Raw genomic sequence first — 49,748 nt, forward strand, 5'->3', positions numbered from 1 at the left:
ACCGGAACGCCGTCCGCAGACGGTCCCCCGTGGCGCGGGCGGCGAGTTCGGCGATCCCGGCGAGCTCCCGCGAGGCGGGGACGTCGACGCTCATTGTTCTCCTTCGATCACGGCGAGGTCACGAATGCGCACCTGACGACCGTATCCGAGTGCCGCAAGGGGCCCTGGCGGGCCCTTTGTTACAGAGCCTCCGGCTCGGGCAGTGGGTCCCTGTGCCGGATCCGGCGTCGCCGTCCAAGGGAAAGAAGATGAGGTACAAGATCGAAAAAGGCACGGTCGTCGTGGTGACGGGAGCCTCCGGCGGCATCGGACGCGCCGCCGCGGTGGCGTTCGCGCGCCGCGGGGCCCGGGTCGCCCTCCTGGCCCGCGGTGACGAGGGCCTGGAGTCGGCCGCCTCCGACGTCGAGGCCGCCGGCGGGCGCGCGCTGCCGATCAGCGTGGACGTGGCCGACCCCCGCGCGGTGGACGAGGCGGCGGAGCGGGCCGAGAAGGAGCTCGGGCCGATCGGCGTGTGGGTCAACGTGGCGTTCTCCTCGGTGTTCGCGCCGTTCTGGGAGATCGAGCCGGAGGAGTTCAGGCGCACCACCGAGGTCACCTACCTCGGTTACGCCAACGGCACGAGGGCCGCGCTGCGGCGGATGATGCCGCGCGACCGCGGCGTGATCGTCCAGTGCGGGTCGGCGCTGGCCTACCGGGGCATCCCCCTGCAAAGCGCGTACTGCGGCTCCAAGCACGCCGTCCAGGGACTGCACGACTCGCTGCGGGCCGAGCTGATGCACGAGCGCAGCGGCGTGAAGCTGACGATGGTGCAGATGCCCGCGGTCAACACGCCCCAGTTCGACTGGGTGCTGAACCGGATGCCGCGCCGCCCGCAGCCCGTCCCGCCCATCTACCAGCCGGAGATCGCGGCGGACGCGCTCGTCTACGCCGCCGAGCATCCCCGGCGCCGGGAGTACTGGGTCGGCGCCAGCACGGTCGGCACGCTCCTCGCCGACAAGTTCGCCACGGGGCTGCTGGACCGCTACCTGGCCCGGACGGGCTTCGCGTCCCAGCAGACCGAGCAGCGCACGCGTCCGGACCAGCCCGCGAACCTGTGGGAGCCGGCGGACGACGCCCCGGGCCACGACCACGGCAGCCACGGGCGGTTCGACGAGCAGGCGCACGCGAGGAGCCCGCAGATGTGGGCGGGGCGCCACAAGTACCTGGTGGGGGCCGCGACGGCCGGCGCCGCGGCGGGAGCAGCCGCGGGCGCCGCCAGGCTCCTGCGGCGATGACGCACGAGACGCGAAGGAGAGAGCGATGGCGCAGCAAGTGGCCGACTACGTCCTCCAGAGGCTGACCGAGTGGGGCGTGAAGCGCGTCTACGGCTATCCGGGCGACGGCATCAACGGGCTGCTCGGCGCGTTCGACCGCGCCGAGGGCGAGCCGGAGTTCGTCCAGACGCGGCACGAGGAGATGGCCGCGTTCATGGCCTGCGGCCACGCGAAGTTCACCGGCGAGGTCGGCGTGTGCGCGGCGACGTCCGGACCGGGCGCGATCCACCTGCTGAACGGCATGTACGACGCGAAGCTGGACCACCAGCCGGTCGTGGCGATCGTCGGGCAGCAGAAGCGCCTGGCGCAGGGCACGCACTACCAGCAGGAGGTCAACCTCGAGAACCTGTTCTCCGACGTCTCGGAGTTCTGCCAGATCGTCATGCACCCCGGCCAGATGCGGCACGTCATCGACCGGGCGTTCAAGACCGCCCTGACCACCCGCGGCGTCTCGACGATCATCATTCCGGAGGACGTCCAGGAGGCCGACGCGGTGCCGTCGCCGCCCAAGGAGCACGGCTCGGTGTACTCCAGCGTGGGGTGGAGCAGGCCCCGCGTACTGCCCGACCCCGACGAGCTGCGCAAGGCCGCCGACGTCCTCAACGAGGGCACGAAGGTCGCGATGCTGATCGGCCAGGGCGCCGCCGGCGCCGAGGCCGAGGTGATCGAGACGGCCGAGCTGCTCGGCGCCGGCATCGCCAAGGCGCTGCTCGGCCGCGAGGTCGTCCCCGACGACCTGCCGTTCGTCACCGGCCCCATCGGCCTGCTCGGGTCCAAGGCCAGCGACGAGATGATGATGAACTGCGACGTGCTGTTCATGATCGGCACGAGCTTCCCGTACGCCGAGTGGCTGCCGGACGAGGGCAGCTGCCGGGGCGTCGAGATCGACATCGACGGGCGCATGATCGGCATCCGCTACCCGATGGACGCGCACGTCGTCGGGGACGCGAAGGAGACCCTCCGGGAGCTGATCCCGCTGCTGCGCCGCAAGGAGGACCGCTCCTGGCGCGAGGAGATCGAGGAGAACGTCCGCGCCTGGGACGCGGTCATGGACAAGCGGGCCGCCCAGAGCTTCGAGGGGAAGATCAACCCGCAGGCCGTCGCGCACGAGCTGTCGCCGCTGCTGCCCGACGGCGCGATCCTCACCGCCGACTCCGGGTCGGCCACCAACTGGTGGGCCCGGCACATCAAGCTCCGCGACGGGATGCGGGCGTCGCTGTCGGGCACCCTCGCCACGATGGGGCCCGGCGTCCCGTACGCCCTCGCGGCCCGGTTCGCCTACCCGGACCGGCCGGTGATCTGCTTCGTCGGCGACGGCGCGTTCCAGATGAACGGGATGAACGAGATGCTCACCGTGAAGCGGTACGCCGACCGGATGGCCGGCTCGCCGCTGATCTTCGCCGTGTTCAACAACCAGGACCTCAACCAGGTCACCTGGGAGCAGCGCGCGATGGGCGGCGACCCCAAGTACGAGGGCTCGCAGCGCATCCCGGACTTCCCGTACTCGAAGTACGCCGAGCTCTGCGGCCTCAAGGGGATCTACTGCGACGATCCCGGGAAGGTCACCGGCGCCTGGCGGGAGGCCCTGGCGAGCGACCGTCCCGTCGTCCTGGAGTTCGTGGTCGACAACGAGATCGCCCCGATCCCGCCGCACATCATGAAGGACCAGGCCAGAAAGGCCGTCAAGGCGGGCCTCAGGGACCCGCAGAAGCTCGGCATCGCGGCCCGCGGCTTCCGCCAGAAGCTGACCGACATGTACGAGAACATGCCGGGCCGCAAGCACGACTGAGGGGGCCGGTCCGGCCCGCCGGTCAGAGTTCGGCTTCGGCGTAGTCCTCGGGGGAGAACTCGATGCGGGGCCGGCTGCGCTCCAGGAGGTCGAACGCCTCGGGGACCGAGTCCGTCCAGCCGACGGCGTCCCAGATCTTGGGGCGGGCGAAGCCCTGCTCGGTGAGGCCCTTCATCAGCTCGCGCAGCGGCTCGTAGACGCCGGTCGGGTCGAGGATGACGATGGGCTTCTCGTGCATGGTCAGCACGCGGGCCGTCCACACCTCGAACAGCTCCTCCAGCGTGCCGATGCCGCCGGGCAGGACGAGGAACGCGTCGCTGCGCCGGTCCATCTCGCCCTTGCGGGCGCGCATGTCGGCGGTGACGACCAGCTCGTCGTTGTCCTCGTCGGAGATCTCGACGCTGACCAGCCCCTCGGGGATCACGCCGACCGTGCGGGCGCCGCCGGCCCGCGCGGCGCGGGCGACGGCGCCCATGCACGAGACCTGGGCGCCGCCGCTGACGAGGCTGTGGCCGCGCCGGGCCAGCTCGGCGCCGGCCTCGGCGGCGAGGTCGACGTAACGGCGGTCGATCTTGCCGCTGGACGAGCAGAACACGCAGACGGCGAGGGGTTTCCGGGAGTTCACCCGGCCCAATCTAACGGCTCCGTCCATGTGGGGCCCGTCGATTTTCCGGCCTAGGCGGTGGCCAGGTCCCTGCGGCGCAGACCGAGCAGCCCGAGGGCGGACAGGACGGCCGCGACCGCGAGCAGCCAGAGCAGCGGCACGGGTGTGAACGCGTGCCCCGGCAGCTTCGGGACGTGGGTGAACGGCGAGACGTCCAGGGCCCACTGGTTCAGGTCGAGCCCGGCTCCGAAGAGCGTCACGACCGCGAAGACCCCGACCGCGGCCCAGGCGCCGCCGGTGAGCCTCGGCGCGAGGCCGAACAGCGCGAGCGCGATCGCCGCGACCAGCCACACGGCGGGCAGCTGCGCGAGCGCGGCGAGCAGCACGCGCGGCACCTCGCGGCCGGGGTCGCCGGTGTCCAGGCCGTGCGCGAGACCGGCGGCCAGGCCCGCGACGCCGAGCCCGGCGACCGGGCCGAGCAGCGCGAAGACCAGGTGGCCCGACGCCCACCGCAGCCGCCCGACGGGGGTGGCGAGCAGCGGCTCGGCGCGTTGCGCGCTCTCCTCGGTGCGCAGCCGCAGCGTGGCCGAGACGGCGTAGGCGGCGGCGATCAGGCCGAGCATGCTCATGATCGAGGCGAAGTAGGCGTCGGTGATCCCGCCCTGCCCGCCGAGCCGGGTGAAGATCTTCGCCAGGTCGGGGTTGTCCTTGACCATGTCGCCGACGCCGCCCGCCACCGCGCCGTACACGACGCCGAGCGCGGCGAACCCGGCGAGCCAGCCGTAGAGGGCGCGGCTCTGCAGCCGCCAGCCGAGGCCGAGGGACCCCGAGAGCAGGCGCGGGGCGTCCGCGGGGCCGAGCCTGGGCGGCAGCACGCCCGCTCCCACGTCCCGGCGCGCCGACAGCAGGCCCGCGGCGGCGACGAGGAGGGCGGTGAGCGCGACGACCGGCAGGAGCGTCCACCAGCGTTCCCCGCCGTAGGCGCGCAGGCGGTTCTCCCAGCCGAGCGGGGACAGCCAGCCCAGCCACGACAGCTCGTTGCCCGCGCCGCCGACGTCGGCGGCCATCCGGACCACGAACGCGGCGCCGAGCGCGGTGATCGCCGTGCCCCTGGCCGCGCCCGCGCCCTCGCTGAGCTGGGCGGTGACGCCCGCGACGGCGGCGAAGACGCATCCGGCGGCGGCCAGTTGCAGGCCGAACGCCAGCGAGCCCGCGAACGGCAGGCCCTGCGCGACCAGGCCCGCGGTGAGCAGGGCGGCGAGGATGAGGTTCGCCGCCATCGTCACGGCGAGCGCGGCGGCCAGGCCGGCGCCGCGCCCGGTGACGGTGGCGCCGAGCAGCTCGCGGCGGCCCGCCTCCTCCTCGGTGCGGGTGTGCCGGACGACGGTGAGCACGCTGATCAGCGCGACGACCACCGGGATGAACCCGGACCGCTGGGCGATGATCGCGCCGAGGCTCGTGTCGTACAGCGGCCCGTAGAGGGCGAGGAACGTCGGGTTGTTGCCCGTCGTCCGCCCGTAGGCGAGGCGTTCGGCGGCCGTCGGGTAGAGGCTGTCGGTGGCCGCCACGAAGTTGATCGGGATCAGCGCCAGCACGATGACCCAGGACGGCAGCAGGAACCGGTCGCGGCGCAGGATCAGCCGGATCAGCCCGCCGGTCCCGGTGAGCGACCGCATCGGCGTCGCGCGGGACGGCCGGGCGGCCCGCGCCTCGTGGACCGCCGCGCTCATCGGGCGGCCTCCGATGCGAGCTCGTCCTTGTAGTGGCGCAGGAACAGCTCCTCCAGCGTCGGCGGGCGGCTGCTCAGGCTCCGCACGCCGACCTCGGTCAGCCGCCGCAGCGCCGCGTCCAGCTCGGGCGTGTCCACCTCGAAGCGGATCTTGTTGCCGTCGATCCGGACGTCGTGCGCGCCGGGCAGGGGCAGCCCGTCCGGGGACGACGCCAGCTCGGCGTCGATGGACGTGCGGGTCAGGTGCCGCAGCTCGTCCAGCGTCCCGGACTCCACCGCGACGCCCTTGCGGATGATCGTCACACGGTCGCAGAGCGCCTCGACCTCGGACAGGATGTGGCTGGACAGCAGCACGGTCCGGCCGTCGCGCCGCTCCTCCCGGACGCACTCCTGGAACACCTCCTCCATGAGGGGGTCCAGGCCGGAGGTGGGCTCGTCGAGCAGCAGCAGCTCGGCGTCGGACGCCAGCGCGGCGATGAGCCCCACCTTCTGCCGGTTGCCCTTGGAGTAGGCGCGGCCCTTCTTGCGCGGGTCGAGCTCGAACCGGTCGAGCAGCTCGGCCTTGCGCCGCGCGTTCACGCCGCCGCGCATCCGGCCGAGCAGGTCGATCACCTCGCCGCCGGACAGGTTCGGCCACAGCGTGACGTCGCCGGGGACGTAGGCGAGCCGGCGGTGCAGCTCGGTCGCGTCCCGCCACGGGTCGCCGCCGAGCAGCCGGGCGGTGCCCCCGTCGGCGCGCAGCAGGCCGAGCAGGACGCGGATGGTGGTGGACTTCCCGGCGCCGTTCGGGCCGAGGAACCCGTGCACCTCGCCGGGCCGGACGGTCAGGTCCAGGCCGTCCAGCGCGCGGGTCCGGCCGAAGTTCTTGACCAGGCCGGAGAGGGCTATGGGGGGCGTGTTCGTGGTCACCGGTCCTCCTCGTCGAGGGGTCGCCCGCCGGGGGCGGGCACGTTCTTCAGGGCGGCGCGCGCCTGCGCCACCAGTTCGGGCGACAGGAGCCGGTCGTCGAGGACGTCCAGCATCGCCAGCGCCATGCGGGGGTAGCCGGCGCCCAGGAGGACGTCGGCGCCGAGGGCCCTGGACATGTGCTCGTGCAGGACGATCACGCCGAAACTCATGCCGGTCATGACGGTCGCGTAGCCGTGCAGGTCGTCGGTGCTCGGCGCGGCCATGCCGGGCGCGCCGCGTTCGAGCATCTCCTCGCTGAAGGCGACCGCGTCGTCGAAGAGCACGGCCGCGGCGGCCGATCCGTCGGTCAGGGCGCGGGCCAGGTAGCGCTGGACCGGCAGGGCCGTCCGCAGGGCGATGCCGAGGAAGCTCGGATTGGCCATCCCGCCGCGCAGGGCCTCCTGCTTGGTCTCGCGGATCACCTCGATCACGTGCTCGTCGCAGGCCGCGCGCAGGGCCTCCTTCGTCCCGTAGTGGTGCTGGACGAGGGCGGGCGACACCCCGGCGGCCTTGGCGATGCCCCGGATCGTGGCGCCCTTCACCCCGTGCTCGGCGAACTCCAGCAGGGCCGCGTCCCTGATCCGGGCGCGCCCGGTCAGGTCGTCGGCCCGCTCCCGCGTCGTCATCCCCACCCCCTGTACGGATGTTCAGTTGCCTGTACGCTTGTACACTGTACTCGCGTACAGGCTCCCGTCAACCGGTGCGGGGCGGGCCGTCCGGGCGGCGGGTCAGCCGCCGGGCAGCTGGCCGAGCGTCACCTGGACCTGCTTCTTCGAGCCGTCCGGCCGCTGGAGCTCGACCTTCACCGTCTGGCCGGGCCTGAGGTCCGCGAGGACGGTCGTCAGCGCCGTCTGGTCGGGCGTCGCGACGCCGTTCACCGAGAGGATCAGGTCGCCCGGCCGGATGCCCGCCTTGGCGGCGCCGCCGCCCTTCTCCACCTCCACGACGGCGACCGCCGAACGCCGGCCGGTCTGCGGGTCGACGATCGTGCGCACCACCACGCCGAGCGCGGCCCGGCCCGAGTTCGACACCTTCCCCGACTCGATGAGCTGCGGAACGATCCGCTTGACCGTGTCGCTCGGCGTCGCGAACCCGATGCCGGGCGCCGCGGCGCCGATCTGCGGGTCGGAGGCCGCCGCGGTGGGGATGCCGATCACCTGCCCGTCCAGCGTGACCAGGGCGCCGCCGCTGTTACCCGGGTTGATGTCCGCGCTCGTCTGGATGGCGTCGGCGATCGTCGACCCCTGGAAGGCCCCCTCCCCCTTGGTCGACACCGTGCGGTGCAGCGCGGAGACGATCCCGTTCGTCACGCTTCCGGCGAGGCCGAGCGGATTGCCCATCGCCAGCACGATCTGCCCGACCTGCGCCTTGCCGGACTCGCCCCACGACGCCGGTTTCAGCGACACGCCGCCGACCTTGATGACGGCCAGGTCGTCGGCGGCGAACGCGCCGACCATCGAGGCGTTCGCCGGGGAACCGCCGCCGGACGAGGTGACCTGGATCTTCTTCGCCCCGGCGACCACGTGCGCGTTGGTGACGATGTCGCCCTGGGCGTCGAACACGACGCCCGACCCCTCCCCCTGATCGGTCTGGATCTTCACCACCGACGGCAGGACGGCGTCCACGACCTTCACGTACTGCTGCTGCAGGTCCGACCCGGCCCCGGACACCGGGGCCGACGTCCGCACCGACGCCGGCCCCGCGTTCCCGGCCCTCCCGGCGTTCTCGGACTTCCCGCTGCACCCGGCGAGCACCACCGCCCCGGCCAGCGCCGCCGCGCAACCCCTCGCCCTCGCGCTCCTGTCCACGCTCCACCTCCAGAGGGCACCGTTCCCGCCCGCCGGGCGGCGGGCGCCGCGCCGCGCGCGATTTTGCGACGTCATGCCGCAGGCCAGGACCGCACCTGATCTTTAGCGGCCCGGCGCGCACCGCGGCGCCCGGGAGGGGCCGCGGCCGGTTTCTCGTGATCGGTGAGGGGTAGCCGTCCGACCATGTCGCGCGGAGGCGGGCACGGCGAGAGGGGCCACCGGGGCGTCCCCCACACCGCCGACCTGCGGATCGAGGCGTGGGGGCCGACGCGGGAGGGCTGCGTCGCCGAGGCGGTGGCCGGGCTCGTGGAGTCGTTCGCCGACGTCTCCGGCGTCCGCCCGTCCGGCGGGATCCGGGTGGACGTGCCGCCGGGGCCGGACGCGGACCTGCTCGTCGCCGTCCTGGACGAGGTGATCTACCGCCTGGACGTCGACGGCGTCCTGGTCCTGGACGCCGAGATCGCGGCGGCGCCGGACGGCGGACTCACCGCCCGGCTCGCGACCGGGGACGCGGCGGAGGCGGTGGCGACGGGGGCCGTGCCCAAGGCGGTGTCGCTGCACGAACTGCGGTTCGGCCGGGACGGCCGCGGCTGGTCCTGCGCCGTGACGATCGACGTCTGACGGGCGGCGCGCCGGACCGGCGGCCTTGCGTGACCGGCCCGGTCAGCCCTTCACGACGCCCAGCGGGACGAGCCGGGCGACCTTCCGGCAGAGCCCGGCGCCCTCCCCGGCCTCGACCACGGCGGACACGTCCTTGTAGGCGTCCGGCGCCTCCTCGGCCAGCCCGCGCCACGACGACGGCCGCACGGCGATGCCCCGCTCCTCCAGCTCCGCCCGCAGTTCCTTGCCGCTGACGCCGCGCGCGGCCTGGTGGCGGCTGCGCACCCGTCCGGCGCCGTGGCACGTGGACGCGAACGCGGGCCCGCCCGGCACGCCCGTCAGGACGTAGGACGCGGTCCCCATCGTCCCGGGGATCAGCACCGGCTGGCCGGCCTCCCGCAGGTCCGGCGGCAGGTCGGGGTGGCCGGGCGGCAGGGCGCGGGTGGCGCCCTTGCGGTGCACGCACAGCCGCCGCCGCTCGCCGCCCACCCCGTGCTCCTCGAGTTTGGCCAGGTTGTGCGACACGTCGTAGACCAGGTCGAGCCGGGCGCCCGCGACCCGCCGGAACACCCGGCGCGCCGCCTGGGCGAGCAGCTGCCGGTTGGCGCGGCCGTAGTTGGCCGCCGCCGCCATCGCGCCCAGGTAGGCGCGGCCCTCGGCGGACTCGACGGGGGCGCAGGCGAGCTGGCGGTCGGGGACCTCGATGCCGTGCCGCGGCATCGCCGCCTCCATCGCCCGGACGTGGTCGGTGCAGATCTGGTGGCCGAGCCCGCGCGACCCGCAGTGGATCATGACGCAGACCTGCCCCGGCCGCAGCCCGAACGCCCCGGCCACGTCCGCGTCGTAGACCTCGGCGACCCGCTGCACCTCCAGGAAGTGGTTGCCCGAGCCGAGGCTGCCGACCTGGCGGGCGCCGCGCTCCACCGCGCGCTCGCTCACCCGGCCGGGGTCGGCGCCCGCGACCGCCCCAGAGTCCTCGCACCGGCGCAGGTCGCGCTCGTCCCCGTGGCCCTGCTCGACCGCGTACCGCGCTCCCCCGGTGAGGATGCCGGTCAGCTCCCGCCGTCCCGGCAGGTGCCATACCGCGCCCTTGCCCATGCCGCGCGGAATGACGGGGTCGAGGCCGTCCATCAGGTCGCGCAGGACGGGGGCGAGGCCGGCGGCGTCGATGTCCGCCGCCAGCAGCCGGACGCCGCACGAGATGTCGAACCCGACGCCGCCGGGCGAGACCACGCCGCCCTCGCGCGGATCGGTCGCCGCCACGCCGCCGATCGGGAAGCCGTATCCGAGGTGGATGTCGGGCATGGCATAGGAGGCCTCGACCACGCCCGGGAGCATGGCGACGTGGACGACCTGCTCGATCGCGTTCCCGGCGGGCTCCAGCAGCTCCCGCGACGCGAACACCACGCCGGGCACGCGCATGGCACCGGTCGGCTCGATCCGGAACCGGTAGGGCCCCTCCTCGATCAGGTCGGCGGTCACAAGGCGGGGCTACCCCCGGCCCCGCCCCTCATGCGCCACCGCAGGTCAGCGGCCGAAGGGTGCACGCGCTCCAGGCGGGTAGCGTGCGAACCATGCTCGCCGAACCCGCGCCCGCGCTGAGCGACCTCGCGCTCGGGCTGGTCGTGGTGGCGCTCGCGGTCCGGCTGGGACGGACGCCGGCGCCGCACCGGCACTGGCGCACGTCCTTCTGGTGGGCCGGGGCCGCGGCGCTCGCCGGCTCCGTCCACCACGGCCTGGTCAAGTACTCGCAGGAATGGTCGGGGCCGAGCTGGGCCCTGATCAGCGCCATGGTCGTCGTCGCGGTGTCCTACCTGCTGGCGGCCACCGTCGCCGAGGTGCTCGGCCCGCGCCACGGCCGGACGTTCTGGCTGCTGCGCTCCGTGGGGATCGGCGCCTACATCGTCCTCGCGGTGACCGGGCACGCCGGGGTCGGCGCCCTGCTCGCCTGCGAGAGCCTGACGATGGTGTGCATCCTCGCGCTCTGGGGCCGGGCGGCCTGGCACCGCCACCCGATGGCCGTCCCGGTGATCGTCGCGCTGGTCGCCAGCGCCGCGGCGGCAGCGACCAAGGCGATCGACCCGAGCGTCACCCGCGGCGTCGCCCTGGACCCGACCTCGGTCTACCACCTCGCCCAGATCGTCGGCATGGTGCTGCTCTACCTGGCGGTCAGCAACCCGCGCCGCCCGGACCGCGAGCCCCGCGCCCTCCCCGGATAGCACGCGGCCGCCCGGGACGGCACGGGCTCGGCGGGTCGCGCGGCACCGGCGGACAGCACTGGCCGCAGTGGCACATTCCCCTAACGGAGGTGTCTTCCTTCTGTGCTGAAGGGTGCCCTTTCGGACACGGACGGTCACCGTTAGCTTTCAACCCGTGATCCCAAGCCACCGTCCCCGTGGAGGAAAGCGTTCATGACGGCCATCGCCAGCGTCTACCAGCACGACGTCGCCACCTACTGGAACACCGAGCGCAACCCGGTCAACCTGCGCCTCGGCGACGTTTCAGGGATCTACCACCACCACTACGGCATCGGCGAGGTGGACTGGTCGGTCCTGGAGACCCCGGAGGACGCCCGCGAAGAGGCGGTCATCGCCGAGCTGCACCGGCTGGAGAACGCCCAGGCCCGGTTCCTGCTCGAACACCTCGGCGACATCAGGCCCGACCACCGGCTGATGGACGCCGGCTCGGGCCGCGGCGGATCCAGCATCATGGCCAACGCCGCCTTCGGCTGCCAGGTCGACGGGGTGTCGATCTCCCAGGCGCAGGTCGACTTCGCCAACGGGCAGGCCACCGAGCGCGGCGTGTCCGACAAGGTCCGGTTCCACTTCAAGAACATGCTCGACACCGGGTTCGAGGCGGGGGCGTTCCAGGCGATCTGGAACAACGAGTCGACGATGTACACCGTCCTCGACGACCTGTTCGCGGCGCACTCGCGGCTGCTGGCCCGCGGCGGCCGCTACGTCACGATCACCGGCTGCTACAACGACGTCTACGGGCTGCCGTCCCGGGCGGTGTCGACCATCAACGCCCACTACGTGTGCGACATCCACCCGCGCAGCGCCTACTTCCGCGCGATGGCGGCCAACCGGCTCGTGCCCGTCACCGTGGTCGACCTGACCGCCGACACCATCCCGTACTGGGAGCTGCGCGAGAAGTCGTCGGTCGCGACCGGCATCGAGAGCGCCTTCCTGGAGGCGTACCGCGACGGCAGCTTCCAGTACCTGCTCATCGCCGCCGATCGCATCTGAACTTTTGACCCGGACCGGTCGCCTTCAGGCAGAGGCAGGTGAGCAGACCATGGACACGACGCACCACGGGTGCAGCGGCCGGCGCGCGCCGCACGGCTCGTCCGCGCAACCCCGGCCGGGGCGGCCGTCCGGGCCGGGGACCGGGGCGGCGGCCCTGCCGTCGCTGATCGCCGCGGCGCGGCCCAGCCGGGAGGTGCCCTACGGCGACCTCCTGGCCGGGCACCATCCGCGCCCGGTCGGCGGCGGCGGGCCCGGCTACGTCGAGCGCGCCTGGGGGGACGGGTCGCACTCGCCGCTCTACTGCCCGCTCCCCGAGCGCGCCGACGACGCCCTCGCCGCCGAGGTCGACGCCCGGCTGGCCGCCTGGGCGCGCGACCGCGGGTTCGACGACCACGAGCTCGACGCGCTGGGCAAGGCGGCCTTCGGGCGGCTGGTCACCCTCGCCCACCCCGACACCGACGACCCCGACGCCCTGCTCGTCGCCGCCCAGCTGAACGCCGGATGGTGGGCGGCCGACGACTACTACGCCGACGACACCGCGCTCGGCGCCGTGCCCGCGCGGCTGCCGCAGCGCCTCACGATGGTGATGGCGGCGATGGACCCGGTCCCGTCCGCGGGCGAGTTCACCCCGCCGCTGAGCGAGGCCCTCCAGGGGGACGTCGTCCTGCGGATGCTCGGCTCGGCGGTCGGCCACCTGAAGCGCCACGCGTCCCCCGTGCAGGTCCAGCGGATCTGCTACTCCACGTTCGCCATGTTCGTGAGCTGGACGGCCTACGCGGCCTGGCGCGAGAAGGGCGAGGACCCGCCCGCCTGGGAGTACCTGGCGGCGCGCCAGCACGACAGCTTCTACACCTCGATGACGCTCATCGACGTCGTCGGCGGCTACGAGGTCCCGGCCCACCTCTACTACGACCCGCGCGTCCGCCGCGCCGCCTTCCGGGCCGGGACGGCGAGCGTGATCGTCAACGACCTGCACTCGGTGGCCAAGGACGCCGCCGACGAGAACCCGGTCTGCAACCTGGTGCTGCTGATCGCCGCCGACCGGGGATGCTCGGTGGAGGAGGCGACCGAGACCGCCGTGCGCGTGCACAACGACCTCGTCCGCGACTTCGAGGCCGGCCACCGCGAGCTCGCGGGCGTCCCCTCCCCCGAGCTGCAGCGGTTCCTGCGCGGGCTGCGGGCCTGGATGGGCGGCGGCTTCGAATGGCATGCCACCAACCCGCGCTACCGCGAGGGAGCCTGAGGGTCCCGCGTCGCGGAGGCGTCCGGCGCCGGGCTTTCCCGAATTCGGGTGACGACCAAATCATGTTCGGTCGAGCGGTACGTGTTGACGGTTTTGCCACACGGAGTCAAGGGAGCAGCCAAAAGCCGAATGATGCGCAAGTGTGATCCGGCACGACCGACCGGGCGCGCACCGGAAAAGGCCGCCTGCATTACTCTCTCTGCGTCGCTGTACCCGGGGATGGAGCGAGGCGCACGGTGGAATTCCGTATTCTGCGCAAGAGGCTGGGCATCCGGGCGGGGAGCGGCGAATCCATCGCCGTGCCCCATCCGCACGCCCGCGGGCTGCTGGTGATGCTGCTGCTCGAAGAGGGCCGCCCCGTCCCGGCCGACGTGCTCGTCGAGCGGCTCGCGGACCCCGTCGGCGCGCCGGATCCCGCCGCGACGCTCACGCGGGCCGTCGGCACCGCGCGGCTCTCGCTCCCGCCCGGCCGCCTCGTCACCGAGAACGGCGGCTACCGGCTCGTCCTCGACGGGGACGACGACCTGGACCTGAGCCGGTTCCGGGCCCTCGCCGCGGACGCCCGGCGCCTGCGCGCCTCCGACGCCGCGTCCGCGATCGCCGAGTACGAGAGCGCGCTGGCGCTGTGGGGCGGGGAACCGCTGGGCGACCTGCCCGCCGCCGGAGCCCTGGACGCGACCCGGCGGGCGCTCGTCGGCGAGCGCGGCCAGGTGCGCGAGGAATTAGCAGAGGTGAAGCTCTCCCAGGGCCGGCACCTCGATCTCATCGGGCCCGCGCGCGGCTGGGTCGCGCAGGAGCCGTCGAACGAGCATCTGCGGAGCCTGCTGATGCTCGCGCTGCACCGGGCCGGGCGCAAGGACGAGGCGCTGCGCCTGTACGAGGAGGCGGAGGACCTGCTGGCACCGGCCGGGCCCGGGCCCGCCCTCCGGCGGACCGCCGCACAGATCGGCCGCGACGACCCGGGCCTGGACTACCGGCCCCGCCCCGTCCTCGTGCCGCTTCCCGCGGACCGGGCAGCCGACCTGTCCATCGACACCCTCCAGGCCTCCCCCGCCCGCATCTACGACTACTACCTCGGCGGCAAGGACAACTACGCCGTCGACCGCGCGGCCGCCGAAGAGATCATGAAGACGGTGCCCGACGCCCCCGCCGCGGCCCGCGCCAACCGCGACTTCCTGACCCGCGCCGTGCGCCACCTGGCGGCGCAGGCCGGCATCCGGCAGTTCATCGACGTCGGGACCGGCCTGCCCACGCAGGGCAACGTCCACGAGATCGCCCGTGACGCCGCTCCGGACGCCCGCGTGGTGTACGTCGACAACGACCCCGTCGTGCTGGCGCACGGCCGGGCCCTGCTGGAGGGCAGCCCCAGCGTCGCGGTCATCGAGGGCGACCTGCGCCGTCCCGAGGAGCTGCTGGCCGACCCGCGGCTGAACGAGCTGATCGACCTGCGCGAGCCGGTGGGCCTGCTGCTGGTGGCCGTCCTGCACTTCGTCCACGACGACCACGACCCCGCCGGGCTCGTCGTGCGGCTCGCCGGGCGGCTGCCGTCCGGCAGCCACGTGGTGGTCTCCCACGGCTACGACGGCGGCATGGACCCGGGCGACACCGAGCACTCCCAGGCCGTCTACCGCAGGTCGAAGCTGCCGATCTACTCGCGCGGCCCCGAGGAGGTGGCCCGCTGCTTCGCCGGGCTGGAGATCCTCGACCCCGGCATCGTGTGGGTCCCGCAATGGGGCCGCCCGCGTCCGGCGCGGCCCGCGCGGGACCCGCAGTGGAGCCACTTCATCGGGGCCGTCGCCCGCAAGCCCTGACCGGCCGGGCCGCCCTCACCCCGCCCTGAGAGTGATCACGGTCGGCAGCTCGGCGAACCCGCGCACGTACGGCGAGTTGACGCGCCGGGCCCCGGCCTCGTCGATGTCGTAGTCGGCGGTGCGGGCCGCGAGCTCCTCCAGCGCGACCCGGGCCTCCAGCCGGGCCAGGTGCGCGCCGATGCAGTAGTGCCGCCCCGACCCGAAACTGATCTTGGCCGTGGTGTCGCGGCCCAGGTCGAACCGGTCGGGATCGGCGAACGCGCGCGGGTCGCGGTTCGCCGCGCCGATCAGCAGCAGCATGCGGGCCCCGGCGGGGACCGTCACGCCGTGCAGGGTGAACTCCCCGGTCACCGTCCGCCCGTCGGCCTGCGCCGGCGCCTCCAGGCGCAGCGTCTCCTCGATCCAGTCGCCGACCCGCCCGAACGCCCCGGACGGCCGGTCCAGATGCCGCCAGGCGCAGTGCCAGGCGCCCGAGATCAGGTTCGTGGCCGTCTCGTTGCCGGCCGCGATCAGGATGAACAGCACCCCCATGATCTCGGCCTCGGTCAGGTGGTCGCGGCCCTCGGCGACGTCCAGCAGCGCCGACGCGAGGTCGTCGCGGCGCTGCGTCCGGCGCTCGGCGATCAGGCCGCGGAAGTAGCCCACCAGGGCGGGGATCGCCTCGCGGCCCGCCTCGGTCACGTCCCGCACGCCCTGCTCGTGGTGGACGATCGCGTCGGCCAGCCGCCGCAGCTCGCCGCGGTCGGCCTCCGGGACGCCGACCAGCTCGGAGATGACGTCCATCGGCAGCAGTGCCGCGTAGTCGGCCACGAGGTCCAGCTCCGCGCCGCCCGGCCCCGCACCGGCGAGCGCCCGGTCCAGGTGGCCGCGCGCGATGCCGCGGACCCGCTGCTCCAGCTCGGCGACGCGGCGCGGCGTGAACGCCTTCGCCACGAGCCCGCGCATCCGGGTGTGCTCCGGCGGGTCCATCGCGAGGAACGACGCGTGCGTCCGCGCCTTCGGGCCCCACACCGACGGCTCCAGCAGGATCCCGTTCGCGCTGGAGAAGCGCCGGAAGTCCCGGAACGCCGCGGTCACGTCCGCGTGCCGCGACAGGACCCAGAAATCCTCCTCGTCATTTCGGTAGACCGGCGCGTCCTCTCTTAACTGCGCGTAAACCGGATAAGGGTCCTGCTGAATTCCGTAGTCGTACAGGCTGTACCGCACACCCATCGCAGCCTCCTACCGCCATCGAAAGCCGCGCGCCGACCAGCATCCGCTTTCGGCGCCCTCCCCCCAACCCCAGCACATCATGAACCGGCCCAGGTGACCGATTACGGCCACCCCGCGGTGGACCGTGCCACGCCTCCCAAACCCAGCGGGCCCGCGTAATGGTCGAAGAACAGGCGGGCCACCAGGTCGCCGCGGGACGCCGCACCCGACTTGGTGAAAATCGACTTCAGGTGGTCCTGGACGGTGTAGGGCGACACGCGCAGCCGTCCTGCGATCTGCCGGGTGGACAGGCCCCGCGCGACGAGCCCGGTGACCCGCCGCTCCTGGTCGGTGAGGCCGTACGCGTCGACGACCAGCGGCGCCATCTCGGCCGGGCGGGCCGCTTCGAGCAGCACCGCGACCGGCGCCTCGGGGCCCTCCCCCAGCAGGGACGCCCGGACGATCAGCCAGCGGCCGGTCCCGGTGCGCACCCGCGCCCTGGCCGCCCGGAGCCCTCCCGGCGCCGGGTGCTCCCGTCCGCCCGTCCCGCGCAGGGCCCGCGCCTGGCGGGCCACGGCGTGGACGACCAGCGGCAGCCTGGCGCCGGGCCGACCGCCCGCGCCGAGCTCGTCCAGCCGGCGGCCCGCGGTCTCGTCGGCCATGCTCACGCCGTCGTCGGCGTCCAGGACCAGCATGCCGACGTCGGCGTCGCCGGCTCGCGCGCTCTCCAGCAGCAGGCCGCGCCGCAGGCCGTCGGCGATCGGCCCGGCCAGCGACGACACGAGCCCCACCTCGGCCGGCGTGAAGTAGGGCCGCCCGGTCTCGCGGAACACGGTGAGCACGCCCCAGGTCGCGGGGCCGCCCGCGAGGACGACGCGCATCTCGTCGGCGAAGCCGCCGGGGCGGCGGATCTCCCGCTGGCGCGGGCTGCGGTCGAGCTCACCGGCGGTCGCCTCGCTCAGGCTGGCCGCCGGGCGGTCCGCGCGGGCCAGGTGGACCCACTTGTTGAAGTCCGGCTCGCGCGCCTCGATCTCCAGGAGCCGCACCATCTCCGGCGCGGGCAGGCCGTTCTCGACGTACTCCGCGGTCGGCAGCAGGGTCGCCGGGTCGGTCGTCATCAGGCAGGTGCCCTCGGCGGGCACCGCACGGCCCAGCACCTCACCGACGGCCCGCGAGAAGTCCGCCACCGCCAGGCCGCGGTGGGCCAGCCTCACCAGGTCGTCGCGGACGCGCCCGGGCGCCGCCGCCGCGTTGGCCACGCGCCGACCCTACATCTCGGCGCCATCCCAGAAAGCTGGGATTCAGCCGCGCGGCCTCCGCCCCGCATGCTGGGCGGGCGGCCGACGCCGCCTTCACGAGAGGAACGCGCCCGATGGCGATCATCCGGCTCTACATGACGATCTCCCTGGACGGTTACGTCGCCGGGCCGCACGACGGCCCCGACGCTCCCCTGGGCACCGGCGGTTTCCGCCTCTTCAACTGGCTCGACCGGAGGAACGACCCCGGACCGAGCGGCCAGGTCTACGGGGAGGCGATGGCCACCCGCGCCGTCGTCGCGGGCCGCCGCACCTACGAGCTGGCGGGCCGCTGGCAGGGCGACCACCACGACGGCGTACCGGTCTTCGTCCTGACCCACGCGGTCCCGGACGACCCGCCGCCGGGAAGCGTCCGCTACGTCACGGACGTGCGCGAATGCGCCGAGCGCGCTCGTGCGGCGGCGGGGGACGGTGACGTCATGGTCCACGGCGCGGGGGCCGCGCAGGCGCTGCTGCGGGCCGGAGAACTCGACGAACTCGAACTGCACGTCGTCCCCGTCCTGCTCGGTCAGGGCCGCCGCCTGTTCGACCACCTGCCGGCCGAGCACACCGAACTCCGCCTGCTCCGCCGGCTGGCCACCCCGGAGACCGAAGACCCCGCGCACGCCGTCCAGCACCTGCGCTACCGCGTCCTGCGCCCCTGAACAGGGGGTTCAGCGCGGCAGCCGGAGGTCCGTGCAACCGTGCCGCTTGGCGGCGCGCTCGGCGAAGGCGCGCAGCGAGGCCTTCAGGAACGACTTCGTCGGGGCCGCGTACTCGGTGGCATGGGCGACGAAAAGCGCCCGTGCGGTGCTCCCAGGGCAACGCGCGGTGGCCCAGGCGTCGGCGGCGTGGAGACCGGACTCGGCCTTGGTGCCGTAACCGTCGCTGCCGTAACCGCCGTCGTACCTGGTGGTCCGCAGCCGCTGCGCGTACGGGCCGAAGTTCGCGTGGAAGTGGTACGCCGCCGCGGAGAAGGCCACGGTCTTGCCGAGGACGCACTCCTCGACCGGCGCCGTCCCGCTGCCGTCCGTCTTCTTGATCCAGTTGACCTCGCCCCGGTCCACGGCGGTCGCGACGGGGATGCCGGCGCAGGTGCCCGTCACGTTCTCGGGGACCGTCTCCCCGTCCGGCCGCGGTACGGGCGGTACCGCACCGCCGGGCTTGGCGTCGCATCCGTAGTGGCGGGCGGCCCGTACCGCGGTGGCGGTGACGAGCCGGGCCGCCTGGCGCGCCTCGGCCGGGCCCGCCAGCGCCTCATCGGAATCCGCGGCCACCAGGACGGACGAGCGCCGATCGGCGCACGGAAGGACGACCGCGGTGTTGCGCAGATCGGTGTAGCCCTCCCAGCCGCCGCCCAGCGCCACCGGCTGTTCGGCGGAGCCCCGGTGCAGGAGGGTGAGGAACCCGGCGCCATCACCGTCGTTCGTCACCGTGTCGGCGACGTCCCCGATGACGAGGCTCAGACCGGCGACCTTGCACTGCTCCCAGCGCAGGCCGTCATGCTCCGGGACGTGGCGGTCGCGGCCGAGGCGGCTCTCCTCGTGACCGGTGAAGACGGCGGACTCGGCCTCGGGGACGAGCCCCTGGCAGAAACCGGCGAGCCTGTCCCGGTAGCGCCAGTCCCTGCCGGTGTCGCTGAGCCGGTACCAGCCGAACGCGGCCACGGCGATCACCACCAGCGGCACCACCCCGAACAGTCCCACCCGCCGCAGCACCGGCATCCGCTCCGCGCCCCGCTTCCGGTCGGCCGCAAACCCCTCCGGCGCACGGCACAAAGCCCTCTTCCTATCGGCACCGGCATGCGCCGTCAAAACCCGTGCCAGGTCCCGTTGAGTACCGCAACGCGCGGACCTGAGTAGGCGCACGGATCGATCAAGCGGCCGCAGGCCTGTTCACTGAGGTCGTGACCACAGAGAACACCGCCGCGGGCTCCCGGAATCGCTCAGGCTGGCGAGTCGCCGCCGCGACCGCGCTCGCCCTGCTCCTCCCCGTCACCGTGCTCGCCTGGATCTGCGTGCTCGCGACCCCCGAGTACGGCCGGTGCCTCACCTACGGGGAGCAGTGCGACCCGGCCTCGGACGTCCTCCTGCCGATCGCCTGGTGGTCCTTCTGGGCCAGCGGCGCCGCCGGTGTCGCCGCGCTGCTCCTCCGATCCACCTGGACGGTGACCGCCCGAATCCGCCCGGCCCTGGTCCTGGGTCAGATGGCCCTCGCGATAGCGACCCCGGCAGCCGTAATAGCCAGCGGATGACACCGGCCCCGGCCGCGCCGAGTGAGGTAGGTCACGGGAACTCGGCCGGTCCGGTGAACAGTCCCTGCGTGTGGAGATGAGTTTGCGTGCCCGGGTGCACGCCGGGGATCCGGATGCCTTCAGAGAGCTGTTCGACGAACATGTGCGCTCGGTCTACAACCACGCCTTCCGTCTGACCGGGAACTGGTCGACGGCGGAGGACGTGGTGTCATTGACCTTCCTGGAGTCGTGGCGCCTTCGCGAGAGGGTCGACGTCGACGTCGAGGGGTCGCTGCGTCCCTGGCTGCTGGGCATCGCCACGAACGTCGCCCGCAACGTGCGCCGCGCCGCCCGGCGCCACGACGGCGCGCTGGCGCGGCTTCCGAAAGGCGGCGCGGTCCCGGACTTCACCGACGAGACCGCGGGCCGCATCGACGATCGCGAGCGGCTCGCCCTGATGCGCAAGGCACTGGCGGCGCTGCGCGAGCCCGAGCGCGAGGTGCTGGCACTGTGCGTCTGGTCGGGGCTCGGCTACACCGAGGCCGCCGAAGCGCTCGGTGTGCCGGTCGGCACGGTGCGTTCCCGGCTGTCGCGCGCACGCAGGAAGCTCGACAGGCTCACGACCGGAGGAGTGCGGCCGCCCCGAGAAGACCGGGAACCGCCTTCCGGCCACGGACAGCAAGAGGGTGACCGCGAGATCGCGGTCAGGTCCGCTCAGGAGAAGACCCGATGAATTCCACCCCGATCCAGCCGAATCCGAACGAGCGCGAGGAGCTGGCCCGGCTGCTGCCGGCGCCGGTGGAGCGGGAACTCCCGGGCGACCGCCGCCAACGACTCCAGGAGTTCGTGATGAGCGAGATCCAGCAGGACCTTCGATCGGCCGAGCAGGCCCCGCCCCGCCACTCAGGACGGCGGCGCGTCCTCCTCGCCGCGGCGGGGACCGCCGTCACCGCCGCCGTCGCCGCAGTGGTGATCGGCACCGTCGGCGCCGGAGGGAACGGCCGGCCGGACGAGGGTCCGGGCGCGTCCGCCCCGTCCGCACCGTCGGGCCGGCAGGTCCTGCTCGTGGCCGCCGCGAGCGCGGCGAAGGTCCAGGCGGACGGCGGCGCGTACTGGTACGTCAAGACGACGTTCACCGCTCGTGAGGGCGGCGCCCGCACCTCGCTGGAGAGCTGGACCGGGCGCGACGGCCGAATCTGGTGGAAGGGGGAGAAGACCGGAGGCAGAGTGGTCGTGCTCACCCAGCCTGCTCCGTTCCGGCTCGGTGGGCCCGCCGTGAGCCTCGCCCAGCTCCAGAGCCTGCCGAGCACTCCCGGCGAGCTGAAGGCGTGGATCGCCGCCGCCGTGAAGCGGAGCGACGTCAGGGCCGCCGCCGGCCGCCCCGACGCCGCCGCGCGGGAGCGCTCCGTCTTCGACGGGCTGCTCTCCCTGGTCTCCCAGCTGCCGGCCCCGCCGAGGGTCCGCGCGGCCGCCTTCCGCGCGATCGCCTCCTACCCCGGTGTCAAGGACCTCGGTGCGGTCAAGGGCGGGCAGGGTTTGTCGATCTCCTTCGGCGGAGGCGGGGAAGCACACCTGGTCGTCGATCCGAAGACGTCCCGGATCACCGACACCGACTTCTTCGTCTCGGCCGACGGCGCGCGGGTCGCGGTACCCGGCGGCGCCGCGATCGTGGCCGAGTGGACGGACCAGGCCCCCAGGTAGCCCGGTCCGCGCGGGGAGAGGCCGCCCGGACCTGCATGATCGGGGCCGGTCATGCAGGTCCGCGGCGCGGGGCTACTCCCCGGCGGTCTCCTTGGCCTCGGCCGCGGCGCGGGACTCGATGATCTCCTGCTCGGCCCGGGTGTGGCCCTCAGTGATGATCTTGACGACCTCCTCCGGGTCGTCGGTGAGGTGGAACAGGTCGATGTCCTGCGGCGAGATCTTGCCGGAGGTCAGCATCGACTCCTTGACCCAGTCGAGCAGCCCGCCCCAGAACTTCGTGCCGACCAGCACGATCGGGAAGCGGGTGATCTTCTTGGTCTGGACGAGGGTGATCGCCTCGAACAGCTCGTCCAGCGTCCCGAAGCCGCCCGGCAGGACGACGAAGGCCTGCGAGTACTTCACGAACATCGTCTTGCGGACGAAGAAGTACCGGAACTCCAGGCCGATGTCGAGGTGGTCGTTCAGCTTCTGCTCGAACGGCAGTTCGATGCCGAGGCCGACCGACAGGCCGCCGTTCTCGTCGCAGCCCTTGTTGGCCGCCTCCATGATCCCGGGGCCGCCGCCGGTGATGACGGCGTAGCCGGCATCGTGCAGGCGGGCGCCGATGTCGACGGCGAGCTCGTACTCCGGGGAGTCCGGCTTGGTGCGGGCGCTGCCGAAGACGCTGACGGCCTTCGGCAGTTCGGCGAGGAGGCCGAAGCCCTCGACGAACTCCGCCTGGATCCGCAGCACCCGCCACGGGTCGGCGTGCACCCAGTCGGCCGGGCCGCGGCTGTCCAGCAGCCGCTGGTCGGTCGTCGTCGGGGGGACGGCCCTCCCCCGCAGCATTGCCGGCCCCTGCCGGCGCGAACGGGAATTCACTTCCGTTGTCATGAAGCCACGGTAATGGGACCCTCAAGCCACGTGCGCATACGTTGCTCGCACTCGGCGATGAGGGGGATCTCGACGTACTCGTCCCGCGTGTGCGCGAGGGTGGGTTCGCCGGGGCCGTAGTTGACGGCCGGGACGCCGAGCTCGGCGAACCGGGCGACGTCCGTCCAGCCGAGCTTGGCGCGGACCTCGGCGCCGCTCGCCGCGGTGAACGCGGCGGCCGCCGGGTGGTTCAGCCCCGGGCGCGCGGCGGACGCGCCGTCGGTGACCGTCACCTGGAAGCCGGCGAAGGTTTCCCGGAGGTACGCCTCCGCGTCGGCCAGGGACTTGTCGGGCGCGAACCGATAATTCACGGTAACGACGCATTCGTCCGGGATAACGTTCCCGGCGACGCCGCCCGAGATGAACACCGCGTTCAGGCCCTCGTGGTACTCCAGCCCGTCCACGACCGGGCGGGACGGCTCGTAGGCGCGCAGGACGTCCAGGATCGCCCCGGCCGAGTGGATCGCGTTCGACCCCATCCAGGCGCGCGCGCTGTGCGCCCGCTCCCCCGCCGCGGTGACCTGGACGCGCATCGTGCCCTGGCAGCCGCCCTCGATCAGCCCGCCGGTCGGCTCCATCAGCACGGCGAAGTCGCCCGCGAGCAGCGCGGGCCGGTGCTCCGCGAGGTGCCGCAGCCCGTTGCGCGCGGCCTCGACCTCCTCGCAGTCGTAGAAGACGTAGGTGACGTCGCGGCTGGGCGCCTCGATGGTCGCGGCGAGCCGCAGCGCGACCGCGACCCCGCTCTTCATGTCGGTGGTGCCGCAGCCGTAGAGCCGGTCGCCCTCCACGCGGGACGGGAGGTTGCCGTTCAGCGGGACGGTGTCGAGGTGCCCCGCCAGGACGACCCGTTCGGCCCGCCCGAGATCGGTGCGCGCGACGACGTTGTTGCCGACGCGCTCCACCGCCAGGTGCGGCAGCGCCCGCAGCGCCTCCTCGACGGCCCCGGCCAGGGATTCCTCCCCGCCGCTCACCGACTCGATGTCGACGAGCGCCGCCGTCAGGTCCGCCACGTCCGAGTAGAGATCAAGCCCCATGGTCGAAGGTTATCTATCATCGCGTTCGTGGAGATGCCCGTACTGGAGTGCGCCGTCCACTGGGCGCGTCCCGCCGACGACCCCCGGATGCGCGAACTCCTGGACGACGGGGAGCGCGCCCGCTACGCGCGGTTCCTGCGCGCCGAGGACAAGGCCCGGTTCGTCACCGGGCGGTTCCTCGCGCGGACGGTCCTCGCCGAGGCCACCGGCAGACCCCCGCGCGACCTGCGCTTCACCACCGTCTGCCCCCACTGCGGCGACTCGCACGGCAAGCCGAGGCTGCCCGGCAGCGGCCTGGACTTCTCGCTCTCCCACTCGGGCGACCGCGTCCTGCTCGTCCTGGCCGAGGGCGCCGAGGTCGGGGCGGACGTGGAGCAGGAGAGCGACCGCGACATCGACAACCTCTCCCGGATGGTCCTCACCGCCGCCGAATCGGAAGTGCTGAGCGCCATGCCCGACCGGAAACGCGGCTTCCATGCCTACTGGAGCCGCAAGGAGGCCCTCCTGAAGGCGACGGGCCACGGCCTGGCCGCCCCGATGACCGCCATCCACGTCTCCGGCCCCGACGAGCCCCCCGAGGTCGTCGCCTGGGAGGGCGAGGCGGCCGTCTCGCCCGTCCGCCTCGCCGACCTGGACGCGGGCCCCGGCTACGCCGCCTCGGCCGCCGTGCTCACCGGCCGGCCTCTCAAGATCGCCGAGTTCCCGCTCAGGTGTTGATGCCGTGGTCGCGGAGGATGTCGTTGAGGGACGCCTTGTCGTGGCGCTGCCCCTCCTCCAGCCGCTTGAGGATCAGCACCGCCGGAAGCCCGAACGTGCCGCCCTTGAACTCCTTGTAGCGGGTGCCGCCGACCGCGACGCACCAGTCGGGGACGCGCCCGCGGCTGATCTCCTCGCCGGTCTCGACGTCGATGACCGGCATGGACGCCGACAGGTTCGTGCCCGACCCGACGACGGCGCCGCGCCCCACCCGCGCCCCCTCGACGATCATGGAACGGCTACCGATCATCGCCTCGTCCTCGATCACCACCGGCTTGGCGTTCGGCGGCTCCAGCACGCCGCCGATGCCGACGCCGCCCGACAGGTGGACGTTCTTGCCGACCTGCGCGCACGACCCCACGGTGGCCCACGTGTCGACCATCGTCCCGGAGTCGACGTAGGCGCCGATGTTGGTGAACGACGGCATCAGCACCACGCCCGGCGCCAGATGGGCGCCCCACCGCGCGATGGCCCCCGGCACGACGCGCACGCCGTCCAGCCGCGTCTTCAGCGGGATGCGGTCGTGGTACCGGAAGTCGCCCACCTGGGAGCGCGCCATGCCGAGCACCTTGAAGCTCAGCAGGATCGCCCGCTTGGCCCGCTCGTCGACGACCACCTCGTCGGTCGCGGGGTCGATCTGGGCGACGCGGGCCTCCCCGGCGTCGAGCTGGTCGACGGCGGCGACGATCGCCGCGCGCGCGTCGGCGTCGTCCGGCGTCAGCTCGGCGCGCCGCTCCCACAACTCGTCGATGCCGCCGGAGATCGGGCTGGTGAACGTTTCGGTCATGCCTCCTGAGCTTACTGGTGGCCATTCCCCAGTACTGTCTTCGCGTGGCTGTTTGGGCGAGGTTGAAGGCACGCCCCGAGGAGGGGGCGGGCGGCGGACGGCGCCGGCGCGGCGGCCGCTGGGCCGCGATCCTGTGCGTCGTCGTGCTGCTGGTGGGCGTGGGCGCCTACGTGGCCTTCCAGCGGGCGCGCCCGTACCTGCACGGGTCCGGGTGCGAGGTGCGCACGAGCCTGGGCAAGATGCCGCTCGACCTGGAGCAGGGCGCGAACGCCGCCACGATCGCCGCCGTCGCGTTCCGCAAGCAGCTCCCCGAACGCGCCGTGGTGATCGCCTACGCGACCGCGATCCAGGAGTCCCACATCCACAACCTGCCGAACGGCGACCGCGACTCGGTCGGCATGTTCCAGCAGCGCCCGTCCCAGGGCTGGGGCACGCCGGACAAGCTCCGCGACCCCGTCCAGGCCACCAGCAAGTTCTTCGACGCCCTCGTCAAGGTCAAGGACTATCTCGACCGCGACCTGCACGACGCGGCGCAGAAGGTCCAGCGCAGCGCCGACGGCACCGCCTACGCCCAGCACGAGCCCGACGGCAAGCTCCTCGCGACCGCCTTCACCGGCCGCGAGCCCGCCACGGCCCGCTGCTGGTACCCGCCCGACAAGAAGGCGACGTCCCGCCGCCCCGAGGCCCTCCGCGAGATGCGCCGCGCCTTCGGCAGCCGCCTGAAGGTCGGCGGTCCCGGCCCCCTCAAGGCGGGTGCCCCGTCCGACCCGAAGTCCTGGAACGCGATCCAGGTCACGAACCCCCGCTCGGGCTGGGCGGTGGCGAGCTGGGCCGTGACCCACGCCCAGGCCTACGGCCTGACCGAGGTCCGCTACGCGGGCAAGCGCTGGAAGTCCGACGCCGGCCACGACGGCTGGACGGAGGACAAGAAGGCCCCCCAGACCACCGTCATCGTCCAGTAGCGGAAGAGGCGGGTCAGGGCCGGTCGACGGCGTTCAGGCAGCGGGCGGCCTGCGCGCGGAGAGCGCCCGCCAGTTCGGGCGGACCGGCGGTCAGGGTGAAGTCGGCGTCCACCGACGTGATCATCCACACGAGGGCGGCCGGGGTGTCGGCGCCGACGTGCAGGAGGCAGCTGCGGGCGTCGACGGCCTCGACGACGCCCATGCCCGGCCACACGCGGTCGGCGACGGCCTCGGCGGATTCGTGCAGGGTGACCGTGGCCTGGCAGGTCCACGTCCGGACCGACAGGCGCCGCGCGAGGTAGGCCGCCACGTCGCCGTCCGGGGCGGCGCGGGGCGGGAAGCGCGGACCGGCCGGGAGGCGCGGCCGCATCCGGTCCACGCGGAACGTGCGCCAGTCGTCGCGGTCGCCGTCCCAGGCCACGAGGTACCAGTGGCGTCCGAAGTTGACCACGCTGTGCGGCTCGACCTGGCGGACGGTGTCCCCGCGCGGACCCGCGTAGCCGAACCGCAGCCGCTCGTGCCGGCGGCAGGCGTCGGCGACGGCCATCAGCGTGCCGGCGTCCACCTCGGGGGCGCGGGCGCCGACCCGGACGGTGGCCCGGGCCAGCGTCGCCACCCGGTACCGCAGCCGCGACGGAAGCACCTGTTCGAGCTTGGCGAGCGCCCGCAGGGACGTCTCCTCGATCCCGGCGACGGACCCTCCGGCCGCCGTCCGCAGCCCGAGCGCCACCGCGACCGCCTCGTCGTCGTCCAGCAGCAGAGGCGGCAGTGACGCCCCCGCCCCCAGCCGGTACCCGGCCGCGCCCTGGGTGGCGTGGACGGGATACCCCAGTTCACGCAACCGGTCCACGTCCCTGCGAACGGTACGAGTGGTCACGGCCAGCCTTTCGGCGAGCTCGGCACCGGACCAGTCCCCGTGGGTCTGGAGCAGCGACAGCAGCCTGAGCAGCCGCGCGGATGTGTCCGGCATGACCCCACTATGGCAGCCCGCTTAGGACCGGACCCGTCCTAAGTGCTTCCTAGCGTCGTTCTCATGAGTTCCGACCGGGACATCCGTCCCTTCACCATCGACATCCCGCAGGACCGGATCGACGACCTGAACGCGCGGCTCGCGGCCGTCCGCTGGCCGGACCAGCTTCCCGGGGTGGGCTGGGACCACGGCGTCCCCGTCTCCTACCTCCAGGGCCTCGCCGAGTACTGGCGCACCGGCTACGACTGGCGCGCGCACGAGGCCGCGCTGAACGAACTCCCCCACCACGTCACCGAGATCCAGGGGCAGCGGGTGCACTTCCTGCACGTCCGGTCGCCCGAGCCGGACGCGCTGCCGCTCGTGCTGGTCCACGGCTGGCCCGCGACGTTCACCGAGTTCCTGGACGTGATCAAGCCGCTCACCGACCCGCGGGCGTCCGGGGGCGACCCGGCCGACGCGTTCCACCTGGTCGTACCGTCACTGCCGGGGTTCGCGTTCTCCGGCCCGACGCGCCGGCCCGGCGACGGCGACACCGCGCGCTACGCCGAGGTGGTGGCCGCGCTGATGGACCGGCTCGGGTACGGGCGGTACGGCGCGCACGGCGGCGACGTCGGCTCGTTCGTCTCGCCCCAACTCGGGAGGATGGCCCCCGAGCGCGTCGTCGGGGTCCACATGAACGGGCCGATGACGTTCCCGGCCTGGGACGGGAACGACGACGACTACGACGAGGCCGACAAGGAACGGCTCGCCGTCCTGACCGACCCGTCCGGCGAGCGGTTCGGGTACGCGGCGATCCAGTCGACGCGACCGCAGACACTGGCGTTCGGCCTGCACGACTCGCCGGTGGGGTTGCTCGCCTGGATCACCGACCAGTTCCACCAGTGGAGCGACCCGGCCAAGCGGCTTCCGGAGGACGCGGTCGGCAGGGACGCCCTGCTCACCAACGTCACGCTCTACTGGCTGACCGACACGCCGGCATCGTCGATCCGGCTGTACAAGGAGGCGTCGCAGTGGGGCGCCCCCGCGGAGAGCTCACCCGTCCCCACCGGATGCGCGATCTTCCCGGGTGATCTCACGATCCGGGCGCTGGCGGAGCGGCAGCACAGGATCGTGCACTGGGCCGAGTACGACCGCGGCGGCCACTTCGCGGCCATGGAGGCGCCGGACCTGCTGACCGACGACATCCGCCGGTTCTTCCGGAAGGTTCGCTGACATGGGCGCCCGCGAGGCGCTGTCCGCGCGGGCGCTCAACCGCGCGCTCCTCGAACGGCAACTGCTGCTGTGCCGCGCGGACCTCCCTGTCGTGCCCGCCGTCGAACGGGTGCTCGGCCTCAACGCACAGGACCCGAACCTGCCGTACCTCGCGCTGTGGAACCGGCTGTCGGCTTTCACGATCGATGATCTGACGGTGGCGATCGAGAACCGCGAGCTGGTGCGCTCGACGTCGATGCGCGCGACGCAGCACCTCCTGTCGGTGGCGGACTTCCGGCTGGTCCGTCCGCAGCTCGCGCCGCTGCTGCGCCGGGTGCAGCGCACCGCCTTCGGCCGCCGCACCGCCGGCGCCGACCCCGCCGCGCTCGTCACCGAAGCCCGCGACCTGCTCGCCGGCGGCCGGACGCTCACCCGTCCCGAACTCGGCAGGCTCCTCGCGCGCCGACGGCCGGACGCCGACCCCGCCGCCCTCGGCTGGTCGGTGCAGTACCTCGAACCCGTGGTCCACCCGGCGCCGAGCGGCACGTGGAACGTCCGCGGCGCGACGCCGTTCGCCCGCGCCGACTGGACGGGCGTCCACCGGGAGCCGACGCTCCAGGACGCGTGCCTGCTGGTCAGGCGCTACCTGGCGGCCTTCGGCCCCGCGTCGGCGGCCGATGCCCGCACCTGGTCGGGACTCGGCGGGCTCCGCGAGGTGTTCGACCGCCTGCGTCCCGAACTGCGGGTGTTCGCCGACGCGTCGGGGAGAGAACTCTTCGACCTGCCGGACGCGCCACGTCCCGACGGCGACGTCCCGGCGCCCGTCCGCCTCCTGCCCGAGTTCGACGCGACGCTGCTCGCCCACGCCGACCGCACCAGGATGATGACCGCCGACGTCCGCCGCCGAGTCTGCGACGGCGCCGCCGTGGCCGCCACCGTCCTCGTGGACGGCACGGTGGCCGCCACCTGGACGGCGAAGACCACCGCCGACACCGTCACCCTGACCGTTCGACCATTCCGCCCACTCTCACCGACAGACCGCGCGGCGATCGAGGGGGAAGCCACCAACCTGCTCACCTTCACCCACCCGACCACCCGTCACCGTGTCGACCTGATGCCCATCACTGACGACTGACGAAGAGGCCCGGCGCCGAGCACTGGGTGTCGCAACAAAACGGGCAAAACACGAGGCTCGTCTGCGGAGAGGGGGTGAGTTGGGGTCCCCGGGGGCTTTCGCTTGGGCCCTTGGGCCCTAGGGAGCCCGCCAATCTCTGAATAGCGTTCCGCATGTGCGACCCGCTGGAAGTCGCGCAGTTCTCGCAGACGAATTCGAGAAGGGACCTCGCGGAATGAGGAAATCAGCAGGAGTGGCGGGAGGAATCGTCGCGGCGGCCTTGGTCGCGGGCGGTGTGGCCGCGGTGGCCCCCGACGACGGCCCCGCCGTCGAGCGCGTGGCGGCCACGTCGAGCGAGTCGTCCGGGAAGAAGGCCGGCCAGCGCTGCGCGATGAACACCAAGGTCAAGAAGGGCAAGTTCGTCGGGACCAAGTACGTCAAGCCCAACCGGCATCCGTGGCGGGTCACGGGCGAGGGCCCGAACTCCTACCTGGAGTACTCCGGCGAGGAGAAGGTCTCCAACAAGATCACCAGCAGTCTCAACGCGAGCTACGAGTCGATCAGCGCGAGCGTCGGATTCGAGGTGAGCGCGGAGAAGTCGACGAGACTCTCCTACCGCGTGAAGCTCACCAAGAAGGCCTTCTACACCATCCAGGTCGTCCAAGGGTTCAAGGGCTGGAAGTTCTACGTCTGGCAGGACGTCGGCGAGCTCCGCATGGGCACTCCGCATTCCGGGATCGGCCTCTACTGCGACGTCAGCAAGCGCAACGTCTACCAGGGCGAGGCCGTCGCGTACCAGTTCTGGACGCTCTTCAACAAGTGCAGCTACCGCGCGAAGGGAAAGACCAGGAACTGCTCGGCGTGACACGGCGCGACCCCGGATGACCAGGGTCGCCTGGACCGCCCTCACGCCGTCCAGGCGCCCCAGGTCAGACGTCGCGAGTCGCGCCCTGGCCTGGCTGGGCGTGGTCAGGGCAGAGCGTCTTGATCCATCCCCGCCCGGTCTCGCTGCCCGGCTCGCCGCAGACCTCGCAGGTGCGGCGGGACTCGTCCCGGGCGGCACGCAGGATCGCGCTGACCTGGCTGCCGAGTTCCCTGCTGATGCCGAACTCGCCGGTGACGGGGTCGACGTACGCGCCCAGGTTGACGTCCAGCATCCCCCACTTCTCCTTGACCTGGGCCACCTGGTAGTTCGGCAGCACAGCGAGGAGTTCGGCATGGGTCCGCATCAGGATCCCGCGCCACCCGGGCCCGACATAGTCGAGGTACTCGGGTATCTGCCTGTCGGCCAGATTCGCCATACCCCCGATTCTGCCTGAAGCGCACTGCCGCCCCAACAGCCTCGCGGTTCCAGCGTCAGCTTCCCTCAGGCAACCCGAGCACGTCCGAACTCACGTGACTCAAGCCTGCCACTCACGCAAACGACTCACCAGATCACGAGCCGCAGCCGGTGTAAGCCCGAGCAACGGCCCGCCCGAGTCCTTGGAGTCCCGAACCAGAACCCGCCCCGACACGGCGGCAAGCTCCACACACTCACCGCCCGTCCCGCCGCTGTAGCTGCTCTTACGCCACTCAGCCGATCGCGGGTCCACCTGATTCACCACTACCTCGCACGCACCTGACTCATCAGCGCCCGCGCAGCTTCCATGGCGAGTCCAAGACGGGGGCCGTCCGGGTCCTTGGAGTCCCGAAACAGGAGGCGACCCGACACGACTGCAAGCTCCACGCACTCGCCGCCCGAGCCACCGCTGTAGCTGCTCTTCCGCCACTGTGTGGCCAGAGGTTCCGGGTGCTTCACAGGTACTCCTCACGGGAACGGCTCAGAAGCTGGAAGGTCTCGGCGCGGGAGAGGGCTTCACCCATCACCAATGAGAACCGTACCCCGGCTTTGAAAAGCATGCTCCTACTATCGATCAGCTGCCCGACACCAGCAGCCTCGATGTACATCAGGTCGACTTCATGCGCAAAGTTGAGGAGCATGAAACCGCCTTCCAGCCCGGCTGGCGACGCTCGATCGTATGGCAATACACGCAAGTCCACGTCGAGGGACTGTTCGAGACCGATGAGATGGTCGAGTTGCTCCACCATTATTTTGCGGCTTCCCACCGGACGATGCAAGACCGATTCATCCAGCACAAATATCGTCATCGGCGGGTTCTGGCGTGTGAGAATCGACTGGCGCTCCATGCGCCCGGCAACCCGGGCATCCAGCGTCTCCACCGTATCTCCCGGCATCATGAGCCCTCTGGCGTAGCTCTCTGTCTGGAGCAGGCCAGGAACGACCTGAGCAGCAAAACATCGGATGCCGATTGCCTGGCTCTCGTGGCGGAGGTAGGCGTCGAAGCCGGGCAACAGGACGCGGTGGCGGCCGGCGCGGCGGATGGCGGTGTGGATGCGGTGGAAGTGGCCGTCGTCCTGGTCCCAGCCGTCGGTCTTGAAGTAGGTGTCCAGGTCGAGGGCGGTCTGCTCGGAGACGGTCTTGTCCGTCTTCTCCAGTTGGCAGATCCACTGCGGGGTGCAGCCTAAGGCGTTCGCGAGCTGGCTCTGGGAGAGCTTCGCGCGCTGGCGCGTCCTGCGGAGCTCTTCACTGAAGTAGATGCGCAGCGCATCGGGGTCTTGCTGGTCACTGGCCATGACGGGGGCCTCCGGCACTCGGTTGGCGGGGGCGTCGGGGGGTGGACGTCCAGTTACAACAGCTTCGTTGCCGACAGTAATCGCCCGAGCGCAATCTGTCCCATGAATCCAGCGAACGCCGACGAACTCGGCCGTGAAGGGGCAGGTCAGCGCATGAAAGACACGCGAACGGCGGAGATCGAGCGGGACTTCCCCGCCTGGATGGTGTGGACGTCCCAGCGGGGCGAGTACTGGGGCGCGGTTCGACGCGATCCGAGGTCGAGCCTGCCCGCGACCGTCATAGCGGACTCCGAGAGGGAACTACGCGAGGCGCTGGCCGCTCAGCCGTCCGCCGGGGAGCTGAGCCGATGAACCCGGCCGCCGGCCTGACGCACTGGATCCCCGGCTTGCAGGTCTGGTACGGCATCTACACAAGCTCCTGGTGGGCCTTCATCCCCGGCCCCCTAGACCACCTACTCGAAGCACCATCCCCCGAACTCCTCGCCCAGCACCTCACCTCACTCTCCATGCGAGCCACTGGACGCCGCCTCACCCCAACCCGGTGACGGCAATGCAGCCCTAAAAGCACATGAAGCAGCCACGCGCCGCCTAGAAGCGCTATTCAATCTTGGAAAAAGCAGCACCCAACCTCCCACCTCCGATCTCTTCGATACGATCAACCTTCCAAGTCTGACCTCCGACCGGAAAAGTGTCACCAAGGCGCAGGGTGAACTCATTCTCCCCCTCATCCTTGACGAAGAGAATCACCTCCGAGGAATCACCGTCTTCTCCCATATTCACGTCGACCAGGCCCATCTTTACCCCACCTTCCAGGTGGGCCTGAGTTCCTTCTTGAAGAGCGACATTCTGATGTGCCACGATTACTCCAATGTTGTATAGCGCGGCCGTGCTTCGCGTTTGAACTCTTGGACCGTCATCGCCTCAGGATGCTTTTCACCCCACGGATTGCGCAGATGAAACTTTCCCTGGTCATCTATCTTGGTGACCTCGTAGGCGTGATTGGCGCGAAGCCCTTTCGGGAGCTTCGATTCACCCTTACGCTTATCGCGAGTTCCCACCAGCACGGGCTTTCCGTCGGACAGCTGTTGGGCGATCTCGTCACGAAGCTGGCGATCAGCGCTGCGCCCCCGTTTATCATAGCCACTAGGGAACTGTACAGTCTTGGCCGGAAGTCCCGTGAGCTGCGTGAGCAGTTCAGCTCGTTCGCCTGGGCTGCTACCCCGATTCAGTCGGACATATCCCTTCGGGGATTCTCCAGAGTTGCCCTGCGCCTCCCGGAGCCGCTTCACCTTGCCCCAGCGTTCGGCACTCCATGTCTGATCCCATCCAGCGACAGCCTTCTCCAGCACCGGAGCCCAAGCCGTATTCTCCATGATCGGAGCGAAGGCAGGCATGCCGGGCGCGGCGTCTAGTACTGGCAGATCGGGTGTGAGGGTGAGCGTGATGGAAGCACCGGTCGGCTCGTACCGCTGCCTGGCCGCTGAGTATTTTGCCTCATGCAGACGTACCTGATAATTACCGTCGCCCGTTTCGGATACGCATGCACGAATGGCCTCAGGACGGTGCCCGGCGACCGCCCCCAGGGTTGCGACGATGCCGCAATCACCTAGGCCTCCTTGTTCTGCCTGCTCACGCTTAGGCGTTCCCTTGAAAAGCGGTGTCCGTGTTCCGTCGTCCCGATCTAGCGGCGTTCCATATCGGTCCGGCGTGTATCGGGGATCTTGTTCTGGGTCCTGGAAGTCCGGGCGGTCGACCAGACCTTCCAGTTCTCTGGGGCCATCACTTCGATTCAGCTTGGCAGCAAGCCTTCTCAGCTGATCTGGTATTCCGCGTTCGAGGACGTCATCGTAGAATTCGGCCCTCCGCCCGTTGTCGTCGGCTGGTTCTTCACCTGAGATCCTTCGCCCTAGGTCGTCTGCCACGTCGGTCGAGCCATCGAGGCTCGCCGTGCCGTCCGGCTCACCGGTCGGCCCCGCGCTGAGGTCGTCACCGGGCAAGTCGCCCGGTTGCCCCTCGGGCTCCTGGGCGACACCTTCCGCCATGTCGCGCTCGCCCTCGCCGTCCAATTCCGAGGGAGGCGGCGGTTCATCGCTTCCCGACTTCTGGTCCTGCTGAGGACTTGGCGCCTGCTCCTGCGGACGCTCGGTCTCAAAGCTGCCGTTCTCCGGTGGAGAAGGAACAGGCTCAACGGCGGGCTCTGCGGGTGGCAGGCCGCTGGTGTCCGTGGTTTCGGTCCTTTGCGAGCCGCTCTCCGGCTGGACGTGTTCGCGGGCGCGGGCGAGGCTTTCACGGCGGGACGGCTGGTGTGGGGAGCCAGGGTTGTCGGCCGGCAGGGTGTGCTGCTGTTTCGGAGAGACCGGTTCGTCGGGCGTCTCGGGTTTCTCTCCAACGCTTTTGGTCTGTGCGTCAGCGAGCTTGCCGTCACGGTCATCTTGCGACTCGCCGCCGCTTGGCTCCGCGTCGGTCTGCCCGGCCTTCTCGCTCTCGGAGTGCCCTTCCTCCCCGCCCTCGCCCCGCTCGGACTCCTCGCCGGACTCGGAGCCGCCTGCTTCCACGTCCGGCTTGGCCGTGTCCTCTTCCCCGTCAGGGGCCTCGGGGCCGCTCGGCTCTTCCTTCTCCTTACCGCTGTCGGCCTGTGGGGAGGAAAGCTTGTCGTCGTGTTCTTCCGGCCCTCGGGAACCGCTGTCTTTGACCGCTACTTGTGATGTCCCGCCCTCTTGCGGGGCAGCTTCCCGGGCTCGGGCGAGGCTTTCGCGGCGGGACGGGTAGCCAGGGGCACCGGGAGTGTCACGCGGGGGCGCGGGCGGCTTGTCAGGCGGATCCGGCCGGTCGGTGTTCTCGACTTTGGTATCGGTCCTGGTGGGATGCTCCATGCCCACGCTGCGTCCCTTCCCCGAGATGTAACCGGCACCGGTTCGCCTCGCCTCATGCAAGCCTGGGCCACCGATGCCGAGCAGGGCCTTCGACCGGTCGTACCGACGTTCATGAAAGCGCGAATCCGCCGGGATTGCACGTTTCGTTGAGGGGGAAGCTGCCCGGCACTGTGCGGGCGGACGGCTGTCTGGGACGGTTTCAGGTGTAGAACACGTCCATGCCGAGATTCTGCGCGTGGACGGTCGTGAACTCGCCGTTCATGCGTATCGCGGGCGCGACCAGTTCGGGCCCGGCGGTCCCCTCGCGCGGAGGGTGGCGCCGTTGGTAGGCGCCGGAGATCGTGACAAGGCTGAGCGCGTGGATGCAGAAGATCAGCGCTAGCTCGTCATCGGAGGTCCAAGGGGAATCCGCGGGGAGCCCTTCCCTCGCTCCGGCGCGCCATTGGTCGAAATCTTGCGCCAGCCTTTTGTCGATCTCGTACACCTGCGCGTCGGGGCTCGGCGCCAGGCCCATGAGCCTGGCCACGGCTTCGACGATCGCCGGGGTGACGGTGACGATGCCGCCTGCCGTGACGCCTACCAGGATCTCTTTTATCCTCTTCGTCCAGCGCTCTCGGGGCGATCCTTCGAGCGCTGCCCGGACGGCTTCCTGAAGGTCTTCGAGGCTGACGGAGAACTCGGGCTCCTCCTGCAGCCTGTCTCCGAACTCGACGGTGCTCGTCCCCTCATCGTGATCGCCGTCGGCGAGATGCCATGCCTCGATGAGGCGCAGGAGTATGCGGTCTTGATGGTCGGGGGCCGGGCGGCTGAGGTCCTTCGTCGTCATGTACCGATGGACCGCGCCCGCCAGCCGTTCCGAATCCTCGATGTCCGACGCGTCGACGGCCGGAATGCCATCGTTCAGCCGAGCGCCCAGGACTCTCTTCCAGAGGTCCGAATCCTGTGGGGGGCGGTGATGGGTCGATGGCGGTATCCACAGCTCGTCATCACTTCGCGGCTCATCGCCACGACCGTCCGACGTGCTGGAACGATGCGTTACCGCGATCACTGCCGCCACGTAGACGACTTGCGCGGTGGCCGCCACTCCGATCGACGCCAGCCACAACTTCAGGACCGGCGCCATCAGAGCCGGGAGGAGCAGAGTTGCCAGGTCGGTCCGCCCGGCGTCGGCGTCCTCCTCCCCGGCGGCCAGCCGTTCGGCGAGCCTGCTGCGCTTCGCGCTGTCAGCGATGGCCTCGTGGAGGTCGGCCAATTCTCCGCTGTCGGCCAACGGGGTGAGGACGTCAACCGCATAGCTCGATGCCCGGATTTCGGCCAGCAGTTGTTCGGCGTCGTCCCGGGCGAGCAGTTCCTCGATCAGGACCTCGCTTGCGGGGCTGCCGCACAGGTCCGCCAGGAAACGCCTGCTCGGCCCGGTGGAGAGCAAGTGCCGGCCGAGCAGGAGGAACCACCGATCGTCGATCATCTTCCTGAGGAAGGAGGCGCCTTCGTCGGTGGCGGCGAGAAGGCGTGCGAGTTCCCGCCCTCCTTCGGCGTGGGCGATGGCCCGGAGCACCTGTTCCGTGCTTTCACTGCCGGCCAGATCGATGAAGATCCGCGAAGCCCAGTCCCAACGTCGGCACAGCAGCGAGGTCGAAAGACTTCGGCCTGCCTCGCAGGCGGCCAGGCTCTCCAGGATTCTCCGTCCTGGGCCGGACGAGGCCAACCCGTGGTTGAGGGCCCTCAACGGAACCCCTATGAGGGGGAAGGAGAAGACGACGGAGTCGGCTGGTCCGTCCGCGAGTTTCGTGGCGAGCATATCGCTGTAGCCGTTCTCGACCAGGGACTCGGCCAGCGCCGCGAAGTCGAGCCTCCTCAACGCGGACTCGACTACCAGGTCACCTGCTTTGGTCTCGCTGAGATGGTCGGCGAGTTCCTCGGAGCGAGGAAAGAAAAGCGCTCTTTCGATGAGCGGCTTGAAGGAAGTGGGACTCACGGACAACGACCTGAGGTCGTATCGAAAGTCCGAACGCGGCCTCGCAGAAGGCGCCGGACCGGCGGCACTCGCCCGGATGGCTGCGAGCTCACTGGAGTCCTGGGCCGAGGCGTCCTCTTCTGATCGGGTCTCGAGAAGAGAGATCAGCCTATTGCGAAGCATCGGCTTCTGCGGCAGCCCGTCCGCGATCAACGCCAGTGACGACCGCGTCCGATCGATGGCCTGGTCGAGATCGCGCCGGTTCCGGAGTGCCGCGAATCTGGATTCATGTGTCAGCGCGAGATTGGCCAGCAGAACCGGCAGAGCCGGATGGACGTCGTACAGCAGATCTGACACGTCGGACGCGAAATCGATGGCGGCCTGTTTCAGCGGTTCGTCTTCACCGGTGCCCACCTGCGCAAGGAAGTCGTTGGCGAGAAAGGCGAGATAATGCTTGTCGAACTCCAGGCCGGCCCGTCCGTCGATGTGCCGGGCCATCAGGGAGGTCGCGTAGACGAACTCGAGGTCATCGCTTCCTCGCGATCTCGCCTTCGCCCGGCACCAGTGGAACCCGCCCGCCAGCTGGATCATCGGGAGCGGCAGGCCGTCGCGTAAGACGTCCGGGGAATGAACCAGGGACACGAGCTCGCCGAGCGCTTCCGGCCGCGTGATCGGCACGGCGTCGCCCGCCTCGAACTGCTCGATCCTCCGGTTCAACGAGACCGTCGTAGCATCTGGAGACATGTGCCGATCTCCGATCCGCGGATTGATCGACTTCGGACGCCCGGAAGACGATCTCAGTCCACCATTATCCGGATAAGCCTACGATACCTGACTTTTACGAGATCAGGGAGCAGTCGCGCGGTTCCCTGCGACCGGCGCGGGCCGCGGGCGGAGGGAAGCGGAGCGGGACGCAGGCCGCGCGGATCACAAAAGGCGGGCCGGCTCGACGAATGAAGGGTATCCCGCGCCCCGCCGTTGACCTCGTCATGACATGTTCATATGACAAGCCCGGCCGTCCTTTACCTTCGGTTAGGGGGTCGCAAGTCGTGTCGGCCGTCCTTGACGGCGACATATCGGCTCGTGGCCTGGTGGATTGGTTGGGGGGCGGCTGGGCGGGAAATCGTGGACCCATGGAGATACCGCGGACGTTGGTGCTGACCGGGCACTTTCCACCGGAGCCCGGCGGTGTGCAGACGTTCACGTGGGAGCTGGTGCGGCGGCTGCCCGCCGAGCGGCTGGTCGTGGTGGCGCCCGCGTGGGCGGGGGCCGCGGAGTTCGACGCCGAGCTCGGGTTCCCCGTCGTCCGGCGGCACGCTTACCTGCTGTTCCGGGGGCTGCGGCGGCTCGTCGCGCGGCACCGGGTCGAGGCGGGGTGGATCACGGCGGCGGCGCCGTTCGGGATGTACGCGCCGCTGGTGCGGGCGGCCGGGGTGCGGTGGCTGGTCGGGTCCGCGCACGGGCAGGAGCTCGGGTGGTTCCGGGCGCCGCCGACGCGGGCGGCGCTCAGGGCGGCGGCGCGGTCGTTCGACGTCCTCACCCATCTCAGCGCGACCACGCTGCCGGAGCTGAGGGACGCCGTCGGGGACCGGACGCGGCTGGCGCGGCTCGCCGGGGCCGTGGACACCGTGCGGTTCCGGCCGGGGATGGACGGGTCGGCGGTCCGCCGCCGGCACGGTCTCGGCGGCGGGCCGGTGGTGCTGAGCGTCGCGCGGCTCGTGCGGCGCAAGGGCCACGACATGCTGATCCGCGCGTGGGCGGACGTGGTGCGGCGGCGTCCGGACGCCCGGCTGGTGATCGTCGGGGACGGTCCGATGCGGCGCAGGCTCGTCGAGATGGCGGACCGGGAGGCGCCGGGGGCGGTCACGGTGACCGGGCCCGTTCCCGCGGCGGAACTGCCGCGCTACTACGCCGCCGCCGACGTGTTCTCGCTGCCGTGCCGCGACGACCGGGCGGGGCTGCAGACCGAGGGGCTGGGCCTGTCGGTGCTGGAGGCGTCCGCGTCGGGGCTGCCGGTGGTGGTGGGCCGGTCCGGCGGCAGCCCCGAGTCCCTGATCGACGGCCGGACTGGGGTCCTGATCGACGCCACCGGCCCGGACGAGATCGCCCTGGCCCTGCACCACCTGCTCGGCTCCCCCGCGCACGCCGCCGCGATGGGGGCGGCCGGACGGCGGTGGACGTGCGAACGCTGGAGCTGGGACGCCGGCGCGGCCCGGCTCGCCGCCCTGCTGGAGGGTTCCGTCCCCGACGCGCCGCCGAAGCACGACACACCGGGGATGGAGCCCGCATGGGACTCAGGGAGCAGCTGAACAAGCGCGACTTCCGGCGGCTCATCCTCGGCCAGACGGTGTCCTCGTTCGGCGACTGGATGGGCACGCTGGCGCTGATGTACTTCGTGCTGGAGCTCAGCGACTCCACGACGGCGGTCGGCGGCGTCCTGGTGCTGCGGCTGCTCCCGTCCGCGCTGGGCGCGCCGGTGGCGGCGCGGGTGGTGACGCGGTGGCGGCGGCGGAGCGTGCTGATGTGGGCGACGCTGGTCCAGACGGGCATGGCGGTGGCGCTGCCGATCGTGCCGTGGCTGGGGTGGGTGTACTTCTGGGCCTTCATGATCGAGGTGGCGGGCCTGATCTTCCTGCCGGCGCGGGACGCGTCCATCCCGTTCCTCATCGAGGAGGAGGAGAACCGGCACGACACCGGCACGCTGGAGATCGCCAACGGCATCACGATGGCGACCTCGTACGGGATGATCCCGGTGGGCGCGGGGGCGTTCGGGCTGATCCTGTACTTCTCGCAGCACATCGGCCTCGGCACCCACTGGCGCTACGTGGCGGTGTTCTGGCTGGACGCCCTGACGTATCTGGCCTGCTACTTCGCCATCCGCTCGATCCCCGACCTCGGTCCGGGACCGGCCGAGCGGCGGGAGGTGGAGCGCACCGGTGAGGAGGCGACGACCCGCGGTCTCCTCGCGGCGCTGCGGCTGCCCGTGGTGCGCGGCGTCCTGCCGGGGGTGGCGGTGGTGTCGCTCGGGCTGGGCGCGCTGTTCTCGCTGGGCGTGGTGTTCGTCCGGAACGTCCTGGCCGCGGGGCCGCTGGAGTTCGGGACGCTGGTGGTGCTGTTCGGGGTGGGCGCGCTCGTCGGCCTGCTGATCATCCATCGCAAGGTGCGGAACCTCGCGGTGCAGGTCCGGGTCGGGACGGCCGTGCAGGGCGTGGTGATCTTCTTCATGGCCCTGCTGGGGTCGGTGGCGTGGGCGTTCGTCGGGGCGGTGCTGTTCGGCGCGGCCGCGACCAGTGCCCTGGTGGGCGGCATCACCTACTTCCAGGAGGCGCTCAGCGGCGTCAACCGGAACCTGGCGCTCACGGCCTTCCACGCCGTCCTGCGGTTCGGCCTGGCGCTCGCGGCGCTGCTGGCGGGGGCCGCGTCCGACCTTCTGCGGAAGGCGGGCGCGACCCCGCTCGGCCTCTCACCGTCGCAGTTCGCGCTGGCGGCGTCCGGGCTGATCGTCCTGTTCGGGGCGGCCCTGATCCGGGTGCCCGACGGCGACGGCCCGTCCTCTAGGTGACCGGCACGGGGCCGTCCTCCTTCTCCGGTTCCAGGGCGGACGCCTCGCCCCGGCTGTTGGCGGCGCGCAGGGCGACGACCGCCGCGGCGACCAGAAAGAGCGAGCTTGCCAGCAGCGCCCGGGAGAACCCGCCGGTGAGCGCCTCGGGCATCGGCCTGCGGTCGGCGAGCAGGTCGCCGGTGCGGGCGGTGGCGACCGCGGAGAAGATCGCCAGGCCGAGGGCGCCGCCGATCTGCTGGGACGCGTTGAGCAGCGCCGCCGCGACCCCGGCCTTGTCCGGCGGGACGTTGGCGTTGGCCGCGGTGGTGACGGCCACGAAGGTGAACCCGAGCCCGAACGAGGTGACCATCAGGCCGGGCAGCAGGTCGGTGAGGTAGTGGCCGTCCACCGGGATGCGCGACAGCAGGTAGATGCCGGCGGCCGCGAGCAGCAGTCCGGCGATCATCACCGGGCGGGTCCCGGCGCGTCCGATCAGCGGGGCGGACGCGCCCGCGGCGACGCCGACGCCGGCGCAGAGCGGCAGGTAGGCCGAGCCGGTCTCCAGCGGCGAGTAGCCGAGGACGTTCACCATGTACAGGCTGAGGAAGAAGAACATCGACAGGAACCCGGCGACCGCGACGAGCTGGGTGACGTCCGCGGCGGCCAGCCCCCGGATCCGGAAGATCGACAGCGGCAGCAGCGGGTTCCGGCTGCGCTGCTCGTTGACGAGGAACGCCGCCAGGATCGCGGCCGCTCCGGCGAGGCCGCCGATCGTGCGTCCCGCGTCCCAGCCGACCTCGGGGGCCTTGACCAGGGTGAACACCAGCAGCAGCATCCCGCCGGTGACCAGGACGGTGCCGAGCGCGTCGAAGCCCGCGAGCCGGGCGGCGCGCCGGTCGCCCTCGACGAGCAGGAACAGCCCGGCGATGACGATCACGCAGACGGGGACGTTCACGAGCATCACCCAGCGCCAGCCGGGCCCGTCGGTGAGCAGCCCGCCGAGCAGGACCCCGGCGGCCGAGGCGCCGCCGCCCACGCCGCCCCACACGCCGAGCGCCTTGCCGCGGTCGCCGCCCTCCTTGAAGGTGGTCGTGAGGATCGACAGGGTGCCCGGCAGCATCAGCGCCGCGCCCGCGCCCTGCGCGAGCCGCGCCACGATGAGCGTCCCGGACGTGGTGGCGAGCCCGCCCGCGATCGAGGACAGCGAGAACAGCGCGGTGCCCGCGACCACGACGCGGCGGCGTCCGAGCAGGTCGGCGAGACGCCCGCCGAGCAGCATGAACCCGCCGTAGGTCAGCAGGTAGCCGGACGGCACCCACTGCAGGTCCTGGACGGAGAAGTCCAGGTCGGCGCGGATCGCGGGCAGCGCCACGTTGACGATCGAGGCGTCGATGAAGTCCAGGAACGCGATGGCGCACAGCAGGGTCAGGGTGATCTTGCCGCGTCCGGTCGCGAGGAAGGACGGAGGGGAGTCGCTCATGAGACCTCCGGTCGGTGGGCCCGTGCCCGGCGGCCGCCGGGGCACGGGGAGCGCCAGGTTCCCCTGGCCGCTTCGTTCCGCGACCCATGAGCGGATCGGGCGAAGGGAGTGTGACGCGGCGGGACGCGAATGAGGTCCAGGTCACATTTCGTCGGCGGATGTCACATTCCGAGGCCCTGCCTTGCTCTGAGTAGGGAGCGCACAGGAGGGCCGAGCCATGTCCGAGAGCACCACGGACGACACCGCGACGCTGGTGTTCGCCGCGCACCGGGAGCTGCTGTTCTCGGTGGTCTACAACATGCTCGGGAGCGTCGCCGACACCGAGGACGTCCTTCAGGACACGTGGCTGGCGTGGGCGGCCCGCAGCGCCGCCGGCGCCCCAGGGGAGATCGAGAACCCGCGCGCCTACCTGGTGCGGATCGCCGTCAACACGGCGCTGTCGCGGCAGGCCGCTATCAGCCGCCGCCGCGAGACGTACGTGGGGCCGTGGCTGCCCGAGCCGCTGGTGGCCCGCGACGACGCGGACGACCCGGCCGAGCGCACCGAGGCGGTCTCGATGGCGCTGCTGGTCGTCCTGGAGACGCTCACGCCGCTCGAACGGGCGGTGTTCGTCCTGCACGAGGTGTTCGGCTACGCCCACACGGAGATAGCGCCGATCCTGGACCGCAGCCCGGCGGCGGTCAGGCAGCTCGCGCACCGCGCCCGGGAGCACGTGCAGGCCCGCCGTCCCCGCTACCAGGCGGACCCGAAGGTGCAGCGGCAGGCGACGGAGCGGTTCCTCCAGGCCGCCCTCGGCGCCGACCTGGAGGCGCTGATGGAGATCCTCGCGCCGGACGTGACGCTGTGGACGGACGGCGGCGGCAAGTCCAAGGCGACCTCGGCCCTGCGTCCCATCCAGGGGGCCGACAGGGTGGCCCGCGCCATCGCCGGGACGACCGCGCGCAGGCCCATGGAGCTGGACATCATCTACCGGACCGTCAACGGCGACCCGTCCGCGGTGCTGTTCAACGAGGACGCGCCGTTCGCCGTCATGGTGCTCGACCTGGACCCGGACGGCCACCGCGTCCGCGGCGTCTACGCCGTCACCAACCCCGACAAACTGGCCCACATCGATGAGGACGACTGACCCGGCACTCCACCGCCCGCGAGAACTCAACCAAACCAGTCGGAATAGTTGACTTTATGCGCGGGGCCGTGCTTCGCTGAAGCCAGGGTCCGAAGGGGTTCGCGGTTCGCCCGGATACCGGGCCCGGCGCGGGGTGGCGCCGGGCCCGCCTCCGCGTCAGGGATGCGGCAGGACGCACATGGCGTCGAGGCCGAGGACGCGGTTGAGGCGTCCGAAGGCCAGCCAGGAGCCGATGCACATGCTCAGCTCCACGATCTCCGCCTGGGTGTAGCCGGTGGACATCCGGGCCCAGAACTCCTCGTCCAGGCCGTGGTGGTCGAGGACGTAACGCTCGGCGTACTCGGCGGCCAGGCGGGTGCGCTCGTCGAAGGCCTCGGTGGTGCGCCACTCGGTCACCGCGTCGGCGAACCCCTCCTCGACCTTCTCGCTGTCGCGCTCCGTCCGCCAGTCGAGGCAGAACAGGCACCCGTTGAGCTGGGCGACGCGCAGCCGGGCGGCCTCGAACTCGCGGAGCCCGAGGGTGGTGTGCGCGTAGACGGCGAGGGAGAGGTTCGAGGCGGCGGGGCCGATGCCCGGCACCATCTCGCCCCACACGTACTGGATCGGGTCCTTGCCCTCGGGGATCTCGATGTTCACGGGCCTGCCCTTCTCACGACGCCTTCCAGAGTTTGCCCACGGCGGGACGGACGGGAACGTCGAGCGCGTCGTAGAGGCCCGGTTCGGCGTCCACGAGCCAGTCGATGGCGTTCACCAGGCGTCCGGCGGCCGTGGCGTTCCCTCCGGCGGCGCGGTTGCCGTGCTCGTCGGTGGCCTCGACCGTGACCTCGATGCGCGGCACGCCCTCGATGACCACGCGGTGCGCGCCGTCGCCGTCCGGAGGCACGGGCCAGTCGGGCGCGCAGGACGGGTGGATGCGCGTGACGTGTTCGACGACGATACGGGGCTCTCCCGCCACGATGCCCTGGACCTCGAACCGCACCGCGCCCTGCGTGCCCTTCTCGAAGTCGCCCATGGAGGCGGTGGTGATCGTGGTGTCGAGGGGGCGCCGGTCCACGGTCTCGCGGATGTCGTCCAGCTCGGCGCCGAGGGCGCGGGCCATCAGCCTGACCTGCCCGCCCCACACCATCGTCGGGACCGTCGCGGCGAGCATCGGCGGCTCGTAGTCCATCGGCTGGCCCATGCCGACCAGGTACCGGACGGAGTCGGGCTGGTCGTAGGCGGAGTAGTCGAAGATCTCCTGGCAGCGGACGACGTCGATCGTGCCGGCGAGGCCGCTGACCAGCAACGGCAGGACGTCGTTGCCCCATCCGGGGTCGACGCCGGAGGCGAACAGGGAGCCGCCGCCCTCGGCGATCGCGTCCAGCACCTGCGCGCGCATCTCGGGCGGCGCGCCGCGCTGGTCGTAGAGGGCGTAGAGGGCGGGGGTGACGACGACGGCGCCGGCGCGGATCGCCTGGAGGACGTCGGCGAGGGCGTCGTCCGGCCGGATGTCGCCCGACGCCGCGTACACGACGGCCTGCGGGCGGGCGGCGAGCACCGCCCCGGCGTCGGCGGTGGCCGCGACGCCGAGGTCGCGGCCGAGGCCGGCGAGGTCGCCCGCGTCCCGTCCGACCTTCGCGGGATCGTGGACGATCACGCCGGTCAGCCGGAGCCCCGGGTGCGCCTCGACGGAGCGGACGGCCAGCCGTCCCATGTTGCCGGTACCCCACACGACCACGGAGATCATGCGCGGAATGTACCAGGTCCCAAGCAAGCACTTGGTAGTCCACATGTGGTCATGAGAAACTCCCGGGTAACTCGTGACGCGCCTCACATTTGGCTATAGAACACGTTCTAATCTCACGAGTGAGGGAGGTCACATGCGTGACTCCACCCCGTCCCTTAGCGTGTCCCGTCGAGGTTTCATCGTTGGAACCGGTTCTATCGTAGGGCTGGGCATGCTCGGCCGGACCGGCGCCGCCGCGGCCCCGGTCCCCGCGCCGATCCCCAACGGCGCCCGCGTCCCCGTCCTCGTCGTCGGCACCGGGTACGGCGGCTCGGTCGCCGCGCTGCGCCTCGCCCAGGCGGGCATCGACGTCCACATGGTCGAGATGGGCATGACCTGGGACACCCCGGGCTCGGACGGCAAGATCTTCTCGGGCATGCGGTCGCCGGACTACCGCGCCTACTGGCTCCGGACGCGGACCAAGCAGCCCCTCAGCAACTTCCTCGGCTTCCCGATCGACAAGGACGTCCCCAAGTACACCGGGATCCTGGACGCCGAGGACTTCGGCGGCATCCTCGTCTACCAGGGCCGCGGCGTCGGCGGCGGCTCCCTCGTCAACGGCGGGATGGCGGTCACGCCGAAGCGGTCGCGGTTCAGCGCCATCCTGCCCTCGGTCAACGCCGACGAGATGTACAACGTCTACTACCCGCGCGCCAACTCCGGGCTGGGCGTCAACGAGATCGACCGGGCATGGTTCGACACCACCGACTGCTACCAGTACGCGCGGGTCGGACGTAAGCACGCCCAGCGCTCGGGGTTCGAGTTCGTCTACGTCCCGAACGTCTACGACTTCAACTACATGAAGCAGGAGGCGGCCGGCGCCGTGCCGAAGTCGGCGCTCAACGCCGAGATCCTCTACGGCAACAACTACGGCAAGAAGTCACTCCAGAAGACCTACCTGGCGCAGGCCAAGGCCACGGGCCGGGTCGCCATCTCGGCGCAGCACAGGGTGACGTCGGTGACGCCCGCGTCCGGCGGTGGGTACACGGTCGCCATCGAGCAGATCGACACGACCGGGAACGTCGTGGCGACCAAGACGGTGACCGCCGCACGGGTGTTCTTCGCCGCCGGCAGCGTCGGCACCAGCAAGCTGCTGGTCAAGCTCAAGGCGACCGGCGCGCTGCCCAACCTCAACGGCGAGATCGGGAAGGGCTGGGGCGACAACGGCAACGTCATGGTCGGCCGCGCCAACCACCTGTGGGACCCGACCGGCAGCCTCCAGTCGGGCATGCCGACGGGCGGCATCGACAACTGGGACGCCGGCGGCGCGTTCGCCGAGGTCGCGCCGCTGCCGACCGGGATCGAGACATACGCCTCGTTCTACCTGTCGATCACCAACACCCCGCACCGGGCCGCGTTCTCCTGGAACGCCTCCGCCGGACGGGTCGACCTCAACTGGCAGACCGCCTGGAAGCAGTCCAGCATCGACATGGCCAAGTCGATCTTCGACAAGATCAACAGCAAGGAGGGGACGATCTACCGGACCGACCTCTTCGGCACCTACAAGATCTGGGGCGACCACCTCACCTACCACCCGCTCGGCGGCGCCGTCCTGAACAAGGCCACCGACAACTACGGCCGGCTGCACGGCCACCCCGGCCTCTACGCCATCGACGGCTCGCTCATCCCGGGCAACACCAGCGTGAACCCGTTCGTCACCATCACCGCCCTCGCCGAGCGGAACATCGAGAAGATCATCGCCACCGACCTGTGATGATCCGCCGGGATCCGGCCACGGGCGCGTGTGGCCGGAACCCCTCTACGGACAGGCGGGGAACAGCCGCCGCGTCCCAGTCCCGGCCGCGTAGGCGGCGGGGTCACTGAACCGGCAACCGTAGTCCGGACGCGCCACCACCGGCGGGCTCGTGGTCACATCACCCGCGGGGCGCGCGCCCTTGCCGATCCAGCGGACGAGATCGTCCCAGGCCGTGCCCGCTTCCACGTTCGAGAACTCGCAGTGCTGGGCCGTCCGGACGGCGCGCTGGACGAGCAGCCTCGACCGGTGGTTCCGCGCGACGTCCCTCGCGTAGATCTGCTCCATGGAGAACGGGACGAACAGGTCCCCCAGCCCGTGCAGGCTCAGGACCGGGACGTCCGGTCGCCCGTTGATGCGCGGCACCTGGGAGAGCCGGTTCGACAGCCGCGCCGGAAGGTTCTCGGCCCGCACCCGCTGGACCGTCCTGTTCACGTCCACCGGACTGTTCGGCTCGTACCGGGTGAACAGGTTCGTCCCGACCTGGCCCGGACTCTCGGCGAGGGTGGCGCCCGGAACGGACGGCTCGGCCAGCGTGAACGGGAAGTCCTTCCACACCGCGAACGACTGCTCGGCGCCGGGACGCGTCCCGCCCGTCCGGTCGACGACGATCGAGCGGAACTGCTTCCCGCGCTCGTTCGTGGTGTCGGGCCCGCCCGGCCGCAGCGCCGTCAGCCCGAGCGCCGCCTCGATCTTCGGGACGGTCACCGTCGCGTACCGGTCGGTGGCCGGGTACTCGCGGACCCCCGACAGGTCCTGCGCGACAAGGTTGTAGTCGAGGAAGTAGTCGAACAGTTCGTTGTCGCCGAGAACTCCGCACATGGGCAGCGCGCCGTTGTAATACCCGGGGAATTGCTCCAGCGAGCGTCCGATGATGTGCCCGCCCATGGAGACCCCGGCGATGATGCGCTGCTTGGGACGTCCCACTTCGCGGGCGAACAACTCGGCCACGTCCCGGGTACTCAGCACGCCCGCGCGGACGTCATATCCGTTGTCGTAGTAGGACGACGCCGCCCACGCGTACCCCTGGTCGAGAAGGCGTTGCCGCAGGCCGTACTGCGGCGGCTCCACCTTCAGCACGCGGCCCTGCCCCGCATAGCCATGCGCCCACAGCGCCAGCTTGCCGTTCCACTGCGGCGGCACCTCGATGTCATAGGCCGCGTGGCGATGGACGCCCTGCATCACCCGCGACGGTTTCCCGTGCACCTGGACGGGCGCGAGCGGCGGATTGTCGATGGTGTATCCGGGAAGCGGCTGGTCGCCGGGAACACGGTCGGCGCGAGCCGTACTCACCGGGACGACCACCGAGAGAACGAGAGCGGAGAGAACGGCGAGGGGGCGGAAGCGCATGATGCGCATTACATACCGTCCGGTCGGTAAGAGGAACGCCACGACCGCATCCGGCCTCGCCCCGGGTGCGCGGACGGCGAGCGGACGGCGAGCGCAGCCGCCATGCGGAACGCATTGCACTTCGCGGCGTGCTGCGAACGGTCCCTCCCGTAGCACGCCTAGGGCACCGACCACCGCAGCGAAAAACGGCCACTTCCTCGGCGGCTCCGCGGAGATGTTCGCCAGAACGCCGAAAAGCGTCCGTATCCCGCGCGCCCTCGCCCTGCTTGGGGCAGATTGTAGATCTTGAACCGAACCCCCCCAGGAGCCCTCCATCGACGAGTCCAACCGCCCCAGCGCCTGGCGCGACGAGGGGTATCGCCCCGAGTCGGCCGAATGGCCCCAACTCTGGTCCCGGCTTCAGCTCGGGCAGCCCCTCACTGGAACCGTCGTCTGGGTCCCGCGACCGGGCGCCATCGGGATCGGCGTCGACCTCGGCCTCCCCGTCGGCGGCTTCGTCGACGTCCTCCACCTGCCTCTGGACTCCACGCGGTGGCCCGCCCAAGGAACCACCACCGATTTCACGATCTGGTGGATGGACGAGAGGCCCCAGGTCCGGTTGATGCCCGCCGACCCCCGCTACCGCCGCGAGGACTTCGACGACTGGATCCGGCTTCAGAACACCGTGGCGGCCAAGGTCTTCCGCACGGGTGGCGCCGAGACGCGTGACTGATCAGAACGCGTCGGCCGGTCGGCCCTCATGAGACCTCATCTTGAGGATCAGGGGAACCGGCTTATCGCCGCGCTGCGCCGTACAGCGATCCCGCGAGCAGCGTGACACCCGACAGGGCACCGCTGACGAAGGGGATCCACTCCACGGACGACGCCGCAGCCATGATCATTCCGGCCGCCCCGAGACCGGACAGCACGACCCCCGGCACCGCGATGGCGCCCCTCTTCCACACCCGTGCCAGCACGACGAAATGCAGGCCGACGATCAACGCGATCCAGGCGACATTGACCTCCTGCGGCGCGCCCAGCGCCCGCAGCACGGCGATACCGCCGAAGATCAGCGCGAACTCCGCGACCACCACGAGCCCGAACCGCGGCCCGAACCACGCCGGCCGCCCGTCGCCGCGCCCCGTCCCGCCGCGCCCCGTCCCACCGCGCCGGTCCCCCCGGAAGCCGACCACCACCACCGCGGCCAGGCACAGCACCGCCAGGACCCGCAACGCGATCCCGACGGCCCCCGGCAGTGGCTCCCCCGCGTTGGCGAGCACGAAAGCGGTTCCAAAACCGGAACCGACCAGGAGACCGAGCAATTGCGGCGACATGCGGACGATCCTATTGACGGCGACCTGCGGTGCAGGACGCCGGCCGCCCCCGGCGACCGCATCACCGTCGCCCGGACCGCGATCGGCACGATCCGCGCGATGATCGGGGACGAGGTGTGGGTCCCGGAGGTGGCCCGCGCCCTCGCCCTGGAGGGCGCGGGCCACCTCGTCCACCCGACCTCGTGGAGCACCCCGGAGGCGATGCACGTCGCGGCGACCGAACGCACCGAGGAGAACAGGGTGCACCTGGTGTCGGTCACCCGGCCGGACTGCCCGGCAACTCGTACTGGATCTCGACCTTCGGGAGTCCAACGACAAGATGATGGGCCACCACCTGGACCCGCCGGCCAAGCGAACCCCCACCTGTACTCGATGTTCACCGAGCCCTGATCGGAACCGTCGTGCGGGTTCGTTCCGGCTTCACGACACCGTGGCGGAAAAGCCTTCCGCACAGGTGATGACGTAACGCGCCGCTGATCAGATCGCGCGCCACTTCGCCCGCCTGGCAATTCCTCTCATCCGGCTCCGTGCCGCGAACGACCGCGCCGCTCGAACCTAATTCCAGAACATTATTCGGCAAATTCTCTCGTGCGTCATCGAGGGCTCTCCGGACGGTGTATTCCGAAACCCTACAAACAGAGCGGCCGGAGGCCACGATGACCACCTTTGCCGAATACACGGACGAACTGACCCGCGTCAAGGACGAGCTCGCCGCCCTCG

General features: G+C 71.5%; 48 protein-coding genes. 23 read left to right on the forward strand and 25 right to left on the reverse strand.

What is annotated here, in order from left to right; translation table 11 throughout:
• Positions 1-248: 248 nt before the first annotated feature.
• Together AB0C84_RS37905 and AB0C84_RS37910 are read left to right on the forward strand one after the other, a co-directional pair.
• Complete coding sequence (locus AB0C84_RS37905) at positions 249-1,274, forward strand: SDR family oxidoreductase (RefSeq protein ID WP_361075592.1); 1,026 nt, start codon at positions 249-251, stop codon at positions 1,272-1,274.
• 25 nt (positions 1,275-1,299) lie between these two features.
• A complete protein-coding gene (locus AB0C84_RS37910) occupies positions 1,300-3,102 on the forward strand; it encodes a thiamine pyrophosphate-requiring protein (RefSeq protein WP_361075595.1) in 1,803 nt (600 codons plus the stop codon).
• A 22-nt stretch (positions 3,103-3,124) separates the two neighbouring features.
• Here AB0C84_RS37910 and AB0C84_RS37915 read toward each other — a convergent pair whose 3' ends face one another.
• The 5 genes from AB0C84_RS37915 to AB0C84_RS37935 form a co-directional block, all read right to left on the reverse strand.
• A complete protein-coding gene (locus tag AB0C84_RS37915; protein ID WP_361075598.1) occupies positions 3,125-3,727 on the reverse strand; it encodes a TIGR00730 family Rossman fold protein in 603 nt (200 codons plus the stop codon).
• Between the two features lie 50 nt (positions 3,728-3,777).
• Positions 3,778-5,436 carry an ABC transporter permease gene (locus AB0C84_RS37920; protein ID WP_361075601.1) on the reverse strand — a complete coding sequence of 553 codons (1,659 nt, stop codon included), beginning with the start codon at positions 5,434-5,436 and terminating at the stop codon, positions 3,778-3,780.
• Complete coding sequence (locus AB0C84_RS37925; RefSeq protein ID WP_361075604.1) at positions 5,433-6,344, reverse strand: ABC transporter ATP-binding protein; 912 nt, start codon at positions 6,342-6,344, stop codon at positions 5,433-5,435. The genes AB0C84_RS37920 and AB0C84_RS37925 overlap by 4 nt, the downstream gene beginning before the upstream one ends.
• Positions 6,341-7,009: a TetR family transcriptional regulator gene (locus AB0C84_RS37930; RefSeq protein WP_361075607.1), complete on the reverse strand. Its 669-nt coding sequence runs from the start codon at positions 7,007-7,009 to the stop codon at positions 6,341-6,343. Before AB0C84_RS37930 ends, AB0C84_RS37925 begins: the two co-directional genes overlap by 4 nt.
• A gap of 102 nt (positions 7,010-7,111) precedes the next feature.
• Positions 7,112-8,191 carry a trypsin-like peptidase domain-containing protein gene (locus tag AB0C84_RS37935; protein WP_361075609.1) on the reverse strand — a complete coding sequence of 360 codons (1,080 nt, stop codon included), beginning with the start codon at positions 8,189-8,191 and terminating at the stop codon, positions 7,112-7,114.
• A gap of 183 nt (positions 8,192-8,374) precedes the next feature.
• On the opposite strand from AB0C84_RS37935, the gene AB0C84_RS37940 reads away from it, so the two are divergent.
• Complete coding sequence (locus tag AB0C84_RS37940; RefSeq protein WP_179843742.1) at positions 8,375-8,812, forward strand: archease; 438 nt, start codon at positions 8,375-8,377, stop codon at positions 8,810-8,812.
• Positions 8,813-8,854: 42 nt separating this feature from the next.
• Here AB0C84_RS37940 and AB0C84_RS37945 read toward each other — a convergent pair whose 3' ends face one another.
• A complete protein-coding gene (locus AB0C84_RS37945; RefSeq protein ID WP_361075612.1) occupies positions 8,855-10,273 on the reverse strand; it encodes an RtcB family protein in 1,419 nt (472 codons plus the stop codon).
• A 92-nt stretch (positions 10,274-10,365) separates the two neighbouring features.
• Here AB0C84_RS37945 and AB0C84_RS37950 point away from each other — a divergent pair, with 92 nt between their 5' ends.
• The 4 genes from AB0C84_RS37950 (at position 10,366) to AB0C84_RS37965 (ending at position 15,093) form a co-directional block, all read left to right on the forward strand.
• Positions 10,366-11,010, forward strand: a complete 645-nt coding sequence (locus tag AB0C84_RS37950) for a hypothetical protein (RefSeq protein WP_361075614.1) — start codon at positions 10,366-10,368, stop codon at positions 11,008-11,010.
• Between the two features lie 192 nt (positions 11,011-11,202).
• Positions 11,203-12,039: a geranyl diphosphate 2-C-methyltransferase gene (locus tag AB0C84_RS37955; protein ID WP_258941198.1), complete on the forward strand. Its 837-nt coding sequence runs from the start codon at positions 11,203-11,205 to the stop codon at positions 12,037-12,039.
• Between the two features lie 49 nt (positions 12,040-12,088).
• Entirely contained in the window at positions 12,089-13,282 is a 1,194-nt protein-coding gene (locus AB0C84_RS37960; RefSeq protein WP_361075618.1) for a family 2 encapsulin nanocompartment cargo protein terpene cyclase, read from the forward strand.
• A gap of 236 nt (positions 13,283-13,518) precedes the next feature.
• Positions 13,519-15,093: an SAM-dependent methyltransferase gene (locus tag AB0C84_RS37965; protein WP_361075621.1), complete on the forward strand. Its 1,575-nt coding sequence runs from the start codon at positions 13,519-13,521 to the stop codon at positions 15,091-15,093.
• A gap of 15 nt (positions 15,094-15,108) precedes the next feature.
• Here the strand turns inward: AB0C84_RS37965 and AB0C84_RS37970 are convergent, their stop codons facing one another.
• Together AB0C84_RS37970 and AB0C84_RS37975 are read right to left on the reverse strand one after the other, a co-directional pair.
• Positions 15,109-16,305, reverse strand: coding sequence for a cytochrome P450 (locus AB0C84_RS37970; protein ID WP_361075624.1), 1,197 nt, complete (start codon positions 16,303-16,305; stop codon positions 15,109-15,111).
• 101 nt (positions 16,306-16,406) lie between these two features.
• Positions 16,407-17,543 carry a helix-turn-helix transcriptional regulator gene (locus AB0C84_RS37975; protein ID WP_361075627.1) on the reverse strand — a complete coding sequence of 379 codons (1,137 nt, stop codon included), beginning with the start codon at positions 17,541-17,543 and terminating at the stop codon, positions 16,407-16,409.
• Between the two features lie 113 nt (positions 17,544-17,656).
• On the opposite strand from AB0C84_RS37975, the gene AB0C84_RS37980 reads away from it, so the two are divergent.
• Positions 17,657-18,244: a dihydrofolate reductase family protein gene (locus AB0C84_RS37980; RefSeq protein ID WP_361075629.1), complete on the forward strand. Its 588-nt coding sequence runs from the start codon at positions 17,657-17,659 to the stop codon at positions 18,242-18,244.
• 9 nt (positions 18,245-18,253) lie between these two features.
• Here AB0C84_RS37980 and AB0C84_RS37985 read toward each other — a convergent pair whose 3' ends face one another.
• Positions 18,254-19,303, reverse strand: a complete 1,050-nt coding sequence (locus tag AB0C84_RS37985) for a hypothetical protein (protein WP_361075631.1) — start codon at positions 19,301-19,303, stop codon at positions 18,254-18,256.
• 182 nt (positions 19,304-19,485) lie between these two features.
• On the opposite strand from AB0C84_RS37985, the gene AB0C84_RS37990 reads away from it, so the two are divergent.
• The 3 genes from AB0C84_RS37990 (at position 19,486) to AB0C84_RS38000 (ending at position 21,513) form a co-directional block, all read left to right on the forward strand.
• Complete coding sequence (locus AB0C84_RS37990; RefSeq protein WP_361075634.1) at positions 19,486-19,833, forward strand: hypothetical protein; 348 nt, start codon at positions 19,486-19,488, stop codon at positions 19,831-19,833.
• A 76-nt stretch (positions 19,834-19,909) separates the two neighbouring features.
• Complete coding sequence (locus tag AB0C84_RS37995; RefSeq protein WP_361075637.1) at positions 19,910-20,545, forward strand: RNA polymerase sigma factor; 636 nt, start codon at positions 19,910-19,912, stop codon at positions 20,543-20,545.
• Complete coding sequence (locus tag AB0C84_RS38000; RefSeq protein ID WP_361075640.1) at positions 20,542-21,513, forward strand: CU044_5270 family protein; 972 nt, start codon at positions 20,542-20,544, stop codon at positions 21,511-21,513. Before AB0C84_RS37995 ends, AB0C84_RS38000 begins: the two co-directional genes overlap by 4 nt.
• A gap of 72 nt (positions 21,514-21,585) precedes the next feature.
• On the opposite strand, the gene AB0C84_RS38005 is transcribed toward AB0C84_RS38000, so the two are convergent.
• Complete coding sequence (locus AB0C84_RS38005; protein ID WP_361075643.1) at positions 21,586-22,386, reverse strand: TIGR00730 family Rossman fold protein; 801 nt, start codon at positions 22,384-22,386, stop codon at positions 21,586-21,588.
• Entirely contained in the window at positions 22,383-23,459 is a 1,077-nt protein-coding gene (gene dapE, locus AB0C84_RS38010) for a succinyl-diaminopimelate desuccinylase (protein WP_361075645.1), read from the reverse strand. Before dapE ends, AB0C84_RS38005 begins: the two co-directional genes overlap by 4 nt.
• A 33-nt stretch (positions 23,460-23,492) precedes the next feature.
• Here dapE and AB0C84_RS38015 point away from each other — a divergent pair, with 33 nt between their 5' ends.
• Complete coding sequence (locus tag AB0C84_RS38015; RefSeq protein ID WP_361075710.1) at positions 23,493-24,176, forward strand: 4'-phosphopantetheinyl transferase superfamily protein; 684 nt, start codon at positions 23,493-23,495, stop codon at positions 24,174-24,176.
• On the opposite strand, the gene AB0C84_RS38020 is transcribed toward AB0C84_RS38015, so the two are convergent.
• Positions 24,166-25,002 carry a 2,3,4,5-tetrahydropyridine-2,6-dicarboxylate N-succinyltransferase gene (locus AB0C84_RS38020; RefSeq protein ID WP_258941209.1) on the reverse strand — a complete coding sequence of 279 codons (837 nt, stop codon included), beginning with the start codon at positions 25,000-25,002 and terminating at the stop codon, positions 24,166-24,168. The genes AB0C84_RS38015 and AB0C84_RS38020 overlap by 11 nt on opposite strands.
• A gap of 44 nt (positions 25,003-25,046) precedes the next feature.
• Here AB0C84_RS38020 and AB0C84_RS38025 point away from each other — a divergent pair, with 44 nt between their 5' ends.
• The gene (locus AB0C84_RS38025) at positions 25,047-25,964 is read left to right on the forward strand and encodes a hypothetical protein (protein WP_258941210.1); all 918 of its coding nucleotides are present in this window, start codon (positions 25,047-25,049) and stop codon (positions 25,962-25,964) included.
• Between the two features lie 13 nt (positions 25,965-25,977).
• On the opposite strand, the gene AB0C84_RS38030 is transcribed toward AB0C84_RS38025, so the two are convergent.
• Positions 25,978-26,934, reverse strand: a complete 957-nt coding sequence (locus AB0C84_RS38030; RefSeq protein WP_361075649.1) for a WYL domain-containing protein — start codon at positions 26,932-26,934, stop codon at positions 25,978-25,980.
• A 63-nt stretch (positions 26,935-26,997) separates the two neighbouring features.
• On the opposite strand from AB0C84_RS38030, the gene AB0C84_RS38035 reads away from it, so the two are divergent.
• The 3 genes from AB0C84_RS38035 to AB0C84_RS38045 all read left to right on the forward strand — a co-directional run bounded on the left by AB0C84_RS38035 (position 26,998) and on the right by AB0C84_RS38045 (position 30,104).
• Entirely contained in the window at positions 26,998-28,146 is a 1,149-nt protein-coding gene (locus AB0C84_RS38035; RefSeq protein WP_361075651.1) for an epoxide hydrolase family protein, read from the forward strand.
• Position 28,147: 1 nt separating this feature from the next.
• A complete protein-coding gene (locus AB0C84_RS38040) occupies positions 28,148-29,260 on the forward strand; it encodes a winged helix DNA-binding domain-containing protein (RefSeq protein ID WP_361075654.1) in 1,113 nt (370 codons plus the stop codon).
• 232 nt (positions 29,261-29,492) lie between these two features.
• Positions 29,493-30,104 (forward strand): hypothetical protein, encoded by a 612-nt coding sequence (locus AB0C84_RS38045; RefSeq protein WP_361075657.1) that lies wholly within the window; start codon positions 29,493-29,495, stop codon positions 30,102-30,104.
• 64 nt (positions 30,105-30,168) lie between these two features.
• On the opposite strand, the gene AB0C84_RS38050 is transcribed toward AB0C84_RS38045, so the two are convergent.
• From AB0C84_RS38050 to AB0C84_RS38065, 4 genes are all read right to left on the reverse strand, one after another.
• Positions 30,169-30,540 (reverse strand): hypothetical protein, encoded by a 372-nt coding sequence (locus tag AB0C84_RS38050; protein WP_361075660.1) that lies wholly within the window; start codon positions 30,538-30,540, stop codon positions 30,169-30,171.
• Positions 30,541-30,639: 99 nt separating this feature from the next.
• Positions 30,640-30,843 (reverse strand): DUF397 domain-containing protein, encoded by a 204-nt coding sequence (locus tag AB0C84_RS38055; RefSeq protein WP_361075663.1) that lies wholly within the window; start codon positions 30,841-30,843, stop codon positions 30,640-30,642.
• Complete coding sequence (locus tag AB0C84_RS38060) at positions 30,843-31,037, reverse strand: DUF397 domain-containing protein (RefSeq protein WP_361075666.1); 195 nt, start codon at positions 31,035-31,037, stop codon at positions 30,843-30,845. Before AB0C84_RS38060 ends, AB0C84_RS38055 begins: the two co-directional genes overlap by 1 nt.
• Positions 31,034-31,873 (reverse strand): helix-turn-helix transcriptional regulator, encoded by an 840-nt coding sequence (locus tag AB0C84_RS38065; protein WP_361075669.1) that lies wholly within the window; start codon positions 31,871-31,873, stop codon positions 31,034-31,036. Before AB0C84_RS38065 ends, AB0C84_RS38060 begins: the two co-directional genes overlap by 4 nt.
• A gap of 153 nt (positions 31,874-32,026) precedes the next feature.
• On the opposite strand from AB0C84_RS38065, the gene AB0C84_RS38070 reads away from it, so the two are divergent.
• Positions 32,027-32,224, forward strand: coding sequence for a hypothetical protein (locus AB0C84_RS38070; RefSeq protein ID WP_361075672.1), 198 nt, complete (start codon positions 32,027-32,029; stop codon positions 32,222-32,224).
• A gap of 246 nt (positions 32,225-32,470) precedes the next feature.
• Here AB0C84_RS38070 and AB0C84_RS38075 read toward each other — a convergent pair whose 3' ends face one another.
• From AB0C84_RS38075 to AB0C84_RS38085, 3 genes are all read right to left on the reverse strand, one after another.
• Positions 32,471-32,731 carry a DUF6406 domain-containing protein gene (locus AB0C84_RS38075; RefSeq protein ID WP_361075675.1) on the reverse strand — a complete coding sequence of 87 codons (261 nt, stop codon included), beginning with the start codon at positions 32,729-32,731 and terminating at the stop codon, positions 32,471-32,473.
• A 2-nt stretch (positions 32,732-32,733) separates the two neighbouring features.
• On the reverse strand, positions 32,734-34,746 hold the full coding sequence (locus AB0C84_RS38080) for a C2 family cysteine protease (protein WP_361075678.1): 2,013 nt from the start codon (positions 34,744-34,746) through the stop codon (positions 32,734-32,736).
• Between the two features lie 199 nt (positions 34,747-34,945).
• The gene (locus tag AB0C84_RS38085) at positions 34,946-37,417 is read right to left on the reverse strand and encodes a hypothetical protein (protein WP_361075680.1); all 2,472 of its coding nucleotides are present in this window, start codon (positions 37,415-37,417) and stop codon (positions 34,946-34,948) included.
• Between the two features lie 416 nt (positions 37,418-37,833).
• Here AB0C84_RS38085 and AB0C84_RS38090 point away from each other — a divergent pair, with 416 nt between their 5' ends.
• On the forward strand, positions 37,834-39,009 hold the full coding sequence (locus tag AB0C84_RS38090) for a glycosyltransferase family 4 protein (RefSeq protein WP_361075683.1): 1,176 nt from the start codon (positions 37,834-37,836) through the stop codon (positions 39,007-39,009).
• On the forward strand, positions 38,988-40,262 hold the full coding sequence (locus AB0C84_RS38095) for an MFS transporter (RefSeq protein ID WP_258941228.1): 1,275 nt from the start codon (positions 38,988-38,990) through the stop codon (positions 40,260-40,262). The genes AB0C84_RS38090 and AB0C84_RS38095 overlap by 22 nt, the downstream gene beginning before the upstream one ends.
• Here AB0C84_RS38095 and AB0C84_RS38100 read toward each other — a convergent pair.
• Positions 40,255-41,721, reverse strand: coding sequence for an MFS transporter (locus AB0C84_RS38100; protein WP_258941229.1), 1,467 nt, complete (start codon positions 41,719-41,721; stop codon positions 40,255-40,257). The genes AB0C84_RS38095 and AB0C84_RS38100 overlap by 8 nt on opposite strands.
• A 217-nt stretch (positions 41,722-41,938) precedes the next feature.
• On the opposite strand from AB0C84_RS38100, the gene sigJ reads away from it, so the two are divergent.
• Positions 41,939-42,847 carry an RNA polymerase sigma factor SigJ gene (gene sigJ / locus AB0C84_RS38105; RefSeq protein WP_361075686.1) on the forward strand — a complete coding sequence of 303 codons (909 nt, stop codon included), beginning with the start codon at positions 41,939-41,941 and terminating at the stop codon, positions 42,845-42,847.
• Between the two features lie 156 nt (positions 42,848-43,003).
• Here the strand turns inward: sigJ and AB0C84_RS38110 are convergent, their stop codons facing one another.
• Both AB0C84_RS38110 and AB0C84_RS38115 read right to left on the reverse strand, forming a co-directional pair.
• Positions 43,004-43,483, reverse strand: coding sequence for a carboxymuconolactone decarboxylase family protein (locus tag AB0C84_RS38110; RefSeq protein WP_361075689.1), 480 nt, complete (start codon positions 43,481-43,483; stop codon positions 43,004-43,006).
• A gap of 13 nt (positions 43,484-43,496) precedes the next feature.
• Positions 43,497-44,573 carry a dihydrodipicolinate reductase gene (locus tag AB0C84_RS38115; RefSeq protein WP_361075692.1) on the reverse strand — a complete coding sequence of 359 codons (1,077 nt, stop codon included), beginning with the start codon at positions 44,571-44,573 and terminating at the stop codon, positions 43,497-43,499.
• A 211-nt stretch (positions 44,574-44,784) separates the two neighbouring features.
• Here AB0C84_RS38115 and AB0C84_RS38120 point away from each other — a divergent pair, with 211 nt between their 5' ends.
• Positions 44,785-46,326, forward strand: a complete 1,542-nt coding sequence (locus AB0C84_RS38120) for a GMC oxidoreductase (protein ID WP_361075695.1) — start codon at positions 44,785-44,787, stop codon at positions 46,324-46,326.
• A 45-nt stretch (positions 46,327-46,371) separates the two neighbouring features.
• Here AB0C84_RS38120 and AB0C84_RS38125 read toward each other — a convergent pair whose 3' ends face one another.
• Entirely contained in the window at positions 46,372-47,715 is a 1,344-nt protein-coding gene (locus AB0C84_RS38125) for a hypothetical protein (RefSeq protein ID WP_361075698.1), read from the reverse strand.
• Between the two features lie 574 nt (positions 47,716-48,289).
• On the opposite strand from AB0C84_RS38125, the gene AB0C84_RS38130 reads away from it, so the two are divergent.
• Complete coding sequence (locus tag AB0C84_RS38130; RefSeq protein WP_361075701.1) at positions 48,290-48,427, forward strand: hypothetical protein; 138 nt, start codon at positions 48,290-48,292, stop codon at positions 48,425-48,427.
• Between the two features lie 61 nt (positions 48,428-48,488).
• Here the strand turns inward: AB0C84_RS38130 and AB0C84_RS38135 are convergent, their stop codons facing one another.
• Entirely contained in the window at positions 48,489-49,028 is a 540-nt protein-coding gene (locus tag AB0C84_RS38135) for a hypothetical protein (protein WP_361075704.1), read from the reverse strand.
• On the opposite strand from AB0C84_RS38135, the gene AB0C84_RS38140 reads away from it, so the two are divergent.
• Positions 49,017-49,418 carry a nitrilase-related carbon-nitrogen hydrolase gene (locus AB0C84_RS38140; RefSeq protein ID WP_361075707.1) on the forward strand — a complete coding sequence of 134 codons (402 nt, stop codon included), beginning with the start codon at positions 49,017-49,019 and terminating at the stop codon, positions 49,416-49,418. The genes AB0C84_RS38135 and AB0C84_RS38140 overlap by 12 nt on opposite strands.
• Positions 49,419-49,748 lie beyond the last annotated feature (330 nt).

The organism is Actinomadura sp. NPDC048955 (genome assembly GCF_040649435.1).
Lineage (GTDB): Bacteria > Actinomycetota > Actinomycetes > Streptosporangiales > Streptosporangiaceae > Spirillospora > Spirillospora luteofluorescens.

Coding starts and splice junctions, on each gene's coding strand:
- AB0C84_RS37905 (WP_361075592.1), top strand. CDS start 249: ATGAGGTACAAGATCGAAAAAGGCACGGTCGTCGTGGTGACGGGAGCC.
- AB0C84_RS37910 (WP_361075595.1), top strand. CDS start 1,300: ATGGCGCAGCAAGTGGCCGACTACGTCCTCCAGAGGCTGACCGAGTGG.
- AB0C84_RS37920 (WP_361075601.1), bottom strand. CDS start 5,436: ATGAGCGCGGCGGTCCACGAGGCGCGGGCCGCCCGGCCGTCCCGCGCG.
- AB0C84_RS37930 (WP_361075607.1), bottom strand. CDS start 7,009: ATGACGACGCGGGAGCGGGCCGACGACCTGACCGGGCGCGCCCGGATC.
- AB0C84_RS37940 (WP_179843742.1), top strand. CDS start 8,375: ATGTCGCGCGGAGGCGGGCACGGCGAGAGGGGCCACCGGGGCGTCCCC.
- AB0C84_RS37950 (WP_361075614.1), top strand. CDS start 10,366: ATGCTCGCCGAACCCGCGCCCGCGCTGAGCGACCTCGCGCTCGGGCTG.
- AB0C84_RS37955 (WP_258941198.1), top strand. CDS start 11,203: ATGACGGCCATCGCCAGCGTCTACCAGCACGACGTCGCCACCTACTGG.
- AB0C84_RS37960 (WP_361075618.1), top strand. CDS start 12,089: ATGGACACGACGCACCACGGGTGCAGCGGCCGGCGCGCGCCGCACGGC.
- AB0C84_RS37970 (WP_361075624.1), bottom strand. CDS start 16,305: ATGGGTGTGCGGTACAGCCTGTACGACTACGGAATTCAGCAGGACCCT.
- AB0C84_RS37980 (WP_361075629.1), top strand. CDS start 17,657: ATGGCGATCATCCGGCTCTACATGACGATCTCCCTGGACGGTTACGTC.
- AB0C84_RS37985 (WP_361075631.1), bottom strand. CDS start 19,303: ATGCCGGTGCTGCGGCGGGTGGGACTGTTCGGGGTGGTGCCGCTGGTG.
- AB0C84_RS37995 (WP_361075637.1), top strand. CDS start 19,910: ATGAGTTTGCGTGCCCGGGTGCACGCCGGGGATCCGGATGCCTTCAGA.
- AB0C84_RS38000 (WP_361075640.1), top strand. CDS start 20,542: ATGAATTCCACCCCGATCCAGCCGAATCCGAACGAGCGCGAGGAGCTG.
- AB0C84_RS38005 (WP_361075643.1), bottom strand. CDS start 22,386: ATGACAACGGAAGTGAATTCCCGTTCGCGCCGGCAGGGGCCGGCAATG.
- dapE (WP_361075645.1), bottom strand. CDS start 23,459: ATGGGGCTTGATCTCTACTCGGACGTGGCGGACCTGACGGCGGCGCTC.
- AB0C84_RS38015 (WP_361075710.1), top strand. CDS start 23,493: ATGCCCGTACTGGAGTGCGCCGTCCACTGGGCGCGTCCCGCCGACGAC.
- AB0C84_RS38020 (WP_258941209.1), bottom strand. CDS start 25,002: ATGACCGAAACGTTCACCAGCCCGATCTCCGGCGGCATCGACGAGTTG.
- AB0C84_RS38030 (WP_361075649.1), bottom strand. CDS start 26,934: ATGCCGGACACATCCGCGCGGCTGCTCAGGCTGCTGTCGCTGCTCCAG.
- AB0C84_RS38035 (WP_361075651.1), top strand. CDS start 26,998: ATGAGTTCCGACCGGGACATCCGTCCCTTCACCATCGACATCCCGCAG.
- AB0C84_RS38040 (WP_361075654.1), top strand. CDS start 28,148: ATGGGCGCCCGCGAGGCGCTGTCCGCGCGGGCGCTCAACCGCGCGCTC.
- AB0C84_RS38050 (WP_361075660.1), bottom strand. CDS start 30,540: ATGGCGAATCTGGCCGACAGGCAGATACCCGAGTACCTCGACTATGTC.
- AB0C84_RS38065 (WP_361075669.1), bottom strand. CDS start 31,873: ATGGCCAGTGACCAGCAAGACCCCGATGCGCTGCGCATCTACTTCAGT.
- AB0C84_RS38070 (WP_361075672.1), top strand. CDS start 32,027: ATGAAAGACACGCGAACGGCGGAGATCGAGCGGGACTTCCCCGCCTGG.
- AB0C84_RS38080 (WP_361075678.1), bottom strand. CDS start 34,746: ATGGAGCATCCCACCAGGACCGATACCAAAGTCGAGAACACCGACCGG.
- AB0C84_RS38090 (WP_361075683.1), top strand. CDS start 37,834: ATGGAGATACCGCGGACGTTGGTGCTGACCGGGCACTTTCCACCGGAG.
- AB0C84_RS38095 (WP_258941228.1), top strand. CDS start 38,988: ATGGGACTCAGGGAGCAGCTGAACAAGCGCGACTTCCGGCGGCTCATC.
- AB0C84_RS38100 (WP_258941229.1), bottom strand. CDS start 41,721: ATGAGCGACTCCCCTCCGTCCTTCCTCGCGACCGGACGCGGCAAGATC.
- sigJ (WP_361075686.1), top strand. CDS start 41,939: ATGTCCGAGAGCACCACGGACGACACCGCGACGCTGGTGTTCGCCGCG.
- AB0C84_RS38115 (WP_361075692.1), bottom strand. CDS start 44,573: ATGATCTCCGTGGTCGTGTGGGGTACCGGCAACATGGGACGGCTGGCC.
- AB0C84_RS38120 (WP_361075695.1), top strand. CDS start 44,785: ATGCTCGGCCGGACCGGCGCCGCCGCGGCCCCGGTCCCCGCGCCGATC.
- AB0C84_RS38125 (WP_361075698.1), bottom strand. CDS start 47,715: ATGCGCTTCCGCCCCCTCGCCGTTCTCTCCGCTCTCGTTCTCTCGGTG.
- AB0C84_RS38130 (WP_361075701.1), top strand. CDS start 48,290: ATGGACGAGAGGCCCCAGGTCCGGTTGATGCCCGCCGACCCCCGCTAC.
- AB0C84_RS38135 (WP_361075704.1), bottom strand. CDS start 49,028: ATGTCGCCGCAATTGCTCGGTCTCCTGGTCGGTTCCGGTTTTGGAACC.